The organism is Streptomyces sp. NBC_01216, from assembly GCF_035994945.1.
GTDB lineage: Bacteria > Actinomycetota > Actinomycetes > Streptomycetales > Streptomycetaceae > Streptomyces.
The window spans coordinates 1,147,780-1,204,922 of the sequence record NZ_CP108677.1; the positions used below are offsets into that span (position 1 = coordinate 1,147,780).

The 57,143-nt window shown below is 71.7% G+C and carries 48 protein-coding genes and 3 pseudogenes (2 of these 51 only partly in view); 18 read left to right on the plus strand and 33 right to left on the minus strand.

The window, feature by feature from the left end; all coding sequences use genetic code 11:
* Nucleotides 1-3,194: the 5' portion of a LamG-like jellyroll fold domain-containing protein gene (locus OG393_RS04905; RefSeq protein ID WP_327373344.1), read on the minus strand. It extends 1,003 nt beyond the left edge of the window; only the first 3,194 of its 4,197 coding nucleotides appear in the window; the start codon lies at nt 3,192-3,194; the stop codon falls past the left edge of the window.
* 362 nt (nt 3,195-3,556) lie between these two features.
* Here OG393_RS04905 and OG393_RS04910 point away from each other — a divergent pair, with 362 nt between their 5' ends.
* Nucleotides 3,557-3,760 carry a hypothetical protein gene (locus OG393_RS04910; protein WP_327378625.1) on the plus strand — a complete coding sequence of 68 codons (204 nt, stop codon included), beginning with the start codon at nt 3,557-3,559 and terminating at the stop codon, nt 3,758-3,760.
* Nucleotides 3,761-3,836: 76 nt separating this feature from the next.
* Here the strand turns inward: OG393_RS04910 and OG393_RS04915 are convergent, their stop codons facing one another.
* The gene (locus OG393_RS04915) at nt 3,837-4,073 is read right to left on the minus strand and encodes a hypothetical protein (RefSeq protein WP_327373345.1); all 237 of its coding nucleotides are present in this window, start codon (nt 4,071-4,073) and stop codon (nt 3,837-3,839) included.
* Nucleotides 4,073-4,642, minus strand: a pseudogene (locus OG393_RS04920) (IS701 family transposase); the annotation flags it as partial. The gene OG393_RS04915 and the pseudogene OG393_RS04920, both read right to left, overlap by 1 nt.
* Before the next feature lie 160 nt (nt 4,643-4,802).
* On the opposite strand from OG393_RS04920, the pseudogene OG393_RS04925 reads away from it, so the two are divergent.
* A pseudogene (locus OG393_RS04925) lies at nt 4,803-5,915 on the plus strand (IS1380 family transposase); the annotation flags it as partial.
* 154 nt (nt 5,916-6,069) lie between these two features.
* A complete protein-coding gene (locus tag OG393_RS04930; protein ID WP_327373346.1) occupies nt 6,070-6,786 on the plus strand; it encodes an SIR2 family NAD-dependent protein deacylase in 717 nt (238 codons plus the stop codon).
* 26 nt (nt 6,787-6,812) lie between these two features.
* Here OG393_RS04930 and OG393_RS04935 read toward each other — a convergent pair whose 3' ends face one another.
* A complete protein-coding gene (locus OG393_RS04935; RefSeq protein WP_327373347.1) occupies nt 6,813-7,313 on the minus strand; it encodes a methylated-DNA--[protein]-cysteine S-methyltransferase in 501 nt (166 codons plus the stop codon).
* Nucleotides 7,314-7,327: 14 nt separating this feature from the next.
* On the minus strand, nt 7,328-8,797 hold the full coding sequence (locus OG393_RS04940) for an AlkA N-terminal domain-containing protein (protein ID WP_327373349.1): 1,470 nt from the start codon (nt 8,795-8,797) through the stop codon (nt 7,328-7,330).
* Nucleotides 8,798-9,070: 273 nt separating this feature from the next.
* Here OG393_RS04940 and OG393_RS04945 point away from each other — a divergent pair, with 273 nt between their 5' ends.
* Nucleotides 9,071-11,824, plus strand: coding sequence for a SpoIIE family protein phosphatase (locus OG393_RS04945; RefSeq protein WP_327373350.1), 2,754 nt, complete (start codon nt 9,071-9,073; stop codon nt 11,822-11,824).
* A 69-nt stretch (nt 11,825-11,893) separates the two neighbouring features.
* Here the strand turns inward: OG393_RS04945 and OG393_RS04950 are convergent, their stop codons facing one another.
* From OG393_RS04950 to OG393_RS04975, 6 genes are all read right to left on the minus strand, one after another.
* Complete coding sequence (locus tag OG393_RS04950) at nt 11,894-13,954, minus strand: SpoIIE family protein phosphatase (protein WP_327373351.1); 2,061 nt, start codon at nt 13,952-13,954, stop codon at nt 11,894-11,896.
* A 218-nt stretch (nt 13,955-14,172) separates the two neighbouring features.
* Entirely contained in the window at nt 14,173-14,691 is a 519-nt protein-coding gene (locus OG393_RS04955; protein WP_327373352.1) for an O-acetyl-ADP-ribose deacetylase, read from the minus strand.
* 142 nt (nt 14,692-14,833) lie between these two features.
* Nucleotides 14,834-16,255 (minus strand): phytoene desaturase family protein, encoded by a 1,422-nt coding sequence (locus OG393_RS04960; protein WP_327373353.1) that lies wholly within the window; start codon nt 16,253-16,255, stop codon nt 14,834-14,836.
* A 63-nt stretch (nt 16,256-16,318) separates the two neighbouring features.
* On the minus strand, nt 16,319-17,155 hold the full coding sequence (locus OG393_RS04965) for an inositol monophosphatase family protein (protein ID WP_327373354.1): 837 nt from the start codon (nt 17,153-17,155) through the stop codon (nt 16,319-16,321).
* 62 nt (nt 17,156-17,217) lie between these two features.
* Nucleotides 17,218-18,621 (minus strand): amidase, encoded by a 1,404-nt coding sequence (locus tag OG393_RS04970; RefSeq protein WP_327373355.1) that lies wholly within the window; start codon nt 18,619-18,621, stop codon nt 17,218-17,220.
* A gap of 254 nt (nt 18,622-18,875) precedes the next feature.
* Nucleotides 18,876-19,508, minus strand: a complete 633-nt coding sequence (locus tag OG393_RS04975) for a class I SAM-dependent methyltransferase (protein ID WP_327373356.1) — start codon at nt 19,506-19,508, stop codon at nt 18,876-18,878.
* Nucleotides 19,509-20,094: 586 nt separating this feature from the next.
* Between OG393_RS04975 and ectA the strand changes: the two genes are divergently transcribed.
* The 8 genes from ectA (at nt 20,095) to ehuA (ending at nt 26,470) form a co-directional block, all read left to right on the plus strand.
* A complete protein-coding gene (ectA, locus tag OG393_RS04980; RefSeq protein ID WP_442817400.1) occupies nt 20,095-20,589 on the plus strand; it encodes a diaminobutyrate acetyltransferase in 495 nt (164 codons plus the stop codon).
* A 122-nt stretch (nt 20,590-20,711) separates the two neighbouring features.
* Nucleotides 20,712-21,980, plus strand: coding sequence for a diaminobutyrate--2-oxoglutarate transaminase (gene ectB, locus OG393_RS04985; RefSeq protein WP_327373359.1), 1,269 nt, complete (start codon nt 20,712-20,714; stop codon nt 21,978-21,980).
* A 31-nt stretch (nt 21,981-22,011) separates the two neighbouring features.
* Nucleotides 22,012-22,416: an ectoine synthase gene (locus OG393_RS04990; protein ID WP_327373360.1), complete on the plus strand. Its 405-nt coding sequence runs from the start codon at nt 22,012-22,014 to the stop codon at nt 22,414-22,416.
* Between the two features lie 74 nt (nt 22,417-22,490).
* Nucleotides 22,491-23,387, plus strand: coding sequence for an ectoine hydroxylase (thpD, locus tag OG393_RS04995; RefSeq protein WP_327373361.1), 897 nt, complete (start codon nt 22,491-22,493; stop codon nt 23,385-23,387).
* A 44-nt stretch (nt 23,388-23,431) separates the two neighbouring features.
* A complete protein-coding gene (gene ehuB, locus OG393_RS05000) occupies nt 23,432-24,349 on the plus strand; it encodes an ectoine/hydroxyectoine ABC transporter substrate-binding protein EhuB (protein WP_327373363.1) in 918 nt (305 codons plus the stop codon).
* A gap of 12 nt (nt 24,350-24,361) precedes the next feature.
* A complete protein-coding gene (gene ehuC / locus OG393_RS05005) occupies nt 24,362-25,036 on the plus strand; it encodes an ectoine/hydroxyectoine ABC transporter permease subunit EhuC (protein WP_327373364.1) in 675 nt (224 codons plus the stop codon).
* The gene (ehuD, locus tag OG393_RS05010; protein ID WP_327373366.1) at nt 25,036-25,671 is read left to right on the plus strand and encodes an ectoine/hydroxyectoine ABC transporter permease subunit EhuD; all 636 of its coding nucleotides are present in this window, start codon (nt 25,036-25,038) and stop codon (nt 25,669-25,671) included. Before ehuC ends, ehuD begins: the two co-directional genes overlap by 1 nt.
* 37 nt (nt 25,672-25,708) lie before the next feature.
* Nucleotides 25,709-26,470 carry an ectoine/hydroxyectoine ABC transporter ATP-binding protein EhuA gene (gene ehuA, locus OG393_RS05015; protein WP_327378313.1) on the plus strand — a complete coding sequence of 254 codons (762 nt, stop codon included), beginning with the start codon at nt 25,709-25,711 and terminating at the stop codon, nt 26,468-26,470.
* Between the two features lie 135 nt (nt 26,471-26,605).
* Here ehuA and OG393_RS05020 read toward each other — a convergent pair whose 3' ends face one another.
* From OG393_RS05020 to OG393_RS05055, 8 genes are all read right to left on the minus strand, one after another.
* Nucleotides 26,606-28,183, minus strand: a complete 1,578-nt coding sequence (locus OG393_RS05020; RefSeq protein WP_327373367.1) for a molybdopterin-dependent oxidoreductase — start codon at nt 28,181-28,183, stop codon at nt 26,606-26,608.
* 197 nt (nt 28,184-28,380) lie between these two features.
* Nucleotides 28,381-29,910, minus strand: coding sequence for an NCS1 family nucleobase:cation symporter-1 (locus tag OG393_RS05025; protein ID WP_327373368.1), 1,530 nt, complete (start codon nt 29,908-29,910; stop codon nt 28,381-28,383).
* A gap of 77 nt (nt 29,911-29,987) precedes the next feature.
* Nucleotides 29,988-31,004, minus strand: coding sequence for a TIGR03842 family LLM class F420-dependent oxidoreductase (locus OG393_RS05030; protein ID WP_327373369.1), 1,017 nt, complete (start codon nt 31,002-31,004; stop codon nt 29,988-29,990).
* A gap of 45 nt (nt 31,005-31,049) precedes the next feature.
* On the minus strand, nt 31,050-32,441 hold the full coding sequence (gene hydA / locus OG393_RS05035; RefSeq protein WP_327373370.1) for a dihydropyrimidinase: 1,392 nt from the start codon (nt 32,439-32,441) through the stop codon (nt 31,050-31,052).
* Between the two features lie 212 nt (nt 32,442-32,653).
* Entirely contained in the window at nt 32,654-33,934 is a 1,281-nt protein-coding gene (locus OG393_RS05040) for an aspartate aminotransferase family protein (protein WP_327373371.1), read from the minus strand.
* Nucleotides 33,931-34,773 carry a nitrilase-related carbon-nitrogen hydrolase gene (locus OG393_RS05045; protein ID WP_327373372.1) on the minus strand — a complete coding sequence of 281 codons (843 nt, stop codon included), beginning with the start codon at nt 34,771-34,773 and terminating at the stop codon, nt 33,931-33,933. Before OG393_RS05045 ends, OG393_RS05040 begins: the two co-directional genes overlap by 4 nt.
* Nucleotides 34,774-34,962: 189 nt before the next feature.
* Nucleotides 34,963-36,267 carry a UL36 very large tegument protein gene (locus OG393_RS05050; protein ID WP_442817262.1) on the minus strand — a complete coding sequence of 435 codons (1,305 nt, stop codon included), beginning with the start codon at nt 36,265-36,267 and terminating at the stop codon, nt 34,963-34,965.
* 160 nt (nt 36,268-36,427) lie between these two features.
* On the minus strand, nt 36,428-36,808 hold the full coding sequence (locus OG393_RS05055; protein ID WP_327373374.1) for a PPOX class F420-dependent oxidoreductase: 381 nt from the start codon (nt 36,806-36,808) through the stop codon (nt 36,428-36,430).
* Nucleotides 36,809-36,986: 178 nt separating this feature from the next.
* On the opposite strand from OG393_RS05055, the gene OG393_RS05060 reads away from it, so the two are divergent.
* Entirely contained in the window at nt 36,987-37,457 is a 471-nt protein-coding gene (locus OG393_RS05060; RefSeq protein ID WP_327373375.1) for a GNAT family N-acetyltransferase, read from the plus strand.
* 344 nt (nt 37,458-37,801) lie between these two features.
* Here the strand turns inward: OG393_RS05060 and ggt are convergent, their stop codons facing one another.
* On the minus strand, nt 37,802-39,598 hold the full coding sequence (gene ggt, locus OG393_RS05065) for a gamma-glutamyltransferase (RefSeq protein WP_327373377.1): 1,797 nt from the start codon (nt 39,596-39,598) through the stop codon (nt 37,802-37,804).
* A gap of 103 nt (nt 39,599-39,701) precedes the next feature.
* Between ggt and OG393_RS05070 the strand changes: the two genes are divergently transcribed.
* Nucleotides 39,702-40,448, plus strand: coding sequence for a hypothetical protein (locus OG393_RS05070; protein WP_327373378.1), 747 nt, complete (start codon nt 39,702-39,704; stop codon nt 40,446-40,448).
* A 56-nt stretch (nt 40,449-40,504) separates the two neighbouring features.
* Here OG393_RS05070 and OG393_RS05075 read toward each other — a convergent pair whose 3' ends face one another.
* Nucleotides 40,505-41,179: a formylglycine-generating enzyme family protein gene (locus OG393_RS05075; protein ID WP_327373379.1), complete on the minus strand. Its 675-nt coding sequence runs from the start codon at nt 41,177-41,179 to the stop codon at nt 40,505-40,507.
* Between the two features lie 375 nt (nt 41,180-41,554).
* Here OG393_RS05075 and OG393_RS05080 point away from each other — a divergent pair, with 375 nt between their 5' ends.
* The gene (locus OG393_RS05080; RefSeq protein ID WP_327373380.1) at nt 41,555-43,117 is read left to right on the plus strand and encodes an alpha/beta fold hydrolase; all 1,563 of its coding nucleotides are present in this window, start codon (nt 41,555-41,557) and stop codon (nt 43,115-43,117) included.
* 706 nt (nt 43,118-43,823) lie between these two features.
* Here OG393_RS05080 and OG393_RS05085 read toward each other — a convergent pair.
* The 11 genes from OG393_RS05085 to OG393_RS05135 form a co-directional block, all read right to left on the minus strand.
* Complete coding sequence (locus OG393_RS05085) at nt 43,824-44,267, minus strand: DUF6278 family protein (protein ID WP_327373381.1); 444 nt, start codon at nt 44,265-44,267, stop codon at nt 43,824-43,826.
* 161 nt (nt 44,268-44,428) lie between these two features.
* Entirely contained in the window at nt 44,429-45,208 is a 780-nt protein-coding gene (locus OG393_RS05090) for an exodeoxyribonuclease III (RefSeq protein WP_327373382.1), read from the minus strand.
* A gap of 44 nt (nt 45,209-45,252) precedes the next feature.
* Nucleotides 45,253-45,885: an MBL fold metallo-hydrolase gene (locus tag OG393_RS05095; protein ID WP_327373383.1), complete on the minus strand. Its 633-nt coding sequence runs from the start codon at nt 45,883-45,885 to the stop codon at nt 45,253-45,255.
* A gap of 60 nt (nt 45,886-45,945) precedes the next feature.
* Nucleotides 45,946-47,220 (minus strand): bifunctional 3-oxoadipate enol-lactonase/4-carboxymuconolactone decarboxylase PcaDC, encoded by a 1,275-nt coding sequence (pcaDC, locus tag OG393_RS05100; protein WP_327373384.1) that lies wholly within the window; start codon nt 47,218-47,220, stop codon nt 45,946-45,948.
* 207 nt (nt 47,221-47,427) lie between these two features.
* Nucleotides 47,428-47,880, minus strand: coding sequence for a cold-shock protein (locus OG393_RS05105; protein ID WP_327373385.1), 453 nt, complete (start codon nt 47,878-47,880; stop codon nt 47,428-47,430).
* 348 nt (nt 47,881-48,228) lie between these two features.
* Complete coding sequence (locus tag OG393_RS05110; protein WP_327373386.1) at nt 48,229-48,804, minus strand: hypothetical protein; 576 nt, start codon at nt 48,802-48,804, stop codon at nt 48,229-48,231.
* Nucleotides 48,801-50,003 carry an ROK family glucokinase gene (locus OG393_RS05115; protein WP_327373387.1) on the minus strand — a complete coding sequence of 401 codons (1,203 nt, stop codon included), beginning with the start codon at nt 50,001-50,003 and terminating at the stop codon, nt 48,801-48,803. The genes OG393_RS05110 and OG393_RS05115 overlap by 4 nt, the downstream gene beginning before the upstream one ends.
* A 77-nt stretch (nt 50,004-50,080) precedes the next feature.
* Nucleotides 50,081-50,890, minus strand: a complete 810-nt coding sequence (locus OG393_RS05120; RefSeq protein WP_327373389.1) for an ATP-binding cassette domain-containing protein — start codon at nt 50,888-50,890, stop codon at nt 50,081-50,083.
* On the minus strand, nt 50,887-51,936 hold the full coding sequence (locus OG393_RS05125; RefSeq protein WP_327373390.1) for an ABC transporter permease: 1,050 nt from the start codon (nt 51,934-51,936) through the stop codon (nt 50,887-50,889). Before OG393_RS05125 ends, OG393_RS05120 begins: the two co-directional genes overlap by 4 nt.
* Nucleotides 51,933-52,916 (minus strand): sugar ABC transporter substrate-binding protein, encoded by a 984-nt coding sequence (locus tag OG393_RS05130; protein ID WP_442817401.1) that lies wholly within the window; start codon nt 52,914-52,916, stop codon nt 51,933-51,935. Before OG393_RS05130 ends, OG393_RS05125 begins: the two co-directional genes overlap by 4 nt.
* 124 nt (nt 52,917-53,040) lie before the next feature.
* Entirely contained in the window at nt 53,041-53,760 is a 720-nt protein-coding gene (locus OG393_RS05135; protein WP_327378314.1) for a GntR family transcriptional regulator, read from the minus strand.
* A 138-nt stretch (nt 53,761-53,898) separates the two neighbouring features.
* On the opposite strand from OG393_RS05135, the gene OG393_RS05140 reads away from it, so the two are divergent.
* Together OG393_RS05140 and tnpA are read left to right on the plus strand one after the other, a co-directional pair.
* Complete coding sequence (locus OG393_RS05140) at nt 53,899-54,924, plus strand: Gfo/Idh/MocA family protein (RefSeq protein WP_327373392.1); 1,026 nt, start codon at nt 53,899-53,901, stop codon at nt 54,922-54,924.
* Between the two features lie 43 nt (nt 54,925-54,967).
* Nucleotides 54,968-55,355, plus strand: a pseudogene (gene tnpA / locus OG393_RS05145) (IS200/IS605 family transposase).
* Between the two features lie 107 nt (nt 55,356-55,462).
* On the opposite strand, the gene OG393_RS05150 reads toward tnpA, so the two are convergent.
* The gene (locus OG393_RS05150; RefSeq protein ID WP_327373393.1) at nt 55,463-56,641 is read right to left on the minus strand and encodes a cytochrome P450 family protein; all 1,179 of its coding nucleotides are present in this window, start codon (nt 56,639-56,641) and stop codon (nt 55,463-55,465) included.
* A gap of 327 nt (nt 56,642-56,968) precedes the next feature.
* Here OG393_RS05150 and OG393_RS05155 point away from each other — a divergent pair, with 327 nt between their 5' ends.
* Nucleotides 56,969-57,143: the 5' portion of a polysaccharide lyase 8 family protein gene (locus OG393_RS05155; protein WP_442817263.1), read on the plus strand. It continues 2,261 nt past the right edge of the window; only the first 175 of its 2,436 coding nucleotides appear in the window; the start codon lies at nt 56,969-56,971; its stop codon lies beyond the right edge, outside the window.

Sequence of the window (57,143 nt, forward strand, 5' to 3'; positions counted from 1 at the left end):
GTCGTCGCGCCGCCGGTGCCCGGAGCCTCGAAGACCCACTTGTTGTCGGAGGCGTCGTATCCGAGGACGAAGTTGGCGTTGTCCGGGCCATCCTGACTGATCACAGCACGGTCCCTGTCGAGTGCCTCAGGCTTGACCCAGGCGCTGACGGAGAAGCTCTGCGTGCTGTCGACGACCGCGGAGTTCTTAAGCGGGTCGTCCTCCCGCACGGTGAGGTAGGCATCGCTGGTGCCGTTCAGCTTCGCAGCGGAGTCAGGGCTTGTGACGCCCGGCTTGACACCTGGCCCTTCGGCACCGAAGAGCACTCCTGGGCCGACGGCGGCGGCATGCCGGCCCATCTCCTCGGCAGCCTTCTGGGAAGCGAGCGGATCTCCGAGGTTCCACTGGCCGACGGGACCGTCGTCGACGACCTTGAACTGATAGTTCGTCTCAGCACTAGTCCGGCTTGCGGCGTTGACACTGGTAACAGTCAGCGTGTGAAGCCCCCACGTCGGCGGAGTCCACGTAACGCTACGCGCTTGTCCATCCGACGTTGCTATCGACTTCTCTTGCTCGTCGTCAAACCGATACTTGTAGCCGACGACTTCCGTTTCGATGGTCTCGTCGATCGACTCGAACGTGAACGTTCCGGGCCTGCCCACACCACTGCGCCAGACCTCATCGTCCTTGTACGGCGCGCCCAGGACGTCAGGGGCTTGCGGGGTTCCCGTGTCGAGCTCGACGACGCAACGCCCAGCGTTGGCTGAGCTCCAAGGCCCCCATGCCTCGCCATCGAACGCACGGGCCTGCCAGGAGATCCTGGTCCGCGAGGGAATACCGGAGTTGTCAATCCAATTGCCACTCAAAGGCATCATGGAGTCGGCGCCGTACACAAACGAAAGGTCGGTGATATTGTCGGTGTTCTGATTGTTGAGATAGAAGTAGTGCGTACTGGGACGCCACACTCCTACCGTATCGACGTTGTCCTTGTTCCAGTCGCCAACTACAGGCTTGTCACCGGAGCTTCCGTACCGGATCTCATGATGGTTACCGCCGCCCGTATTGGAGTTGCGCAGGTAGATCATGATGTGTGCGGGGTCATGCATACCGATGGTGTCGATGCCGTCGCCGTTCCAGTCACCCGCGATGGGCGTCATTCCCGTGGCACCGTAGACGAAGGGCGGCACGTCGGCCGCTGAACTGCCCAAACGGTTGGCCAGGTAGAAAGAGTGGTTGCTCGGCCGCCACACGCCGACCGTGTCCTTGCCGTCCCCGTCCCAGTCTCCGACCACAGGGATGTCACCCACGTTGCCGTAGCGGAACGGGGGTAGGTCGGGGCCCGTGTTCTGATTGCGCAGACGGAACGTGCTGGTCGCCGGGTCGTACATACCGATGGTGTCGATACCACCGCCGTCCCAGTCTCCCGCGAGAGGTACGGTCCCGCCCGACGTGAACGTCGGCTTGGTGTCAGGGAAGCCTGCGGTCGCCGTGTTGCGGAGGTGGAAGGTCTTCGCTGCCGGCTCCCACATGCCCACACCGGAGCCCAGCGGCGGCTGGAGCACAGTGTGCGAGAACAGAGTGCCCGGGCTCGGAGCTTTGTAGACCGAGTCCGCGTAGTAGCTCTTCTCGACGCCGTCCTTGTCGTTGTAGAAGACCTGGAACTGCACCTTGACCTGGTCGGAGTACGAGGCGCTGTTGTCCGAATCCCTGGCCTCGGTCTTCAATTGCGGCAGCTCATCGACGTACGGGGCCTTCGCCGCGTCCACCACGCACTTGCCGCCAGGATTCGTCGACATCAGCGAGGTCGAGATCTGTGCGGGAGGCGTGTTGTAGTTAACCGACAGATAGCTATTGCCGCAGATGCGCTTCCACCCGTAGTACGTCGACTCGTCCTTGGCCTTCAACCCCAGCGAAAGGGTCGACAATCCGCCGTTGGCAGCGGCCTGCGTCTCTGTGAGAAGCGCACCGTTACTGAAGTGCAAGTTCGCCGCGCTACTGCAGGTCGTCGGTGAGATCTTCTGGTCCACCGTCATGAGCTTCTTGGACCACGACCCCGAGGTGTTCGACCAGTTACTCGAGGAACTGATGGCGTAGTTCCCGGAACCGATCCGGTAGAGGTCAACCGGCTCGGCCTTCGCCTCGGCCCAGTACACGGCGCCGACACGTGCTGAGAACGACGTACTGATGATCTGCTTGCCGTTGTAGAAGGACATCGGGAAGCTGAACAGCAGACGCCGCACGCCGATGCCCGAGCACTCAGGGGCGTTGTAGTTGGACGGACACTTGCCCATGCCCGCGTGCCCCGAGTACTTCCAGTCCTGCTCCGACGGCATCCCGGACATGACAGAAGTCCAGGCTGTCGTACCCGTGGTCCGTGGAACGGGGTCGATCACCACCGGGTAGCTGGTGTTCTCCCCTCGCAGGAGCTCAACATCCGGCGAGAGGCTGATCCTGCCCTTGGCCACTTCGATGCCGACGGAAGCCTTACGGCCTCCGTCGGCCGGGTCCAGAACCGGGTCCGCGCTCGCAGATTCATCCGCCGAACCCATGGCCCTCATCGCCGCAGCCGTCGCGGTGGAAGCAGGGTCGGCCGAGTCCCACATCACGGCCCTACCCGATTCGAAAACGCTGCCGCCCACCGCAGAGTCGACTGCCCTCAGTGCGCCGCTCGCCGTCTTCGTGACCGTCAGCCCCTTCGTGGAAAGCCCAAGTTCCAGCCTATCCAGCTCGGGATTGGCGGCCGCCTCGGCCGTCTTCACGACGAAGTAGTGCGAGAAGCCCTCTACGTCAGCGCGGACCACCAGGTCAACGCCGGGAAGAACTTCCGCATAGTTCGCCGTGCTCCCCTCGACCTTCGGCTTCGGGAGTATTCCTTCCGGCCAGGTCAGCGCGTACTCGCGACCGACCCGCCGCATGCGGACGAACGGCCCCAGACCACCGTCGGAAAACTGCAGATCGACCGTGGCTGCCTTCGGCGACCAACTGCCATCGCTCTTCTTGACGAGCGTGCCATCGACCGGTATCCAGGCACTGCCCCGCCTTGTCCGCACGGGCTGCGCATACTCGTGAGCCGTGAATGACCCGTCCGCGTTCGCGAACACCTCCCGGCGCTCACGCCGCAGGTTGGCGATCTCCACCGGGTGACCGCTCGCTTCGGCAGCAGCCCTGGCCAGTTCCTCGCTGAGCGCCTCACCCGATTCCGCGGCAGCGCTCACAGCGCTGCCAAGAGGTGCAGCACTCGAATCTTGGGCAGAGGCTGGCATCACTGCCGCACCGCCTGCTGTCAAGGACGCCGCTGTGACGACGACCCCATACGCCGCCCAACGGCGACGTCTTAACCACCCCATGGCCCCCACAGCCCCTTCATAGAGAACGCAAAGTCTGCACAATCAGCCGGGACGCTACCTAGGGAATGACCGTTGAACACTGCGAATTCAGTTGCCACTTACACCGGAACCGCCCTTCCGGGACATAATGACCACGTGATCAATCTCACGCCCTCAGCCCTCGGCGCTTCGGATGCCTGATCGCACGGCAATCTGACCGGTGGTGAGCGACAGAGGGCCCTGGGACCAAGTTGGTCGGTGACATCACCCACCTGCCCACCGCCGAGGGCTGGCTCTACCTCGCCTGCCAGCTGAACCTGGCCACCCGCGAGATCGTCGGCTATGCCTTGGCGATCAACAACCGGCCCCGCAAGGTCGGTTGGCGGAGGCCAGCCGAGGACTTCGAAGAGCAACTACGCGCGCTGCAACAGCCCGGTGTTGCAACGACTGGTTGAACTCGCCGAATGCACGTCGACCCGGTTTCGCCAATGAATAGGGAACGCGCTGCGGCAGAGCTGCGGACGCACTGGATCATGCTTCGACAACGCCGCCGCGGAGGGTTCCTGGACCCTGCTCAAAGAAGAGATCGGCACCCGCACCTGGCCCGACCGGGCCACCGCCCGCGCCGAGGTCTTCAACTTCATCGGGGCCTTCTACAACCGCCGCCGCCTGCGCAAGCAGAAGCTCTTCGGTTTCCTCACCCCGGCCAAGACCAGGCAGCGACATCAGCACGCCCTCGCGGCATAACGAACGAGTGTCCGAGATCACGGGAGACTTCGGTAGGCATCATCGCCCGCCACCCAGGATGCGGCAACGCCGGCGTCCAGGGCGCGGCCGATCATGCGGGTGGCGAGTGCGGGTTCGTGGCGAAGGCAACGCTGCCGGGTATGCCTGCGGCCCGGCAGCGGGCCGGGTCCTCGGCCCAGGAGCACGGAACCTACAGCTTCCGGTCGATGGCCGCGTGTCCGAGCGGATGGAGTAGGCGAGGTAGACGGCGACCTGGCTGTTCTCGATCCGTCCGGCGGTACCGGTGTACGGGCGCTGCACACCCGCTGTGTGCGTGCCCTTCTTCAGGTCGCCGGTCTCGCCCACGAGCAGGAACGCGTCCTCGTGACGCAGGTGCTCGGCAACGAAACCTCGGATGTCATCACGTACCGCGTCGGCGTCTCACATGGCCCTCGACAGCAGGTGCCGCAGACCATGGGGGCCGCGTCCCCGGCATGCTCGGCGAGCGTCCAGCAGTCCTTGCGCGGTAGACCCGACAGCAACCCGAGCACAAACGCCCGTGCCCGGCGGCGGGGTTCCACCCGGACAAACTGTCCCGCGATACGGCCCATCAGAGCCTCGTACGCTTCCTGCCACCAGGCAGGATCTACGCTGTGGCCCGCGGCCACCGTCTGACACTCTGTCTTCACACACCGATGATCACCGGAGGCCGCACCCGTTCCCGGGACCAGCCCCGACCAGCAAGATCGCAATCTACTGCTGACGGACCGGCGGCTGCTGGCCGCCATCGACGGACGGGTACTGGACCGGCTGCGATCACCTCGCGCCCAAGCGCGGGAGGTGGCCTGGCTGCAGGCCGCCGAGCGGGGCGAGGGCATTCCCGCGGCCCGGGCCGGGGGACGTGCACTGCCCGGTCTGGTCCTGGATCTCGACGCCACGCTGATCACCTGCCACTCGCAGAAAGATCAAGCTGCCCCGACCTACAAGGGTGGCTTCGGCTTCCACCCGCTGATGTGCTTCCTGGCCAATACCGGCGAGGGGTTGTCCGGGCGCCTGCGACCCGGCAACGCCGGAGCCAACACGACCGCCGATCACAACGCGGTGCTGGACGACGCTCTCGCACAGATCCCCGTCGCCCACCGGCACGGCACCGACATCCTCGTCCGCACCGACAGTGCGGGATCCGCGAAAGCCTTCCTCGCCTACGTCCGAGACGTGCGGAAACGAGGAATCCGTACCTTCTTCTCCGTCGGATACGCCATCACCGAGCCCCTCCGCCGCGCTGTCCGGGCCATGCCCGACCGCCTCTGGCATCCCGCCCTGGACCAGAACGGGACCCTGCGTGATGGCGCCGAGGTCGCCGAGCTGACCGACCTGGTCGACCTGACCGGCTACCCGGACGGCACCCGCGTCATCGTCCTCCGCGAGCGACCGCACCCCGGAGCACAGCTGTCCCTGTCCGACCAGGACGAGGGCTTGCGGCACCAGGTGTTCCTCACCGACACCCCGTACTCCGGAGGCGGTTCCGCCCAGTTCCTGGAGGTCCGTCACCGCGGACATGCCACCGTCGAGGACCACATCCGGTGCGGCAAGACCACCGGCTTCGGCCGCTTCCCCTCCCGCCACTTCGCCATCAACGCCGTCTGGCTCGAACTCAGCCTCACGGCGATCGACCTCCTCGCCTGGACCCGCGTCCTGCTGCTGGGCGGCGAACTGGCAACCGCCGAGCCGAAGAAGCTCCGCTACCGGCTCCTGCACCCCGCCGCCCACCTCACCCGTGGCGGCCGACGCCTCCACCTGCGGATCTCCGCCACCTGGCCATGGCGACACGAACTCGCCGCCGCCTTCCACCGACTCGCGGCCCTGCCCCGCCCAGCCGGCTGATCGGCATGCCCCCGACCGCCCACGACCCGAGGAACCCCGGAGAACCCGACCACCGCGCCGGGATCCCACCATGCCCACCGACCAGCACCGCACCCAACGACTCTGCCCGGCTACCCAGCAGCCGCAACTGAAACGGCGAGGCTAGGCTCGCGGTATGACCATGGTCGCGATTCTCAGCGGAGCGGGTATCTCCACGGACTCCGGCATCCCGGACTACCGTGGGCCCGACGGGGTGTGGACGCGGGATCCCGAGGCCGAGAAGCTCGCCACGTACGCGCACTACATGGCGGATCCGGAGATCCGGCGGCGCGCGTGGCGGGTCCGCCTCGACGGGCCGGTGCTGCGTGCCGAGCCGAACGCCGCGCACCGGGCGATCGCCTCCTTCGAGCGGAGCGGGAACCCGGTCCGTGTGATCACGCAGAACGTCGACGGGCTGCACCAGCTCGCCGGGGTGTCAGAGCGCAAGGTCCTGGAACTCCACGGCTCGGCCCGCTCGGTGGTGTGCACCGGCTGCCGGGTCCGCTCCTCGATGAGCGCGGCCCTGGACCGCGTGCGGGCCGGCGAGGACGATCCGAGGTGCCTGTCCTGCGGCGGCGTCCTCAAGTCGGCCACCGTGATGTTCGGCCAACGGCTCGACCCGGTGGTGCTGGGCCAGGCGCTGTCGATCGCCAAGTCCACCGAGGTCTTCCTCGCCGTCGGCACGAGCCTCCAGGTCCAGCCGGCGGCGTCGCTGGCGGGCGTCGCCGCCGAGCACGGGGCCCGGCTGATCATCATCAACGCCGAGCCGACCCCGTACGACGCGCTCGCCGAGGAGATCGTCCGTGAGCCTATCGGTACCTCGCTGCCGGAGGTCCTCGCCCGGTACGGCTGACACCGGCCGGGCGGGGCGCACCGCGCTCAGAACAGCGCGGCCGGGTCGTCGGCCCCCGCCTCGAAGGCGAGCAGGCGCCGTTTGCGGTCCAGTCCGCCGCCGTAGCCGGTGAGTCCGCCACCCGCGCCGACGACACGGTGACAGGGGACGATGATGCCGACCGGGTTCCGGCCGTTGGCCAGGCCGACCGCGCGTGCGGCGCCGGGGTTGCCGAGCTCCTCGGCCAGCTCTCCGTAGGTACGGGTCTCGCCGTACGGGATACACCGCAGCAGCTCCCACACGCGCAGCTGGAAGTCGGTGCCGACGAGACGCAGGGGGAGGTCGAACTCCTTCCGCTCTCCGGCGAAGTACCCGTCGAGCTGGCGGATCACCTCGTCGAACGGGCGGGAGTCGGGCACGCCGAAGGTGTCCTCGGGCGGGCGGTGACGCTGACCCGTCATGTGGACGCGGCTGAGGACGCCGTCGACGGCGACCAGGGTGAGCGGGTCGTAGGGGCTGTCCACGACGGTGTGCTGGACGACAGGCATGGCGGGGCGCTTCCTCAGTCGGGGAGGTGGTTGACCGGGTGGGGTTCGGTGGCCCAGAGGTACTGGACGGCGTAGGCGCGCCAGGGCCGCCAGAGTGCGGCGCGGGAGGTGAGGGCGGCCGGAGTGGACGGGAGGCCGAGACCCTGTGCGGCGCGGCGGATGCCGAGGTCGCCGGGGAGGAAGGCGTCCGGGTCGCCGAGCGCCCGCATCGCGATGACCTCGGTGGTCCAGGGACCGAATCCGGGCAGGGCGAGGAGCCGTGCGCGGGCTTCGTCCCGGTCGCTGTCGAAGCCGAGGCGCAGCGAACCGTCGGCGAGTGCCCCGAGCAGCGTGAGCAGGGTGGTCCGTCGGCTGCGGGGCAGGGCGAGCGACTCCGGGTCGAGTTCCGCGAGTGCCTCGGGAGCGGGGAAGAGGTGGGTGAGTCCTCCCTCGGGGTCCCTGACCGGGTCTCCGTGTGCGGTGACCAGCCGGGCCGCGTGGGTCCGGGCGGCGGCGGTGGAGACCTGCTGGCCGAGTACGGCGCGCACGGCGAATTCGGCGGCGTCGACGGTGCGCGGCACCCGGCGCCCGGGAGAGGCGTCGACCAGCGGGGCGAGCAGCGGGTCCGTACGCAGGTGGCCGTCGACGGCCACCGGGTCGGCGTCGAGGTCGAGCAGCCAGCGGCAGCGGCTGATGGCGATGGTCAGGTCGCGCGAGTCGGTGAGGAACAGTCGGCAGGCGATGTGGTCGGGGCGCGGGCTGAGGGCCACGATGCCGTGGCCGTGCGGGAGGCGGAGCGTCCTGCGGTAGGCGCCGTCCCGCCACTCCTCCACACCGGGTACGGCGGTCGCGGCGAGGTGGCCGAAGAGGTTGGACGGGGCGAGGGGCGCCCGGAACGGCAGCCCCAGCACGATCACGCCTGGCGGGTTCGGGTCCCGGGACGGGGTGGCGCGGGCGCGCAGTTCGCCGGGGGGCAGGGCGAAGACCTGGCGGACGGTGTCGTTGAAGCTGCGGATCGAGGAGAAGCCGGCGGCGAAGGCGATCTCGGCCATGGGCAGCGGGGTGGTCTCGATGAGCACCCGTGCGGCCTGGGCGCGCTGGGCACGGGCCAGGGCGAGCGGACCGGCGCCGAGCTCGGCCAGGAGCTGGCGCTCGATCTGGCGGGTGGAGTAGCCGAGCCGGGTCGCGAGCCCGGGGATGCCCTCGCGGTCGACGACGCCGTCCCGGATGAGACGCATGGCGCGGGCCACGAGGTCGGCGCGGACATTCCATGCGGGCGAGCCGGGGCTGGTGTCGGGACGGCACCGTTTGCAGGCCCGGAATCCCGCCCGCTGACAGGACGCGGCACTGGGGTGGAACACCATGTTCTCGGTCTTGGGCGGAACCACGGGGCAGCTGGGCCGGCAGTAGATCCGGGTGGTCCGGACGGCCGTGAAGAAGACGCCGTCGAAGCGGGCGTCCCTCGACTTCACGGCCCGGACGCATGCCTCGGTGTCGGTGTGCATGGGTACCAGCATCGGGGACGCGGCGGCCGTCGGGCTGGCGAGAAAACGACATCGACGTCGATCGGGCCGGGGGACCCGGGCCGCCCGTGCTCCTTCTCCTCGCCGGACCGGTGCCCGCCCCACGTCGCCGGGCCCCGTGCACTCCCGTCTCGATTTCCTGCCCTGGCAGGCGCAGCATGGAAGGACGGGTTCCGAGACGCATACGGAATTCCGGGGAAGGGGACGGGTGAGAGCAGCGTCCGTGATCACTGCCCCAGCGACGAGAAGAGCCCCATGACCGGAAGGCTTGGCCGCACCAGGGGGATGGGGTTGCGCAGTGTCGCCGGTCAGGTGTTCGCCCTCCAGGCGGTCATCGTGTGCCTGCTCGTCGCCGTGGGGACGATCGCGCTGATCCTGCAGGCCCGGTCCGACACCGAGGTGGACGCGCGGAACCGGTCCCTCGCGGCGGCCGAGGCGTTCGCGCACGCCCCGGGGCTGCTGGACGCCCTGCGGGCGCCCGACCCCTCCGCCCTGCTCCAGCCGCGCACCGAGGCGGCTCGCAAGGCGGCCGGCCTCGACTTCATCGCGGTGATGACCCCCGACGGCATCCGCTACACCGACTCCCGGCCGGATCTCATCGGGCAGCGCGCCACCGGTGACATCGCCCGCGCGCGGGGCGGCGAGTCCTTCACCGAGGTCTTCACCGGCGAGCCGACCAGCGCGGTCCGGGCCATCGTCCCCATCCGGACCGACGACGGCGACATCGTCGGGCTGGTCGGCACCGGGATCGAGGTGGCGAACGTCTCCAACGCCGTCGAGGGACAGTTGCCGCTGCTCATCGGTACCGCGGCGGGCGCCCTGGTCCTGGCCATGGGCGGCGCCGCGCTGGTGACCCGGCGGCTGCGCCGCCAGACCAACGGACTGGGACCGCTGGAGATGACCCGGATCAACGAGCACCACGAGGCGGTCCTGCACGCCGTCCGCGAGGGCGTGCTGATCATCGACGCCGACCGCAGACTGCTGCTCGCCAACGACGAGGCCCGGCGGCTGCTCGACCTGGCACCCGAAGCGGAGCAGCGGCACGTCACCGAGCTGGGCCTGGACCCCCGCACCGCCTCGCTCCTCGCCTCGGGCCGCAGCGTGACGGACGAGGTGCACCTCGCGGGCGAGCGCCTCCTCGCCGTCAACGTACGCCCCACCGCCCCCTACAAGGGGCGGCCGACCGGGACCGTGATGACGCTGCGGGACTCCACCGAGCTCGCCTCGCTCTCCGGCCGGGCCGAGGTGGCGCGGGGCAGGCTCCAGCTCCTCTACGACGCGAGCGGGCGGATCGGCACCACGCTGGACGTGGCACGCACCGCCGAGGAGCTGTCGGAGGTCGCGGTGCCGCGGTTCGCCGACTACGTCACCGTGGAACTCCTGGAACCGGTCCTTCGGGGTGAGGAGCCGACGGGCGCCTCCACCGAGATGCGGCGCGCGGCGCTGTACGGCATCGGTGAGCGGCCGCCGCTCCAGCCGGTGGGTGACCTGATCCGGTGTGTCGTGCCGACCACGCCGATGGCCGTGGCGCTGGACTCCGCGCACGCGGTGCTGGTGGAGGATCTCCAGTCCGCGGAGGGCTGGCGGGCCCAGGACCCGGAGGGCGCCGCGGTGGCCCTCGCCTACGGTCTGCACTCGCTCGTGGCGGCTCCCCTGATGGCCCGGGGTGTCGTGCTCGGGCTGGCCAACTTCTGGCGCGCGGAGACACCGGAGCCCTATGGCGAGGAGGACCTGTCCTTCGCGGAGGAACTGACCACGCGGGCGGCGGTCTCCATCGACAACGCCCGCCGGTTCACCCGCGAACACGCGATGGCGGTGACGCTCCAGCGCAGCCTGCTGCCCCGGGTGCTGCCCGAACTGTCCGCCGTCGAGACGGCCTACCGCTACCTCCCCGCCAAGGCCGGGGTAGGCGGGGACTGGTTCGACGTCATCCCGCTGCCGGGCGCGCGGGTGGCCCTGGTGGTGGGTGATGTCGTGGGGCACGGGCTGCACGCGGCGGCGACCATGGGCCGGCTGCGGACGGCGGTGCTCAACTTCTCCACGCTGGACCTGCCGCCTGACGAGCTCCTCGGGCATCTCGACGAGCTGATCGACCGGATCGACCGACCCGACACCGGCGACGGTGAGGGTGAGGAGGAGAGCGGGGACGTCGGCGAAGGGAACGACCGCCGTGAGCGGATCACCGGCGCCACCTGCCTGTACGTGGTGTACGACCCGGTGAGCGGGCACTGCACGATGGCGGGCGCGGGTCACCCGGGGCCTGCCCTGGTGCATCCGGACGGCCGGGTGGAGTTCCCCGAGCTGCCGGTGGGCCTGCCGCTGGGGGTGGGCGGAATGCCCTTCGAGTCCACCTCGCTGCGGCTGCCGGAGGGCAGCCGGCTGGTCCTGTTCACCGACGGGCTCCTGGAGGGGCGGGACCGGGACTTCGACACCGGGCTCGATCTGCTGCGCGCGGCGCTGGCCCGCAGCGGCCGGAGCGCCGACGACGCCTGCGCGGACATCCTGACCGCCCTGCTCGCCCCGGCACCGGACGACGACATCGCCCTGCTCGTGGCCGACACCCGCCGGCTGCCTCCCGAGCGGATCGCGGAGTGGGAGGTGCCCTCCGATCCGGCGGCCGTCTCCCGGGTGCGCAACGAGGGCGCCGCCCAGCTCGCCGCCTGGGGTCTGGGCGAGAGCGCGTTCACCGCCGAGCTCATCCTCAGCGAGCTGATCACCAACGCCATCCGGTACGGAGCCGAGCCGATCAAGGTCCGGCTGCTCCGCGACCGGAGCCTCATCTGCGAGATCTCCGACGGCAGCAGCACCTCGCCGCACCTTCGCTACGCCGCCACCACCGACGAGGGCGGACGCGGTCTCTTCCTGGTCGCCCAGTTCGCCAAGCGCTGGGGCACCCGGTACACCGACCGGGGCAAGGTCATCTGGGCCGAGCTTCCGCTGGTCGGCGGAGGCGCGCCGGCGGTCGCACCGGTGCCCGACCTGGACGCGCTGGAGGACCTGGCCTGGTGAGGGACGGCGGACCGGAAGCGGCGGTCGGGCAGGCGGAGCCGGCGGGACGTCGGTGCCGCCGCGCCGCCGTCAGCCGGGCGAGGTCCGGGCGAGCAGGACCGCCACGTCGTCCTGCGGCTCGCCGGGCAGCAGCGCGTCGAGGATGCCTTCGCAGAGCAGGGTGAGGGGCCGGTCGAGGTCGGACAACGCCCGGGCCAGCTGGTACATGCCCTGGTCGAGGTCCCGGTCCCGGGCCTCGATCAGGCCGTCGGTGTACAGCACCAGCAGTGAGCCGGGCGGCAGCAGGACCTCCTGCGTGCGGAACTCGCGGCCGCCGGTCCCGAGCGGCGTACCGAGCGAGCCCTCCAGGAAGCTGATCGCGCCGTCGGCCGTGGCGACAGCGGGCGGCGGGTGGCCGGCGCGGGCTATCACGACACCGCCTGAGTCCGGGTCGTGGACGGCGTACACGCAGGTCGCCATCTCGTCCTCGCCCAGCTCGCAGACGACGGCGTCCAGCGAGCGGAGGAGCTGGGCGGGTGGCACGCCCTCACGGGCGAGGGTGCGGACCGCGGTGCGGAGCTGGCCCATGACGGCCGCGGCGTGGATGCCGTGGCCCATGACGTCGCCGATGACGAGCCCTGTCCGGCCTTCGGGCAGGGCGATGACGTCGAACCAGTCGCCGCCGACGTCGTGATGGCTGGCGGGGAGGTAGCGGCCGGTGAGCTCCAGGCCCCCGACGCGGGGCAGGTCGCTGTTGGTCAGACTGCGCTGGAGGGTCAGGGCGGCTTCGCGCTGACCGGTGTACATCCGGGCGTTGTCCATGCTGAGCGCCGCGCGGGCCACGAGGTCGTCGATGAGGACATGGTCCTGCTCGTCGAAGGGCTCACGCTCCTTGACGCGGGTCACCGTGACGGTGCCGAGCACCTTGCCGCGCGCGACCATCGGGACCAGACGGGTCGAGCCGATGCGCTCGGCCAGGTAGTCCCGCAGGTCCGCGGTGCGCGGGTCGGGAAACAGCGTGTCCAGGTCGGAATGGTAGAGGTTCATGGGCCGGCCGTCGGCGACGACGCGTTCGTACACGGTCCCGAGCGGGATCTGGAACGTCTGCCCGGCCACGAGGTGCGCCGTGGGGGCCGTCGGGTCGGGGAACGCGGCGGCGAGCCGACGCAGTACGCCGCGGGTGGAGGCGGCGGCCTCGTCGGGCTCCAGGACCGCTTCCAGCATCTGCACGTCCGCGGAGTCGGCGAGCCGGGGCACCAGCACCTGGACCACCTCCTCGGCGGTCTGCCGGAGGTCCAGGGTGGTTCCGATGCGGGTGCCGGCCTCTGCGAGCAGGGCGAAGCGGTGGCGGGCGCGTTCGACCTCGGTCTGTGCCCGCTGCCCCTCGGTGATGTCGATGAGGGAGGCGATCAGGCCCAGCCGACGGCCGGAACCGTCGAGCAGCGGGGCGTACGAACAGGACCAGGTCCGGTCGTGTGCGGGATCGGCCGGGGTCCGGCCGGTGCGGCGTACGTCGACGACGGCCTCGCCGCGGACCAGGACCTGCCGCATCGTGGCCTCCAGGGCGGCGGCGTTGACACCGGGCACGACCTCGGTGAGTCGCTTGCCCAGGTGCTCGACGGCGGAGACGCCGTTCATCCGGGCGAGGGCGTCGTTGACCCGCAGGAAGCGGAGGTCGGGGCCGAGGGTGGCCAGACCTATCGGGGACTGGGTGAACAGGCTCTGGAGTGCCGCGAGCGAGTCGCGCATGCGCAGGACCGCGGAGGTCTCCACGGCGATGAGCATGGCGCCCGGCCGCCCCTGCGGGTCGGTCTCGGGGACGATCCACATCTCCATCGTCACCTGGTGGCCGTCCCGGTGCCGCACGGGCAGGGTGCCGACGACCGATTCACCGGAGTGCACACGGCGGGTCAGCTGATCGGCGAGCCCCTGGTTGGCGTCGGGGACGAGGGCGGGTGCGGCGGGGCGGCCGATGAGGTCCTCGGGCCGGTGGCCGAGGAGGTCCTGCGCGGCGAGCGACCATTCGACGACGCGACCGTCGGCGTCCTCCCGCCACAGGGCGATCGGCAGCAGTTCGCGCAGCACACCCGCGTACCCGACGGCGGTCTCCCGACGCGCCGGCGTCTCGCTCGTCGACTGATCACTGTCCACGCATCGACCTAACCCCGGGGGGTGCCTTTCCTACGCAATCACCCTATCCGAGGCATTTCGACGGGGCGCTGTGTGCGGGGCCGTTCGGCTGGCCGGACGGGCTCCGCCGCGGGGCCCGCCGCCGGGCCGTCCTCTCCCGCCCTGTCATGTTCTTCGCGGTCCTGTGAGAGGGCCGCCGGCCTGCGCGCGACGGGGGCGGTCCGGCCCGCGCTTCCAGGTCAGTCCAGCCGCCTGGCGAACGCCGTGTAGGCGCTCTCGTCGAAGAGCACGAAGCGGATCTCCTCGACCGCGGTCTCCGTCGCCCGCGCGGTCTCCACGGCGATCCGGGCGCCGTCGTCCATCGGCCAGCCGTAGACACCGGTCGAGATCGCCGGGAACGCCACCGTCCGTGCCCCGAGCCCGTCGGCGACACCCAGCGACTCGCGGTAGCAGGAGGCGAGCAGGGCGGAGCGGTCCTCGTCGCGGGACCAGACCGGACCGACGGTGTGGATGACCCAGCGGGCGTCCAGCCGCCCCGCCGTGGTGGCGACCGCCCGGCCGGCCGGCAGACCGCCTCCGTAGTGTCCGGCGCGCAGGCGGCGGCAGTCCTCGAGCACGGCGGGGCCGCCCTTGCGGTGGATGGCTCCGTCGACCCCGCCGCCGCCGAGCAGCGAGGAGTTCGCCGCGTTGACGAGCGCGTCGACCCGCTGGTCGGTGATGTCCCCCTGGACGAGCGTGATGCTCACCGCGTGCTTCATGGGCCCATCATCGCGCACCCGGCCCGCGGCCCGCGTCCGGGTTTCGGCGCGCCTCCGCGACCGGTCCCCGCGCCGGGGGTGCGGGCCACCGGATCGCGGCGACGGCGCAGCGCCTGTCGGGTGGCCTTCGACCGACAGTCGCTCAGGGACGGCTCGCGCGCAGTCGGCGCCAGACCTCCTTGGCCGCGTTGTGGCCGCACATGCCGTGCACACCGGGTCCAGGCGGGGTCGCCGAGGAGCAGAGGAAGACCGCGGGGTGCGGCGTGCGGTACGGGGAGAGGGACAGCCTGGGCCGCAGCAGCAACTGGAGTCCGCCGGCCGCGCCGCAGGCGATGTCGCCACCCACGTAGTTGGCGTTGCGGGCGGCGAGCTGCGGCGGTCCGGCGGTGGCGCGGGCGAGGACCCGGTCACGGAAGCCGGGGGCGAAGCGTTCGAGCTGGCGCTCCACCGCGTCGGTGAGATCGCCCTCCCAGCCGTGGGGGACGTGGCCGTACGCCCAGAAGACGTGCTTGCCCTCGGGCGCACGGGAGTCGTCGACGAGACTGGGCTGGGCGGTGATGAGGAAGGGGGTGTCCGGTGCGGTGCCGGAGGACGCCTGGCGCAGCGCGGTGGCGATCTCACCGGCGGAGGGGCCGATCTGGACGGTACCCGCCCGGCGCGGCTCCTCCGCCGTCCACGGGACCGGGCCGTCGAGGGCGTAGTCGATCTTGAAGACGCTCGCTCCGTAGCGGTAGGCGTCGTAGTGGCCGCCGAAGCCGGCGATCCGGGCGAGGGCGGTGGGCGAGGTGTCGAACACGTAGGCGCGCGCGGGCGGCAGGTCGTCGAGCCGCTTGACCTCGTAGTCGGTGTGCACCGCGCCGCCCAGGTCCCGCAGGTACGCGGTCAGGGCGTCCGCGATGGACTGGGAGCCCCCGCGCGGCAGCGGCCAGCCGCCCCCGTGCGCGGCGAGCGCGAACACCAGGCCGACCGCGGAGGTGGCGAGGCTGCCGAGCGGGGCGATGACATGACCGACCAGACCGGCGAACAGGGCGCGCGCCCGGTCGTCCTCGAACCGCCGCAGCAGCCAGGTCGAGGGCGGCAGGCCGACCGCGCCGAATCGGGCGAGCGTGACGGGGTCACGGGGCAGCGCGGTGCGCGGCAGCGACATGAAATCCCGGACGAGGGTGTCCCACTTGCCGAGGTACGGGGCGACCAGCCGGCGGTACGTGCCGGCGTCGCGCGGTCCGAGGGAGGCGGCGGTCTCGGCGACGGAGCGGGCGAGCACGGCGGCCGTTCCGTCGTCCCGGGGGTGGGCCATGGGCAGATCGGGGTGCAGCCACTCGAGTCCGTAGCGTGCCAGTGGCATGGTCCTGAAGACCGGTGATCCGACGCCCAGAGGGTGCACGGCGGAACAGGGGTCGTGCCGGAAACCGGGGAGGGTCAGCTCCTCGGTCCTGGCACCGCCGCCGACCGTGCCCTTCGCCTCGAACACGGCTACGGAGAAGCCTCGGCGGGCCAACTCCACGGCGGCGGTGAGCCCGTTGGGTCCCGCCCCCACGACGACGGCATCGAGCATCGACGTCACCTCAGGACTCCTTCGTCTGCCGGTGGCCAGGGCTCCCAGGATATTCCCGCCGCCCGCGGGCCCTCACCGGCCCCGCAGGAGTGTCCGGATCCGGGTGGCGGTGGCCGTGTCCCGGGCGGCGGTGAACGGTAGCGCGTTGCCGCCGGTGACGCGGAACGGTTCGCCCGCGACCGTGCTGTGCGCCCCGCCGGCCTCCGTCACCAGGAGCAGCCCGGCCGCGTGGTCCCAGGCGTACTCCCAGCTGAACGCGGTGGCGTCGAGTGCCCCGCGCGCCACGTCGAGGTACTCGAGGCCGGCCGAGCCGCAGGGCCGCGGGCGGACGCCCGGCACGCGCAGCCCGAGCAGCGCCGCCTTCTGGTCGGCATCGGTGTAGTCGGGGTGCGAGGTGGCGACCCGCAAGGCCGCGCCGGGCTCCGGCGATCCCGCCCGTATGGGGCGGCCGTCGAGCGTGGCGCCACGTCCGCGGACGGCGACCGCCATCTCGCCCCTGACGGGTGCGAACGTCCAGGAGGCGAGGACCTCGCCGCGGAGCGCGAGGGCGACCAGGGTGCAGAATCCGTCCTCGCCGCGCACGAACTGCCGCGTGCCGTCCACCGGATCGACGATCCAGACCGGGGCCTCGCCCTTGAGTGCGGCGTACACGCCGGCGTCGGCGTGCACGGCTTCCTCGCCGACCACCACGGAGCCCGGGAGCAGCGCGGTGAGGGACGCGGTCAGGTGCGCCTCGGCGGCCCGGTCGGCGACCGTCACCAGGTCGTGCGGCCCGTTCTTCTCGACGATCTCGTGCGCGGCGAGCTGCCGGAAGCGCGGCGTGATCTCGGCGGCGGCGGCCTCGCGGACCGCTCCCTCCACCTCGGTGGTGCCGCCGGCCAGAACGTGGTCAAGGAAGTCTTCGATCATGTGTCCAGCTAAGCACGCCCGACTGACGTTCCGGTGGTGCGTCCGTGACGGACGGGGAAGCATCAGGCGGGTCGCGGGGGACGGTGCTCGAACCAGCGGCGGTCGTCCTCCAGTTGGGCCGCCAGCGAGATCAGCAGGGGCTCGCTGCCCGCGGGCCCGAGCAGTTGGGCTCCGGCCGGGAGCCCGTCGGGCAGGAATCCGGCGGGCACGTTCACCCCGGGCCAGCCGAGCACGTTCCACGGCCAGGCGTAGGGGCAGGCCGCCGCCATCGTCAGGTCGGTGCGCCAGGCGGGCATCCCGTCGAAGGTGCCGATCCGGGGCGGTGGCGTGGCCGTCGTCGGTGCCAGCAGGACGTCGTACGTGTCGAAGAACGCGCCGATCCTGCGGTGCTGGCGGGCTTCCCGGGCCCGGGCCGCGCGCAGGATCCGGCCGCCGAGCCGGTGCCCCGTGCGGGTGGCGCCGCGGGTGCGGGGATCGAGCAGGGCGGGTTCGGGGTGGCGGTCGGCGTACTCGGCGATCCCGGCGGTGGCGCGCGGCAGGAAACTGAGCCCGATGAGTCCGTAGCGGGGCCGCGCTTCCTCCACCGTGTGGCCGAGCCGTGCCAGGGCCTCGGCCAGCTCGGTGACGGCCCGTCTGACCCCCGGGTCGAGCGGGTTGTACGTGGCGGTGAAGGGGGAACGCCAGGCGAGCGCGATCCGCAGCCGTCCGGGGTCCCGGCGGGCGGCGGCCGAGGCGTCGACGGCGGAGGGCTGGAAGCGGTCGCCGGGGTGGGGCCCGGCGACGGCGTCGAGGAGCAGCGCCGCGTCTTCGACCGTGCGGGCGAGGGGCCCGTTGACGGTCAGGCCCTGGAAGCAGTCGTCGTAGGGGTGGACGGAGACCCGGCCGCGCTGTGGCTTGATGCCGACGAGGTGGGTCCAGGCGGCCGGGATGCGGATGGACCCGGCGCCGTCGGAGCCGAGGGCGGCGGGCACGAGTCCGGCGGCGACGGCCGCGGCGGAGCCACCGGAGGAGCCGCCGGGGGTGTGCCCGGTGTTCCACGGGTTGCGGGTGGCTCCGAAGGCGGGGCCCTCGGTGAAGGGCCACTGACCCAGTTCACAGGAGTTCGTCTTGCCGACGATCACGGCACCGGCGGCCCGCAGTCTGCGCACCGCCTCACCGTCCCGCTCGGCGTCGGGGTGGTCCCCGGCGCAGCCGAAGCGGGTCGGCAGGCCGGCGACGTCGGTGTCGTCCTTGACGGCGAGCGGCACCCCGAGCAGGGGCAGCCGTTCTCCCGCCGCGAGCCGTCGGTCCGCATCGGCGGCCTCGGCCAGCGCCGCCTCGGGGCGGGTGCAGCGAAAGGCGTTGAGGGTGGTCCCGGTGGCCTCGATCCGGTCGAGTGCGGCCCGGACGAGCGTGACGGAGTCGGCGCTCCCCTCGGCCAGATGCCGTACGTGTCCGGCCAGTCCGGTGTCCGCGACTGCGGTCACGGCAGCCCCCTCCCCTGAGTGTGCCGCGAACCCTACTGGAGCGTAACCTCGCTGTCAGCGCGAGCGGGGAAGGGTGTGCGGGCGTGGGAGGGGCGGCGTCTTCCGGCGGGGCGCGGCGGCATGGCGCGCGGAAGACCGAAGCGTCGGCGGGCGGGCGGCGCCCCGCACCGGGGAACGGCGCGGGCGCCCGGCCCCGGCGCTCACCCCGGCCGCGCGGGGGTGGCGTCCGGCGCGGGCGCCCGGTGCGGGAGGCTTCAGCGCCGGGCGGCCGGTACCTTGCCGACGAGGATGAACTCGTTGTAGGGGAAGACCTTGCCGACGTTGCGCGGGAAGGGGAAGGAGTAGGTGCGGTCGACGGCCAGTCCGGCCTTCTCCGCGTGGACGCGCAGCCCGTCGAAGTCGACGAAGCGGACGTGTGTGGCGTCGGTCTTGTAGCCGGCCTCCTGCGGGCAGATCAGGACCACGGAGCCGCCCGGCTTCACCAGCGGAAGGTACTGTTCCAGGACCGAATCGCCGAGCTCCTCGTCCATGTGCTCCAGGACGTGCGCGCACAGCAGGCTGTCGAAGGAGCCGGGGCCGCAGTCCGGCGCCTCGAAGAGCTCCTCGGAGGTGTAGGCGGTCAGACCACGCTCCCGGCAGGTCCGCACGGAGGTCGCGTTGTGGTCGACCCCCACACTGTCGGGGCCGCAGTTCAGCAGGTTGCGGCCGATGCCGCAGCCCACGTCCAGCACTCGGCCGAGTCCCAGTCGCTTGAGGTTCCACCGGTACGGCGCCTGGGTCGGCAGCAGTCGCTTGATGCCGGAGCTCTCCAGGCGGGCGAGGCGCTTGGTGTAGTCGGAGGACTCGGTCCCCCGCGGGGTGAGAGCCTCGTCCTGGGTGCCGGACATCGACGACCGCCTTCTTCATACGGTGAGCTAACGGATAGCGACCGCTCGGAAGCGGAGGGGTACGGAAGCACACGCGTCGCCACCCGGGCGATGGTCCCCTTCACCGCGATGATCGGTCACGCGAGGCTATGCCATCGAGAAGGGAAGAGGCAAAGGCGGGCACGGGGCGGTGACAGCCGACGGGGCCCGGCGGGCACCCTCCTCGGGTGGGACCCGCGCGGCGACCGCGCGCCTCCCCCGAGTCGAGGCTCCCCCTATATTTCCGCACAGCCTCTCCTCAAACCTGACAAGGGTCGACAATGCAATAACATTCACGTGTCAAATATGACTCACTGCAAAGGCGTTACAGCGTCGTTACAAGCAGAGGTTTTGTCCGGTTATAGGCGCCTTCGCCGCCCGGACCGGAGTCCACTTGCGCTCCACCGTCGCCGCGGAGCGCGATCTGCACCTATCACATGGACCCCCCTCTCGTCACCCCTCGGCGCAAGGTAGTTCTTCGCATCGGTGGGTAGCTTCGGCGCCCATGAGCACTGTTCACGCGGAACGGGAAAACCTTCGGGGGCACGCCCCCCGCCTGCCGAGAGGAATGAGCGTCGACCGGCCCACGGTGGAGGACGGCAGCGAGCTGTGGAGACTCGCGCGGGACTCCGAGGTCCTGGACGTCAACTCGCCCTACAGCTATCTGCTGTGGTGCCGCGACTTCAACGACACCTCCGTCGTCGCCAGGGACGATTCCGGGCGGCCGGTGGGCTTCGTGACCGGATACCTGCGTCCCGAGGAGCCCGGCACGCTGTTCGTCTGGCAGGTCGCCGTCGACGGATCGCTGCGGGGGCAGGGCATCGCCGGGGAGCTCCTCGACGCCCTTTCGGCCCAGGTCGCGAACACGTACGGGCTGAGCCGGATCGAGACCACCGTGACCCCGGACAACGTGCCCTCGGAACGCCTCTTCCGCTCCTACGCGGCCCGGCACGGCGCCGAGCTCACCCGAAAGGTCCTCTTCCCGGCCGCGGCCTTCCCCGACGTGCCCGGCGACGGACACGAGCCCGAGGTGCTCTACCGCATCGGCCCTCTGTCGATCTGACCGTGCGCCCAACGAAGCGCCCCCGGCTCCCCCGGACGGGCCCTCGACACCCGCACGCCCGCACCCGCACCCGCACCCGCACCCGCACCCGCACCAGCGAAAACCCCCAGGAGAAGAACACCGTGACCCTCACCGAGACTGTCCCGACCGTCTTCGAGACCGTCGAATCGGAGGTCCGCAGCTACTGCCGTGCCTGGCCCGTCGTGTTCGAGCGCGCCAGCGGCAGCCGGCTGTACGACGAGCACGGGCGGCCCTTCCTCGACTTCTTCGCCGGAGCGGGCTCCCTGAACTACGGACACAACAACCCGGTCCTCAAGCGGGCACTCCTCGACTACCTGGCCAACGACGGCATCACCCACGGCCTCGACATGTCGACGGCCGCCAAGCGCGACTTCCTCGAGACGTTCCGCTCGACGATCCTCGAGCCCCGCGCCCTGCCCTACAAGGTGATGTTCCCGGGCCCGACGGGCACCAACGCGGTCGAGGCGGCCCTGAAACTCGCCCGCAAGGTCACCGGGCGCCAGCAGATCGTCTCCTTCACCAACGCCTTCCACGGCATGTCGCTCGGCTCACTCGCCGTGACCGGCAACGCCGCCAAGCGCGGTGGTGCGGGCGTGCCGCTGTCCCACGCCACCCAGATGCCCTTCGACCAGTACCTCGGCGGCCAGACCCCTGACTTCCTCTGGTTCGAGCGGCTTCTGGAGGACCCCAGCTCCGGTCTCGACCACCCGGCGGCCGTGATCGTCGAGACGGTCCAGGGCGAAGGCGGCATCAACGTCGCGCGCGCCGAGTGGCTGCGCAAGCTCGCGGACCTCTGCCGCCGTCACGACATGCTCCTGATCGTGGACGACGTCCAGATGGGCTGCGGACGCACCGGCGACTTCTTCTCCTTCGAGGAAGCGGGCATCACGCCCGACATCGTCACCCTGTCGAAGTCCATCAGCGGCTACGGCCTGCCGATGGCCCTCTGCCTGTTCCGCGCCGAGCTGGACCAGTGGCAGCCCGGCGAGCACAACGGGACCTTCCGCGGCAACAACCCCGCCTTCGTCACCGCCACCGCCGCCCTCGACGCCTACTGGCGCGACGGCGCCCTGCGCGACCGCACCCTCGCCCGGGCCGACCGCCTGGAGCACGCCCTGCTCGACCTGTGCACCGGGGACGGCTCGACCGGTCTGGCCGTCCGCGGACGCGGCCTCGTGTGGGGTCTGGAGTTCGCCGACGGCGACCGCGCCGACGCCGTGTGCCGTCGCGCGTTCGAACTCGGCCTGCTGCTGGAGACGTCGGGCGCGCACGGCGAGGTCGTCAAGCTCCTCCCGCCGCTCACCGCGACGGACGACGAGCTCGACGAGGGCCTCGGCATCCTGGCCCGTTCCGTCCGCCACACCGCCTGACCACCGTCGACGTACCCGAAAGGCACCACCCATGATCGTCCGTTCCTTCGACGAGCTGGAGAACACCGAGCGGCATGTGAAGGCCGGCTCGGGCACCTGGGAGAGCAAGCGCATCATCCTGGCCCGCGAGCGGGTCGGGTTCTCCCTCCACGAGACGGTGCTCTACGCGGGCACCGAGACCTCCATGTGGTACGCGAACCACGTCGAGGCCGTCGTCTGCACCGCCGGTGAGGCCGAGCTCACCGACCACGAGACCGGCAGCACCTACACGATCACGCCGGGAACGATGTACCTGCTCGACGGGCACGAGCGCCACACCCTCAGGGTCAAGCAGGACTTCCGCTGTCTGTGCGTCTTCAACCCACCCGTCACGGGCCGCGAGGACCACGACGAGAACGGCGTCTACCCGCTCCTCACCGAGCCCGGCGACGCCTGACACGAGGGCCCCGGCCCACGGCACGCCGCCACCGAGCACGACGCAAGCACGCAACACGAGAGGCAGACACCACCATGACCGCCCCTACCCGCCCCGTCGACCTGTACCCCACGCGCGGCCCCGAGGAGGTGCTGGTCGGCCGCAAGGACCCCGTGGTGTGGTCGGAGCCCGGCACTCCCGGCCCGTTCTGGGCCCGTGAGCTCGAGGAGTACGAGCGCGACGGCTTCGTGACCGTCGACGAACTCGTCACCGCGGACGAGGTCGTGGAGCTGCGGACGGAGCTGGACCGGCTCGTCACCGACCCGGCCATGCGCGAGGACGAACGGTCCATCGTCGAGCCGCGTTCCCAGGAGATCCGTTCGGTCTTCGAGATCCACCGCATCAGCGAGGTCTTCGCCCGGCTCGCGGCCGACCCCCGCGTCGTCGGCCGCGCCCGCCAGATCCTCGGTTCCGACGTGTACATCCACCAGTCGCGGATCAACGTGAAGCCCGGCTTCGGCGCCAGCGGCTTCTACTGGCACTCCGACTTCGAGACCTGGCACGCCGAGGACGGCCTGCCGCAGATGCGCACGGTCTCGGTGTCGATCGCGCTCACGCCGAACTACACCACCAACGGCAGCCTCATGATCATGCCGGGTTCGCACCGGACGTTCCTGGGCTGCGCCGGCGCCACTCCGGAGGACAACTACAAGAAGTCCCTGCAGATGCAGGACGCCGGGACGCCCTCGAAGGAGGCCCTGACGACCTTCGCCGACGCCTGCGGAATCCGGCACTTCACCGGCGCGGCCGGCTCGGCGACCTGGTTCGACTGCAACGCGCTGCACGGCTCGGGCGACAACATCACCCCGTATCCCCGCAGCAACGTCTTCCTCGTCTTCAACAGCGTGGAGAACGAGCCCGAACTCCCCTTCGCGGCCCCCGTCCGGCGTCCTCCCTTCATCGCCTCGCGGGACTTCACGCCCCTCGGATGAGCTCTCGCCCCGCGCAGCCCGCAGCACCAGCAGAAAGGCAGGACATGACTCCGCCCGAGCACTTCTCCCGCCGGGGATTCCTCACCGGTACGGCGGCCCTCGGCACACTGGCGCTCGCCACTCCCCTGCTCGCCGCCTGTTCCCGGACCGACGTGGGTTCCGGGGCGTCGGCCGACGGCGACACCCTGGAGAAGCTCCGTGAACAGGGCTTCGTCCGGGTCGGGTTCGCCGGCGAGGCTCCGTACGGCTTCCGGGACGGCGACGCGCTCGCCGGCGAGGCCCCGACGCTCCACCGCGAGATCTTCAAGGCGCTCGGGGTCCCCGAACTCCGGCCGACCCTCACCGAGTTCGGCGCCCTGATCCCTGGTCTCCTGGCCGGGCGCTTCGACGTCGTGAGCGCGGGCATGGCGATCACCCCCGAGCGCTGCGCGAAGGTGATCTTCTCCGAGCCCGAGTTCGTCTCCCCGACTGCGCTGATGGTCCGCCAGGGAAACCCCAAGGGCCTCAGCGACCTGAAGTCCGTCGCGTCCGCGGGAGCCTCCGTCGGGGTGCTGACCGCCGCGGTCGAGACCTCGTACGCGAAGGCGGCCGGCGTCCCCGAAGGGGCCGTGAAGACCCTGGCCAAGCAGCAGGACGGGCTCGACGCCCTGCTGGCCGGCCGGATCGACTGCTTCGCGCTGACCGGCATCTCCCTGAGGTGGCTCGCCCGGACCAACAAGGGCGCCGCGGTCGAGGTCCTCGACCCCTTCGTCCCGGAGATCGACGGCGTGCAGCAGTTCAGCCCCGGTGGAGCCGTGTTCAGACCCGGGGCGACGGCCCTGCGCGACGCCTTCAACGGCGAACTCGCGAAGATCACCGGCAAGCCCGAGCACTACGTCGAGCTGATCGGACGCTACGGCTTCACCGAACGCGAGGTCCCGCCGAAGACCCTGCGGACGGCGGATCTGTGCGGCACGGCGTGAGGGACGTCCGTCATGGCTGACTTCCTCCCCGAACTCGTGGGAGCCACGCCACGCCTGGGCGAGGGCCTGCTGGTGACCCTTGAGGCCACCGTGCTGGGAGCCGCCCTGGCACTGGCCCTCGCCTATGCGCTCGGCCTGGCGTCTCGGTCCTCGCGGTGGGCCGTTCGGGGCGGGGTTCGCGTCGTCGTGGAGTTCTTCCGCGGAACGTCGTTGTACGTGCAGTTGTTCTGGCTGTTCTTCGCGCTGCCGATGCTCGGATTCCGGCTGGAGCCGCTGGCCTGCGCCGTACTCGCGCTCGGGCTCAACTACGGCGCCTACGGTGCCGAGGTGGTCCGCGGCGCGGTCAACGCGGTGCCCCGTGCCCAGAGCGAGGCGGCGGTCGCTCTGGGCATGAGCCCGGGTCTGCGCCTGCGGCGGATCATCCTGCCTCAGGCGAACGTCCTGATGATCCCCCCGTTCAAGAACCTGCTCATCCAGCTCCTCAAGGCGACACCACTGCTGTCACTGATCACCGTCGCCGACCTCACCTTCGAGATCGACCAGCTGCGGTCGGCGACCGGCAACACGGCCGCCGCCTATCTGCTGCTCCTGCTGCTCTACTTCGGGCTGGCCGCCGCCCTGAGCGCCGTGATGAACAGCGCTGAGAGGGCGGCCAAGAAGCGACTCGGACAGGCAGGTGACGCGTGATGTGGGACAGCGAAGCGGCTTGGGCCGCGCTGCCCGTCGTACTCGACGGCTTCCGGATCACCCTGCTCGCCACCGTCCTCGGCTTCGTCGTCGCCGCCGTCCTGGGGCTGGTGATCGCGCTGGTGCTGCGCGCGGACACCCGCTGGTTGACCCTGCCGGTCCGGGCGGCGGCCGGATTCATCCGCTCGACCCCGCTCCTGGTGCAGCTGTTCGCGGCGTGGGTGCTCCTCCCCGGCCTGAACGCGTTGACGCTCGGTGTCCTGGTGCTGGGCGTCCACTACGCCACCTACCTCTGCGAGGTGTACCGGGCGGGCATCGACGCCGTGCCGAAGGGGCAGTGGGAGGCGTGCACGGCACTCTCCCTGCCGCGTCGGCGGGTGTGGCGCGCGGTCGTCCTGCCGCAGGCGGTGCGCAACGTCCTCCCGCCGCTCGGCAACTACGCCGTCTCCATGTTCAAGGAGACCCCCCTGCTCTCGGTGATCACGGTGCACGAGATGGTCCACGAGGCGAACACCTACGGCAGCACCCACTTCGCCTACCTGGAGAGCTTCACCCTGGCCGCCGCCGTCTTCCTGCTCGCGAGCTGGCCGACATCCCTGCTCGTACGACGCCTGGAGGCACGCCTTGCCCACTGACGCCCCGCTCGACAGCGAGCCGCCCACGGCACCCGGCATGATCCATTTCGACAGGGTCACCAAGCGCTTCGGCGACACGACGGTGCTCGACGGCCTCGACCTGACGGTCGAGCGGGGCGAGCACGTGACGCTGATCGGCCCGAGCGGCTCGGGAAAGACCACCATCCTGCGGCTCCTGATGACGCTGGAGAAGGTCACCGACGGCGTGATCCACGTGGACGGCCGGCCCTTCTCGCACATGCCGACCGGACCGAAGGGGGCGCTCGCCCCCGCGAACGAACGCCACCTCGCTCCGCGGCGGCGCCGGATCGGCATGGTCTTCCAGCAGTTCAACCTGTTCCCGCACATGAGCGTCCTGGAGAACATCGTCGAGGCGCCCGTGCACGTCCTCGGGCTGTCCCGGGACGAGGCGGCGGAGCGGGGGCGGGAACTGCTGGGCATGGTCGGCCTCGGCGACAAGCACGACGCCCACCCGACCCGCCTCTCCGGCGGACAGCAGCAGCGGGTGGCGATCGCCCGCGCGCTCGCCATGCGGCCCGAGATCCTCCTCCTCGACGAGGTCACCTCCGCACTCGACCCCGAGCTGGTCGCGGAGGTGCTCGACGTCCTCAGGGACGTGGCCCGGAGCACCGACATCACCATGCTCTGCGTGACGCACGAGATGGGCTTCGCCCGGGACGTCTCGGACCGGATCCTGATGTTCGACCAGGGCCGGATCCTGGAATCGGCTCCGCCGGACCAGCTGTTGGACAACCCGGGTCACGAGCGGACCCGCGGCTTCCTCCGCTCGGTCCGCTGACGGCGCGCGGGCGAACGGCCGGGCCGTCCTCCTCGGGGGGGCCCGGCCTGTTTCGCCCGGACCGGCAACGCCGGCAGCGCGCGTGCCAGGGCGTGACCGCCCCGCCGGAGGCCACCCGACAGGCTCTGAGAGCCTCTAGGTGACGGTGACGAACACGCTGTGCCACCCGTCGGCCCCGTCGGGGATGGTGCGGGCGCGCTGCTCGGTCTGGACCGCGCCGCTGCCGTCGGTGGCACGGACGGTGAGGGTGTGCCCGCCGGGGGTCGCCTGCCACCGGTAGGACCACTGTCGCCAGGTGTCGACACCGTCCTGGGCCGCGAGGTCGGCGTCCTGCCAGGGACCGTCGTCGACACGGACCTGCACGCGGGTGATGCCCCGGCGCTGAGCCCAGGCGACTCCGGCCACGGTGACCGGGCCGGCCGCGGGGCGGGCGAAGGGTTTCGGCGTGTCGACGCGGGACTGGGTCTTGATCGGGGCCCGGCGTGCCCACCCCCGCTTGACCCAGTAGGGGTCGTAGGCGTCGAACGTGGTGAGTTCGATGTCCTCGATCCACTTGCACGCCGACACGTAGCCGAAGAGACCGGGGACGAGCATGCGGACCGGGAAGCCGTGGTCGAAGGGCAGGGGTTCGCCGTTCATGCCGACGGCGAGCATCGCGTCCCGACCGTCCATGACGTCGGCGACCGGGGAACCGAGCGTCATGCCGTCGACGGAGCGTGCCACCAGCTGGTCGGCCTTGCCGCCCTCGGCCGGGGGTCTCACACCGCACTCGGCGAGCAGTCCGGCCAGGGACACGCCGAGCCATCGCGCGTTGCCGACGTACGGCCCGCCCACCTCGTTCGACACGCACGTCAGTGTGATGTCGCGCTCGATGAGCGGTCGGGCCAGCAACTCGTCCAGGGTGAAGGTACGGGCGCGGGTCACGCCCTTTCCGTGGATGCGCAGCCGCCAGGTCCCGGCGTCGACCTTGGGCACGACCAGTGCGGTGTCGACGCGGTAGAAGTCCCGGTTGGGCGTGGTGAACGCGCTGATCGCCGGGACCTTGAGCCGTGCTCCGGCGGGCACCGCGGGAGCGGGCGAGGCCGGAGCGGGGAGTACCAGATCGTCCCGGGAGGCGATCGCGCCCCGGCCCCGCCGCGCCGACAGCGTGCGGCCCAGTGCCCCGGCACCGGTGGCGGCCGCGGCGGTGACGGCTGCCGCGGCGAGGAAACCCCTTCGGCTCCAGGCGGAGCCCGTGCCCTCGGGACCGGCGGCCGTCCCGGCGGATGGCGCCCTGCCCGCCAGCACGTACAGCACCGCCGCGCCCGCCAACGCGCCCACGAGGGACGGCAGGACGTCTCCGACTCCCGCCGAGTCGGGCCTGCTCAGGGCGGCGGACGCACCGACGGCCCCGAAGAGCAGGACCCCCGCCGCGCCCAGCCGCCGGTGACGGAGCGCCAGGACACCCAGGCCGATCGCGAACAGCGCGAGGAGGGCGATGATGCCGAGGCGCAGGACGGTCTTGTCGTCCTCGCCGAAGGTACGGATCGCGAAGTCCTTCACGGCCGCCGGGGTGCGGTCGATGACGGCACCGCCGACCACGGTGACCGGACCGGTCGCGGGCCGTACCAGGGCGGCGGCCAGCTCGGCCACCGCCAGCGCGGTGAGGCCGGCCGGCAGGCCGGCCGACGCGCCGAGGGACGCTCGGCGGAGGGTGGTGCGGAAGCTGGTCACATGGCGTCATTCGGTGGCACCCGCACGGCGGATTGGTCCGTCATCCGCACGAGTCGGATCGGCGTGTTTCCCGGCGTCCCGGGGCCGGCCGCCGGGCGGCCGGTGCGGCGAGCTCCTCGGGAACGCCGTTGCCGGGCTCGCGAGGACGGGCGGGGCTCCTCCCCCGCCGGGAGCGGTCCGGCCACCGGACGCGCTCCTCAGCGCGGCGGGGCGGTGGACGGGAAAGCCCGCCGTCCCTTCATGAGCGCGGTGTACAGCAGCAGGGAGGCGGCGAGTCCGACGGCCCAGCCGTAGTCGGCCAGGGGCTCGAGGAAGGGGATCAGGCCGTGCTCGGGGAACGGGCCCGTGCCGGGGGCCGAGTGCGAGCCGCCGACGGCGAGGACACCGCCGACCACGAAGGCGAGGACGGCCGCCGGGTTCCAGCCGCCCCGGTACCAGTAGGGGCCGTCCACCCGGTAGAGCGCGCCGAGGTCGAGGACGGTGCGCCGCACCAGCCAGTAGTCCGCGATCAGGATGCCCGCCACGGTGCCGAGCAGTCCGCCGACGAGGCCGAGCCAGGTGAAGATGTACAGCTCGGGGGTGGCGGTGAGCTTCCACGGCATGACGAGTACGCCGACGACGCCGGTGATCAGCGCGCCCGTGCGGAAGTTCACCAGCCGTGGGGCGAGGTGGGCGAGGTCGTACGCCGGGGAGACGACGTTCGCGGCGATGTTCACGGACACGGTCGCGATCAGGACGGTCACCAGGGCGAAGAGCAGCCCGAAGACGTTGTCGGTCTTGGCCGCGAGCGCCACCGGGTCCCAGACGGGTGCGCCGTACACGGCCTGCGAGCCCGAGGTGACGAGTACCGAGAGGAGCGCGAACAGGGTCATGGTCGTGGGCAGGCCGAGGGTCTGCCCCCACACCTGGGCGCGCTGGCCGGCGCCGAAGCGGGTGAAGTCGGGGATGTTGAGGCTGAGGGTGGCCCAGAAGGCGATCATGCCCATGAGGGCGGGGAAGAACACGGGCCAGAAGTCGGCGCCCCAGCCCAGTTCGGAAGGCTGGTCGAGGAGCGGTCCGAGGCCGCCCGCCTTGAAGGTGATCCAGCCGAGGAGGACGAGCGCTCCGACGATGACGAAGGGAGCCGCCCAGTTCTCGAAGCGGCGCAGCGCCTCCATCCCCCGGTAGATGATGGCGAGTTCGAGCGCCCAGAAGAGCCCGAAGCAGAGCCAGAGAGTCCACGGCTGTCCGGCGATCCTGCTCGCCTCGGCCCACCCGCCGAAGATCTTGCCGAGCAGCACGAAGATCCCCTGGCCGCCGATCCAGGTCTGGATGCCGAACCAGGCACAGGCGACCCCGGCGCGGACCATCGCGGGCAGGTTGGCGCCGCGCAGGCCGAAGGAGGCGCGGGCGAGGACCGGGAACGGGATGCCGTACTTCGGCCCGGCGTGGCCGGTGAGCAGCATCGGGAGCAGCACGATGACGTTGGCGAGGGCGATGGTGAGGACGGCCTGTTTCCAGTCCATGCCGAGGGCGACGAGACCGGAGGCGAGCAGCCAGGAGGGGATGTTGTGGGCCATGCCGACCCAGAGGGCGGCGAAGTTGTAGGTGGTCCAGCGGCGCTCGGCGAGGGGGACGGGGAGCAGGTCGTCGTTGACGAAGCGGGGGTCGGCGGGGGCCGTGCCGGGCGCGAGCTCGGCACGGCCGTCGGATATGCCCGGGCTTCCGGTGGGGACGGTGGCGGTCATGGCGGCGGAACCCTTCGTTCGTTCGGCTGGGGACGGAACGAGGCCGTGCGGGGCGAGCGGGGTTCGGCGGCCCGGTCTCAGGAACCGACGGCGGGGATGATGTCGGTGCCGTAGGCGTCGATCGTGCCCTCGCGGTCGTCGTGCATGTCGTAGACGGCGAACTGGTCGACGCCCAGGTCCTCGAGGTGGCGCAGCTTGTCGATGTGGGCCTGGGCGGGTCCGAGGAGGCAGAAGCGGTCGACGATCTCGTCGGGGACGAACGCGGTGTCGGGGTTTCCGGCGCGGCCGTGGTGGCTGTAGTCGTAGCCGTGCCGGTCCTTGATGTACGCGGTCAGGGCGTCGGGCACCATGCCGGAGTGCTCGCCGTAGCGGGCGACCAGGTCGGCGACGTGGTTGCCGACCATGCCGCCGAACCACCGGCACTGGTCGCGGGCGTGGGCGAGGGCCTCCGGCGAGTCGTCGACGGTGACATAGGCGGGGGCGGCGACGCAGATGGTGAGCGCGTCGGGGTCGCGGCCGGCGTCGGTGGCGGCCTGGCGGACGGCCTTGACCATCCATTCGGTGAGGAAGGGGTCGGCGAGCTGGAGGATGAAGCCGTCGGCCTTCTGTCCGGCGAGGGCGAGGGCCTTCGGCCCGTAGGCGGCCATCCAGACGGGGAGTCTCCCGTCGCGGACCCATGGCAGACGGATCGGGTTGCCGTCCACGACGGCTTCCCGTCCTTCCGCGAGGTCGCGGATGACCTCGATGGCCTCCCCCAGCCGGGCCAGGGTGTTCGGTTTGCGGCCGGCGACCCGCATGGCGGAGTCGCCGCGGCCGATGCCGCACACGGTCCGGTTGCCGTACATCTCGTTGAGGGTGGCGAAGGTGGAGGCCGTCACCTCCCAGGTGCGGGTTCCCGGGTTGGTGACCATCGGGCCCACGTGCAGCCTGGTGGTGTGTTCCAGGATCCTGCTGTAGATGACGAAGGGCTCCTGCCACAGCACGGCGGAGTCGAAGGTCCAGCCGTAGCGGAAGCCGTTGCGCTCCGCCCGGCGCATCAGGCCGACGACCTGCGAGGCGGGCGGGTCGGTCTGCAGGACGAGTCCGAAGTCCACGCGGGACCTCCAAGTTCGAGTCGGTGCGATGAGGCCCTGGGTGCTTCAGCCCAGGTACTGGCAGGTGGAACGCGGTACGAACGTGCCGTGGCCGGCGTGGCCGGCGTACGTGCGCCGGTCGATGACGACCTCGCCGCGGGAGAGGACGGTCTCGACCTGCCCGGTGACCGTCTTTCCCTCGTACGCCGAGTAGTCGACGTTCATGTGGTGGGTGGTGGCCGAGAGGGTCTGGGTGGCGTGCGGGTCGTAGATCACGACGTCGGCGTCGGCACCGGGGACGATGGTGCCCTTCTGCGGATACAGGCCGAACATCCGTGCCGGGGAGGCGCAGGCGATCTCGATCCAGCGGCGCCGGGAGATGTGACCGTCCACGACCGCCTGGTGGAGCAGGTCCATGCGGTTCTCGACGCCGGGCAGCCCGTTCGGGATCTTGGAGAAGTCGCCGCGGCCCAGTTCCTTCTGCCCCTTGAAGCAGAAGGGGCAGTGGTCGGTGGAGACGACCTGGAGGTCGTTCGTGCGCAGCCCGCGCCAGAGGGCGGCCTGGTGCTCCTCGGGGCGCAGTGGTGTGGAGCAGACGTACTTGGCGCCCTCGAAGTCCGGCTCGGCCAGGTTGTCGGTGGAGAGGAAGAGGTACTGGGGGCAGGTCTCCCCGAACACGGGAAGCCCCTTGTCCCGGGCCGCCGCCAGCTCCGCGACGGCCTCCTCGGCCGACACGTGGACGACGTAGAGCGGCGCTCCGGCTACCCGTGAGAGCTGGATCGCGCGGTGGGTGGCCTCGGCTTCCAGGACGGCCTTGCGGACCTCCCCGTGGTAGCGGGGGTCGGTCTCTCCCCGGGCCAGAGCCTGCTCCACCAGGACGTCGATCGCGATGCCGTTCTCCGCGTGCATCATGATCAGACCGCCGGTGTCGCCGGCCTTCTGCATCGCCCGCAGGATCTGGCCGTCGTCCGAGTAGAAGACCCCCGGATACGCCATGAACAGTTTGAAGGAGGTCACGCCGTGCTCGATGAGCTTCGGCATCTCCTTGAGCGTCGACTCGTTCACGTCCGACATGATCATGTGGAACGCGTAGTCGATCGCGCATTTCCCGTCGGCCTTCTGGTGCCAGGCGTCAAGGCCGGCCTGGAGCGCCTGGCCTTTCGACTGCACCGCGAAGTCGACGATCGTGGTCGTCCCGCCCCATGCCGCCGCCCGTGTGCCCGTCTCGAAGGTGTCCGAGGCGAACGTGCCGCCGAACGGCAGTTCCATATGGGTGTGCGCGTCGACCCCGCCCGGGATCACGTACTTCCGCGACGCGTCGATCACCCGATCGGCCGTCCACGGCTGGGTACCCGGCGCGGCCAGGGCGACCACCCGGCCGTGCTCGATCAGCACGTCCGCGTGCACCTCGTCCGCGGCCGTGATCACGAGCCCGCCGGTAATCAGAGTCCGAGTCATGTGCCAGAAATCCCTTCACACCGCTTCCAGTGAATGGCGGGGCCGACGGCCCGCCGCACTCCCGCCCCCACACCGTCGACCGCCGTGCGCCCGGTGCGGAGGGCGGCTTCTCGCCGTGCGGGGCGCCGGGTCCGGGGCGCCGGGTGCCGGTCCGCCCCGGACGGCGGGGCCTCCGCTCAGAGCCTGTCGGGTGGCCTTCGATCGACAGGCTCTCAGAGGGCGCGGAGGGCCGCTTCGAGGATCGAGGCGCCCTCCTCGGCCTCGGCGACGGTGAGCGAGAGCGGTGGGGCCACACGCAGACAGCTGGTGTTGTGTCCGCCGCCCTTGCCGATCAGCAGTCCGGCTCCCCGGGCGGCCTCCAGGACGGCCCCGGCCGCCGCCGGGTCGGCCTCGTCGGTGCCGGGCCGGGTGAGTTCGATCCCGATCATCAGGCCGCGTCCGCGGACCTCGCGTACGGCGTCGACTCCGGCCGCGGCGCCCCGGAGGCGTTCGAGGAGCAGCCCTCCGACGCGGCGGGCGTTGCCCTGGAGGTCGTGTTCGAGCAGATATCCGAGGTTGGCGAGGCCCGCCGCCATGGTGACGGGCGAACCACCGAACGTCGAGATGGAGTTGGCGTCCAGGCAGTTCATGACCTCGGCGCGGGCGACGACACCGCCGACGGACATGCCGTTGCCGATGCCCTTGGCGAAGGTGAGCATGTCCGGCGGGCCGGCCGCGCCGTGTGCCTGCCATCCCCAGAAGTGCTCGCCGGTGCGGCCCCAGCCGGTCTGCACCTCGTCGGAGATCCAGAGGATGCCGTGCCGGTCGAGGACCCGGCGGAAGGCCGCGTAGAGACCGTCGGGCGGGGAGGTGAAGCCTCCGACGCCCTGGATGGGTTCGGCGATCAGGGCGGCGACGTCGCGGGTGTGGCCGAGGAGGTCCTCCAAGTCGGCGACGCACGCGTCGATGAACTCCGCGTCGTCCAGGTGGGCGTAGGGGCCGCGGGTGCGGACGCCGCCGTGTACGTACAGGGTCTGGAGCGGCGAGAGGCTCGTGGGTGACCAGGCCCGGTTGCCGGTGACGGAGACCGTGGAGAAGGAGCGGCCGTGGTAGCTGTTGCGCATCGCCAGGATCTGCTGGGAGCGGCGATGGGCGGTGGCGAGGAGCAGGGCCGTGTCGTTGGCCTCGGTGCCGGAGGTGGTGAAGAAGACGCGGGCGTCGGGGATGCCGGAGAGCCTCGCGATCCGTTCGGCCAGCTCCACCATGGGGCGGTTGAGGTAGAGGGTGGAGGAGTGGACGATGCGCCCGGCCTGCTCGCTGATCGCCTTGGTGACCTCGGGCAGGGCGTGCGCGGTCATGGTGGTGAGGATGCCACCGAAGAAGTCGAGGTACCGGCGCCCCTCGGCGTCCCAGACGTACCGTCCCTCGCCGTGGGTGATCTCCAGGGGGTCCTGGTAGTAGAGGGCGACCCAGTCGGGGATGACGGCGCGGTGCCGGTCATGGAGGCCGCTCACGGGCGCACCAGCCCGTCGTACGCGTCGGGCCGGCGGTCCCGGTAGAACGCCCACTGCTGCCGGACCTCCTCGATGAGGCCGAAGTCGAGGTCACGGACGACCAGTTCCTCAGCCTTGTCGGAGGCGACCTCGCCGACGAACCGGCCGCGCGGGTCGACGAAGTAGCTGGTGCCGTAGAAGTCGTTGTCCCCGTACTCCTCCTGGCCCACGCGGTTGATGGCGGCGACGAAGTATTCGTTGGCGACGGCCGCGGCGGGCTGTTCCAGTTGCCAGAGATAGCTGGACAGGCCGCGTGAGGTGGCGGACGGGTTGTAGACCAACTGGGCTCCGTTGAGTCCGAGTTGGCGCCACCCTTCGGGGAAGTGCCGGTCGTAGCAGATGTAGACGCCGATCTTGCCGACGGCGGTGTCGAAGACCGGCCAGCCGGCGTTGCCGGGCCGGAAGTAGTACTTCTCCCAGAACCCCCTGACCTGCGGGATGTGGTGCTTGCGGTACTTGCCGAGGTAGCTGCCGTCGGCGTCGATGACGGCGGCGGTGTTGTAGTAGAAGCCGGAGTCCTCGATCTCGAAGACGGGGACGACGACGACCATGCCGGTCTCGCGGGCGAGTTCGCTCATCCGGCGGACGGTCGGCCCGTCCGGGACGGGCTCGGCCCAGCGGTAGTGTTCCGGTTCCTGCACCTGGCAGAAGTAGGGGGCGTTGAAGACCTCCTGGAATCCGATGACCTTGGCACCCTGCCGGGCCGCCTCGCGGGCGTGCTCCTCATGCTTGGCGATCATGGATTCGGTGTCGCCGGTCCAGGTCGCCTGGACGAGTGCGGCGCGTACGACGTCGGTCATGAGCTGCTCCTTCGGCGCGGCGTCAGAGAGCCTCTACGCCCGTAGACACGGTGCGTAGGAGGTAGAACGTAAGCCCCGTCACATCGCGGAGCAAGACCGCCGCCGTGAACCGCCGGAGTCGATCATGTTTCATACCCGAGTGGTCCACGTCGGACACACACCGACACGTCCGGATCCCTTCCGGTTGCGTCAGGACGCGACGAGCCCGGCGACTCTCAACGCGTGCGCCAGGTCCCGCTCACGGGCCACGGAGACGGCGCGGGCGGCGGCGAGGAGCCGCGGGACGATCCCCTGTGGATCGGCGGCGGCCAGCGTGGCGCCCTCCTCGGCGGAACGCGCCCGGACGAACGCGACGAGAAGGGCGTGCGCCTCCCGGTCGTGGCCGTCGGCGCGCAGGGCCGCGCAGGCCCCGGCCAGCTCCTCGACCGGGCGGGCCACACCCTGGCGCAGCAGCTGCTCGCAGTCCCGCTCGCGGCCCGCGTCGGCGAGCGCCCCGGCGACGGAGGCGAGACGCTCCGGCGGCAGGGAGGCGGCCTCCCACAGCAGGGTGGCCCAGTCGGGTCCGAGGCCGGCGCGGTGCAGCTCGGCCGCGAGGGCGGGGAGCCGGCTCGGCGGCCCGGCGAGCGCCTCGCAGAGCAGTGCGTGCGCCTCGCCGCTACGCCCCTGGGCGCGCAGGCGCCGCAGCGCGTAGACAGCGTTCACGGCGGCCCGCGCGGCCTCGGCGGGACCCTCGTCCGGCGTGGCCGGCCGGGGCGCGGCCGCGGGCTCCGCGGCGCCCCCGAACCGTGCGCCGCGGGGTGCCACCCCGGCCTGGGGCAGTGTGGGCACGGCGACGACCTCCTGCGCGCCCTCCGCCTCGTCGAGCCAGGCGTACCGGGCCCCGCGGGGCCGCCGCCGGGGAGCCTCCCACCGCGCGTCCTCCGGCCGTTCCGCGGGGTGCCGTTCGGTCGGCTGCCGCGTCGCCTCCCGGCGCTCCGGGCCCCCTCGGGTCGTCTCCGCGCCGGCGGCGGGCGAGGCTCCGCCGTCAGCCGCCGCCGGGGTCAGGGCGGCCAGCCGGCCCGCCAGTTCCGCGACGCGCGCGGTCGCGCGGGCGTGGTCGTCGCGGCACCAGGCCAGTTCGTTGTCGAGCCTGGCCGCGTCCGGGGCGGCGGGCGTCTCGCGCAACCGTCCGGCGAGCTCGTGGCCCCGGCGCTGCGCGTCCCACCGCTCCCGCTCCATCGCGGCCAGCCGCCTGCGCAGTTCCTCCGCGCCGCCCGGCCGCCGATCGTGGGCGGCCGCGGCCGCGTCGTACAGGACCCTGGCGCGCAGCGCCCCCGGTCCCGCCTCGCCGAGATCCCGGAGCAGGGATTCGACGACGTCCCAGGGCAGTATCTCGGTACCCTCCAGGCAGGCCCGCAGCCCGTCCGGGTCACGCTGCAGGAAGACCCCGTACCAGCCTTCACCCGGCTCCATACGAGCCGTCAGATCCCGCAGGAAGCGCGCGAAAGCGCCCACCGCCGCAGGGAGTTGATACACCGCCATACCGTCCGCACCGCCCGTGCACTCGACTGGGCCCTTCCGGTCCGCGGATATTGGACCCCAGTCGTGTTACGGCGCGACTACGGACTGTTTTCAAGCGGAGCCCGTCTCGCGGTGAACGGAGGAGAACACCGGTTCACACGGTGATCTCGATACCGGTGTGGGGGCGCTTGCCGCGCCGGACGACCATCGCCGGCCAGTCCACGAGCCAGAACTGCCAGGTGTACTTACGCGCGAGAAGCCTGCGCACCCGGCCCAGCTCGTCCCCCTCCAGCAGACGCGCCGTGCCCTCGGCGCGCAGCGCGCCCTCGGCGACGTTGCCGCGCACGTCGCAGACGGCCACGACGGCCCGTGGATCGTTGCGCAGCCGCTTGACCTTCCACGAGTCGGTGCGCGTCCAGGCGTACAGCACCTCGCCCTCCACCGCGTACCAGACGGGCGTCGCCACCCCGGTGCCGTTCTTGCGGAAGGTGGTCAGACTGACGTAGCGGCCTCGCCGCAGTTCCTCGGGCATCATGCGGCGAGACTACGACGACCGGACGCCCCGACGCCCGCACGGCCCGGCCGGCGGAGGCGACGGCCGCTACGCGGCGGACGGCCTGTGCCGGATCAGGGGCGACGCTCTCCCTGGTGGCGGTCGCGACCGCGGTGCGAGGGCGATGCCGCCCGAAGCCGGCGCGTGGGAAGCTGTTCCCATGCCTGTAACCCTCCGCCGCATGGACGCCCTGCGTTTTCCTGCCTGGCTTGAGCGCAGTCGAGCCGAGTACGCCCGTGATCTCGTCTCCGCGGGGCAGGCACCCGAGGCCGCCCACCGACACGCGGACGAGAGCATGGCCCTCTCCTTTCCCTCCGGCGCGCCGACCCCGGGACACGTGGTCTTCGACGTGGTCGACGACACCGGGGCGGCCGTCGGCTACCTCTGGATCGGACCGGACACGAGCGACGACGCCGGCGCCTGGTGGATCTGGGACATCCTGATCGACACCGACAAGCGGGGCCGGGGCTTCGGACGAAGGACCATGGCCCTCGGTGAGGAATACGCCCGGACGCAGGGCGCGCACACCCTTGGCCTCAGTGTCTTCGGGTTCAACACGGGTGCGCGCGGGCTGTACGAGTCGCTCGGCTACGAGACGACCTCGGTCAAGATGCTCAAGACACTCGACTGAGCGCCTGTCGGGTGGTCTTCGGCCGACAGGCGGAGGCGGTCTGGTGCGTGCGATTCCAAGACGCCGGGATGCCGCTCTGACGGAGCCACCGGGGCATGTCGGCTGTATTGCCCTGCCGACGACAGCGCGTAGGCGCCGGTCGCAGGTGCTTCATCAGACGCGACTCCAGACCGGCGGGACCCCCGTGCCGGTATCGCCGCAGCACCCTGCGCCCATCCAGGGCATACACATCGGCGTCCCGACCCCGCGCGATCAACTCCATGCGATACAGCCTGTCTTGACAGTCAAGCCCGCGCCAACAGAGCGGGCGTTGCCTGACGCCGCGCCGGCCGCCGCGGCGCCGGCTAGCGCGCGGGCCGCACCACCATCGCGGAGCCGCCACCCCGGCGGACGGGCTCCGCGGCGGCCAGCCACCGTCCGTCCGGCAGCCGTTGCACGCCCGTCGCCGCGCCGATCTCGGGGCTCTGCCGGAATCCGTGCCCGAGGGCTTCGAGTTCCCCACGCAGCGGACTGTTCCACAGCGCTGGTTCGAGCTCCGTCGTGGTCTGGTTCCGCTGACTGGCGCGGGGGGCCGCGATCGCCTCGCCGAGCGGCAGACCGCGGTCGACGACGCCGGTCAGGGTCTGGAGCACGGTGGTGATGATCGTCGCTCCGCCCGGGGAGCCCAGCGCCAGGACCGGGCGGTCGTGCCGGTCGAGGACGATCGTCGGGGAGATCGAGGACCGCGGGCGCTTCCCGGGCCCCGGCAGGTTGGGATCGTGGACGGACGGGTCGGCCGGCGTGAAGGAGAAGTCGGTGAGTTCGTTGTTGAGCAGGAAGCCCCGCCCCGGAACGGTGATCCCGCTGCCGCCGGTGGACTCGATCGTCAGCGTGTAGGCGACGACGTTGCCCCACCTGTCGGCCACGGTGAGGTGCGTCGTGTTCTCGCCCTCGTAGGTGGTCGGCGCCGCCCGGCCGGCGACCGCGCACGGGGCGGGGCGGCGCGGGTCACCCGGCGCGAGCGGGCTGCTCAGGACCGCGTCGTCGCGGATCAGGCAGGCGCGGGAGTCGGCGTAGCGCTGTGAGAGCAGCGCCCTGACGGGAACGTCCTCGAAGGCGGGGTCGCCGACCCAGCGGCCCCGGTCGGCGAAGGCGATGCGGCTGGCCTCGACGTACCGGTGGAGGTAGCCGGCGGGCGACGCGGCGGACAGGTCCGTGCCCTCCAGGATGTTGAGCGCCTCGCCGACGCTGGTGCCGCCCGAGGAGGAGGAGGGGGCGATGCCGTACACGTCGAGGCCCCGGTAGGAGACCTTGGTGGGCCGACGCCGCTCCGTCCGGTAGGCCGCGAGGTCGCGGGCGGTCAGGTCGCCGGAGCGGACGATCCGGGTCGCGCCGTCCCGGACCGGGGGCGTGCGGACGGTGTTGACGACGTCCCTGGCCAGCGGCCCGCGGTAGAGCGCCCCGATGCCCTTCCGGCCGAGTTCATCGTAGGTACGGGCCAGGTCGGGGTTGGTGAACACCGATCCCACGGCGGGCAGTCGCCCGCCCGGTAGGAAGAGGTCCGCGGAGGCCGGGAAGTCCCGGAAGCGGGCCTCGTTCGACGCCGTCTGGGCGCGGAAGGTGGCGTCGACCCTGAAGCCCTCGCGGGCCAGGCGGCTCGCGGGTTCGAGGAGCCGGGGCAGCGGCTTGCTGCCCCAGGCGTCCAGGGCGGTCTCCCAGGTGGCGGGGGTACCCGGCACGCCGACGCCCCGGCCGCTGGTCATGCCTTCCGCGAAGGGGATCGGACGTCCGTCCTCGACGAAGAGGTGCTCGTCCGCCGAGAGCGGGGCGGTCTCGCGGCCGTCGATCGTGTGGACGGTGCGGCTCCGGGCGTCGTAGTAGACGAAGTAACCGCCTCCGCCGATGCCCGCGGAGTAGGGCTCCGTGACACCGAGGGCGGCGGCCGTCGCGACGGCCGCGTCCACGGCGTTGCCTCCCTTGCGGAGCACCTCGATGCCGGCCGCCGAGGCGTCGGCGTCGACGCTGGCGACGGCTCCGCCGTACCCGGCGGCGACGGGCTGCTTGACGGGCGGCCGGGTCACCGTCGGCGGCGCGGCGGCCCCCACCGAGAGCACGGCGGCGACGGCCAGAATCGGCACGGTCCGTGTGGCGGATCGACTCATCCCTACCTCCAGTCAACAGCCGTCCGCGCAGAGTAACTTCCCACCGTCCCCGCCGTCAGGACCGCCTCGAACATCCGGCCGTACCCCGCTACCATGCCGGGCCATGAGCGAAGACCTGCGGAATCTGGTGCTGGGCGTCGTGGCCGCGGGGGTCGGCGCCACCCTGGGCTGGCTCACCCGCGCCTACCTCTGGCGCCGCCGGCTCCGCCGCAAGCAGTCCTTCTTCGGTCTGCCGGGAGGTACGGCCTGCCTGCTCGTGGTGCACCAGGGAGCGGGCGACGACGGGGCCGTGCACCGCTTCGACGTGTCCGCGCTGCTCGAACTCGCCGCTCTCGTCAAGGACTGCGGGGCGCAGGCCGAGGTCGTCCGGCACGATCTCGCGCGACAGGGCTTCGGCGACCGGACGGAGTTCTGCCTCGGCGGGCCCTCCTCGAACCAGCGGATGGCGGCGCATCTGCGCTCGCTGCTGCCCGGAGTGGCCATGGACGCGGGGACCGACCCGAAGCGTCGCGACCGCGGGTCCCTCGTGATCGGCTCGGAGTCCTACCCGCCGGAGAAGGGCATGACGGAGTACGTCGTCCTCGCCCGGCTGCCGGGCGGCGAGGGCGGGCGGCCGGTGTTCCTGTTCTGCGGACAGCACCCGATCACCCATCAGGCCGCCACCCGCTATCTGTCCCGGCATTACGAGAAGCTGGCGCGCAAGTACGGCGGGGGGCCCTTCGTCCTGCTCCTGAAGGTGGTCAACTCCGAGGCGTACGGGCCCGATGTGGTGGAGCTGGTCGCCGATGTCACGCGCGCCGCGCGCACCGCACCCGCACCCGCGCCCGAACCAGAGCCGGCGGCGAGCTGACGCCACCGCGCTGGCGGCGGCCGTGCCGTGGGGGACGGCGCGGCGGTCCCGGCGCGTCAGGCGGCCGGTGACCGCGCGAGGCGGAAGCCGACGTCGTCGACCCGGTAGCTCGGATGGCTGCGGCGGCGTGCGGAGGCGCGGCAGCTCCAGTGCTCGTCGAACCAGCCGCCCCCGCGCAGCACCCGGTAGTCGCCGTAGACCTCGGCGTCGTAGACGTCCCAGCACCAGTTCCAGACGTTGCCGAGCATGTCGTACAGCCCCCAGGCGTTGGGCAGCTTGCCGCCGACGTCATGGAGGCGCTCGCCGGAGTTGTCGCGGTACCAGGCGATGTCGTCGAGCGGACCGTAGTGCGGACCGTCGGTGCCGGCCCGGCAGGCGTACTCCCATTCGGCTTCGGTGGGCAGGCGGTAGCCGTCGGCGGATGCCTCCCACAGGAGGGACTCGCCGTCACCGTGGACGCGGTAGGCGGGTGTGAGGCCGTCCCGCGCGGACAGAGCGTTGCAGAACCGGACGGCGTCCCACCAGGAGACGCTCTCCACGGGCCGGCGGTCTCCGGCGCCCTCCCCCGGCCGGAGGCCCGTGACCTCGGCGTACGACCGCCGGGTGACCGGGACCTCCGCGATCTCGTACGCGGCGACCTCGACCGGCCAGCTCCGCCGCGTCCGCCGGTCCGTCAGCGTCACGCGACCCGGCGGGACTGCGATCATCCTGTGCTGCGCGCGCGCCTCCATGATCACGTGAGCCTACAGGCCGTTCATCCTGCCCGGCAGGCCGGCGGGCGGCGTCGGACGCGGCGCGTCACCTCGCGGGCGCGGGTGCCGGCGGCCGGACCGTATACGGCGGGCTCTGGTCACCGGGCGGCCCCGGGCACCGCGCGGACGGGCGCGAGGCGCCGTGAGGCCGCGACAGGCAGCCCGGTCCGGGGGCGGAGGCGGCGCCGAGAGGGGAGAGCGGCCCGGGGCGGGCACGGGGCAGGCGCGTCCATGGGTGCACCCAATCGTTACCCGCACGTAACTTACCGACCAGTTACCGAAGGTAAGGCGACGAGGTTACCGTCGGGTCACTTTCACTGCCCCCCATCAGTGACCCCCCAGTGAGGAGTGCCCGTGCGCACAGCTCCGGTCTTCGCCGTCTCGGCCGCCCTCGTGGCCGGAACGACCCTCGGACTCGCCCCCGTCGCCCACGCGTCCGGTTCGGCCGCCACCGGCACGACCATCCGCTTCGTCGACATCGCGGGCGACGGCGGTACCGTCCTCAAGGCCAACGTCGTCACCCCCGCCGGCTCCGGCGGGTCGGCCCGCCATCCCGTGATCGTGCTTCCCACCAGCTGGGCCCTGCCCCAGGTCGAGTACCTCGCCCAGGCCCGGAAACTCGCCGACTCCGGTTATGTCGTGGTGAGTTACAACTCGCGCGGCTTCTGGCAGTCCGGCGGCGTGATCGAGACGGCCGGCCCCAAGGACATCGCCGACGCCTCCCTCGTCATCGACTGGGCACTCGCACACACTCCCGCCGACCCCGACAAGGTCGGCATGGCGGGTGTCTCCTACGGCGCGGGCATCAGCCTGCTCGCCGCCGCTCACGACAGCCGGATCAAGGCCGTCGCGGCACTGAGCGGCTGGGCCGACCTCATCGAGTCCATCTACAGCGGACGCACCCAGCACCTCCAGGCCGCCGCGGTACTCGGCGGCGCCGGCTACCTCACCGGGCGCCCCGGCCCCGAACTCCGCGAGATCCTGGGCGACTTCCTCTCCTCCGACCTGAGCAAGGAGGACGAGATGATCGCCTGGGGCCGCGCGCGGTCGGCCGGCGAACAGGTGGACAGGATCAACGCCAACGGCACCGCGGTCATGCTGGGCAACGCCTGGGGCGACACCATCTTCCCGCCCAACCAGTACGCGTCCTTCTACGAGAAACTGCGGGGCCCCAAGCGCCTGGAGTTCCGCCCGGGCGACCACGCCACCGCCGAGGCAACCGGTCTGCTCGGCCTGCCGAACGACACCTGGACCAGCGCCCACCGCTGGTTCGACCACTACCTCAAGGGCGCCGACAACGGCGTCGACCGCGAGCAGCCCGTCCAGCTGAAGCCCCGCTCCGACGGTGGGTACGAGGGCTACCCCGACTGGAAGTCCGTGCACGCCGACGAGCGGAAGATCGCCCTCGGAGGCACCAAGCGGATCTGGACCGGAATCGACTCGGGCGCCAACGGCGGCGTCGTCTTCCTCTCCAACGTCCTGGACCAGTTCGCCCAGGCCCCGCCGACCGCCGCCATCCCCCTGCTCCCGCGCGCCTTCGCCGGAGTCTGGCAGTCGGAGCGCTCCGCCAAGCCCCGGAAGGTGCGCGGCACGGCGAAGCTCCACACCACGGTCACCCCCACCAAGGAGAGCGGCACCCTCGTCGCCTACCTCTACGACGTGGGCCCGCTCGGCCTCGGCAAGTTGGTCAGCAATGCCCCGTACACCTTCCACGGGAAGACGCCCAGGAAGCCGTTCACGGTCGACCTGGAGCTGTTCTCCACGGCCTACGACGTTCCGGCCGGCCACCGTCTCGCCGTGGTCGTCGACACCGTCGACCCTCTCTACATCGAGCACAACCCGACCGGCGCACAGCTGACCTTCTCCTCCCCCGCGGGCGACCCGTCGTACCTGTCGGTCCCGCTGCGAGTGGAGTGATCACCGGCTGCCGCCGGACGGGTATGGCTCCTTGCGGGCTGCTCCGCGTCGGCCGGCCGCCGAGCGGGGGGGAGCAGCGTCTGGTGCGGCCGGAGCGACATCGCCGGCCCGTGCCCTGGTACTGCGCCACTCCCTCCTGGCCACCCGGGGGCGAACCGGGAGAGCCGCACGCGCATCCCGGCACGCTCCGGCGAGAGCTCGCCGACGCGACGGGGATGAAGGGCAGATCGTAGTCGAGAGGCGACCCGATCGGTGGGGCCCGCTCTCCGGAAATCGGCCCCGGAGGCGAGGAATCCGGGCGCGGCGACCGCTCAGCGCGACGGGCTGACGGCCGGTCGCGGGTGAGTGCCGCGGAGTGCCCGGTGCCGGGGGCCGGGCGGCGCCGGGCGGCCCGCGCCGGGGCGGCGACGGCAGGCCGGACACCGTCGGGAGACGGGCACCCGGGGGCCTGAGAGCCCCGCCGCCCCGCCGCGGCCGGCGAGGTGATCGGAGCCCTGCGGAACGCGCCGGGCGCCGAAGCGCCCGCCGACGTCACGCGGTTCGGTCAACGGAACGGCGACGGCCATGCGCTGCCCTGCCCCCTTCTCGGCGATGTCGCGGTCAGCGCAAACTATTCACCACGGGAAGGGACTTCGCGACTGACACGCATAAAAAGGGCATAAGCCGTATTTACTGCAAGGGGGTGGCCGGGCGTACGGCCGGGCGTTCAGAACTCGGCGGCCTCGGCGTAGACCTGCGAGAGCTCAGGCGAGCCACTCACGGCCCAGTCGAGCCCGGCCTCGACCACGTTGATCTCGCGACCCGACGCCAGCCGGACCACCGGCTGGCCCCCCGGCCAGACCTGCCAGGTCGCTCCGGGAACCGTCCGAACGATGACCGTGCCCAGATAGAGACCCGCGTCGTTACCCAGCCAGGGAAGCTCCTCGGGCGCGTCCCGCCACCGGGGCGGCAGTTGGTCGATCCGCTCCAGGGAACGCGGGGTGTCGTCGAGCTCGACCCCGGAGTCCTGGACGACGGCACGCAGCAGCTCGCACTCGGCGAGCAGATCCGCCACCCCCTCGGGGTCCCGGTCGAAGGCCGAGGCCAGCGGAGCCGCGGACGGTTCGACCTCGCGCCTCTTGCGCCAGTTGTCCAGGAATGGGATGTTCATCGGACCAGCGTCGCACCTCCCCCGGTCACCGCACCACCAGGCGCGCGGAGATCACCCGGGGCGCGCGCTGCCGCCCGGGAACCCCTCGCCGACCCGCCTCGCCCTCGCCGGTGCGGCTGAGAGCCTGTCGGCCGAAGGCCACCCGACAGGCTCTGAGAGCCTCAGACCTCCAGGTCGACGACGACCGGAGCGTGGTCGGACGCGCCCTTGCCCTTGCGCTCCTCGCGGTCGACGTAGCTGTCACGGACCGCGTCGGCGAACGGCTTGTTGCCGTACACGAGGTCGATGCGCATGCCCCGGTTCTTCGGGAAGCAGAGCTGGCGGTAGTCCCAGTAGGTGAAGGGGTGGTCGTACTTGAGGGGGCGCGGGACCACGTCCGCGAGTCCGGCCTCGCGCAGCCCGGCGAGCGCGGCCCGCTCGGGCTCGGTGACGTGGGTGGAGCCCTCGAAGACGCCGATGTCCCACACGTCCTCGTCGGCCGGGGCGATGTTGTAGTCCCCGAGGACCGCGAAGGGCCGCTCCCCCGCCGCGTCCTCGGCGACGGCCGACGTGAGCGCCTCCAGCCACCGCAGCTTGTACGCGTAGTGCTCGTGGGCGACCTCGCGTCCGTTGGGCACGTACACCGACCAGACCCGGACCGGGCCGCAGGTCGCGGAGATCGCCCGGGGCTCCCGCACGTCCTCGTACGCCGGGCCGCCCGGCAGACCGGTGACGACGTCGCTCAGACCGACCTTGGAGAGCAGGGCGACGCCGTTCCACCGTCCGGTGGCGTTGACCGCCGACTCGTACCCCAGCTCGCGCAGTTCGTCGGTGGGGAACTGCTCGGCGGTGCACTTGGTCTCCTGGATGCACAGCACGTCGGTGCCGCTGCCTTCCAGCCAGGCCAGGAGGCGGGGCAGCCGGGCGGTGATGGAGTTGACGTTCCAGGTGGCGATACGCATGGGGAGAGCCTATCGGCGGGGTACGACAGTCGCCGGTACGCCCGTCACAGGTCGGTGGAGGCGCCGGGGGCCAGTCGGCTGTGGTCCGTGCCGCCGAGATCTCCGATCTGCCGGTCGTAGATCGGCCGGGCGAGGTCGGTGAGCAGGGCGTCGTGCACATCGATGGCCCGGCGCGGTCCGAGCTCGCGGACGTAGTCGATGACCTCGGAGATCTTGCTCCAGGGTGCCATCACCGGGAGCAGCAGCGTGTCCACCGGCTCCCCGGGGACGGTCAGGGCGTCCCCGGGGTGGAAGACGGAACCGTCGACCAGGTAGCCGACGTTCGTGATCCGGGGGATGTCCGGGTGGATGACCGCGTGCAGTTCGCCGTACACCTGGACGTCGAAGCCGGCCGCGCTGAAGGTGTCGCCGTGCCCCACCGTGTGGACCCGGCCGGGGTAGGCGGCCGCGAGCCGTCCGGCGACGCTCCGGAGCGTCCAGAGCTCCGCCGCCGGGTCGGCGTCCAGGCAGGCCCTGAGCCTGGCCTCGTCGTAGTGGTCCGGGTGCTCGTGGGTCACGAGCAGGACGTCGGCACCGAGGGCGGCGTCCTCCTCGCTGAAGCCGCCCGGGTCGATGACGAGCGTGCGCCCGTCCTTCTCCAGACGGACGCAGGCGTGCGACTTCTTCGTCAGCTTCACGGCACTCGACCTCACGACGGCGCGGACGGACCCCGGGGCCGTGCCCGGCCCCCGGCCAGCCTACGCCTGGGGCGTGGTGTCCTCCCGGATCACCCGGCGCACGACGCTCAGCGCGCTGTCGGCGGCGGGCAGCCCGCAGTAGACGGCGGTCTGGAGGACGATCTCCCCGAGTTCGTCCGGGGTGAGTCCGCTACGCAGGGCGGCCCGGGTGTGCTCGGCCAGCGCGTCGTGGTGTCCGCCCGCGATCAGGACGCCGAGCGTGACGGCGCTGCGGGTGCGGCGGTCCAGCGTCTCCCTGCTCCACACCTCGCCGAAGGCGTAGCGGGTGACCAGCGACTGGAAGTCCCGGTCGAGACCGTCGGCCGGCGCCCGGTCCGCATGGGCGTCGCCCAGGATCTCGCGGCGCAGGGCCAGGCCCCGCTCGTACGCGTCGGGGCGCTCCCCACCGCCCTCCGTACCGGGCGTGGTCGGGTCCGGGGCGCCCGCCGGCGGCGCGGAGACGACCGGCGCGGAGACGGGCGGCATCGCCGGCGCCTGCGGGACGCTCTGGGGGTCGTGCGCGGCTCCCGCGAAGTGGCCGACGAGCAGCTCCGTGACGGCGGCGGGCTGTTCCACCGGCGTGAGGTGCGAGGCGCCGGGGACGACGGCGAGCCGGGCGTCGGGTATCCCCGCGACCAGGGTGCGCGCCTCTGCGGGGCCCGTTACCTGGTCCTCCTCACCGACGACCACGAGCGCGGGGACGCCGACGCGGCCGAGCGCCTCACGGACGTCGAAGACGGCGAGCGCCTCGCAGGCGGCGACGTAGCAGCCGGGGTCGGTCGTTCGGACCATCTGCACGGCCCATTCGACGATCGCGGGTTGGGCGGCGGCGAAGCCCGGAGTGAACCACCACTCGGGGGCGCTGCGGGCCATCGGCTCCAACCCGTTGGCCCGGACGATCACCCCGCGCCGGTGGTACTCGTCGGGGGTGCCGAAACGAGGCGAGGTGGCGACCAGCGCCAGCGAGGCGAGCCGGTGCGGTGCCCGCAGCGCGAGGTCGAGGCCGACCGCGCCGCCGATCGAGGAGCCGGCGTAGCCGAAACGCCCCACACCGAGCTCGTCGAGGGTAGCGAGCACCCGGTCACCGAGTTCGGCGACGGAACCGAAGGGGTGGGCGGGCGCGCCTCCGTGCCCCGGCAGGTCGAAGCGGACGACCCGCCACTGGCGGGCCAGTTCGGGAACCTGCCGGTCCCACATGTGCCAGGTGGTGCCCAGCGAGGGACCCAGGACGAGCACGGGGGCGTCGTCCTGACCTTCGACACGGCATTGCAGGGTGTTCGGTGGTGTCTCGCTCATCCTTCCGACCCTCTCATCCCCCACGAGATTCCACATCGGCGGGTCGGGCGTGCGTTCCGGAACGCGGCCCCGCCTCGGCCCGCCACGCCGACGCCGAACCGTGGCGGTCCCGCACCTCCGCCCTGGGGCCCGTGCGCCGGCCCCTCGTCCCGGGCCGGGTGTTCCTCCGGCTCAGAGCCTGTCGGCCGAAGGCCACCCGACAGGCTCTCAGCCCTCGACCCATCCGTGGTTCTTGGCGAACCGCAGCATCCCCAGGCGCACCTGGAGGATGTGCTCGGCGGTCAGCGAAGGCGCGGATTCCAGCAGGACCTCGGTGACGTCCCGCAGGTACTCCGCGGAGTCGAGCACGTCGCACAACACGTCCTCGCCGTCGCCGTCCACGGCCTGCCCGCTCGGGGACTCGGAGCGCCCGGGGAAGCCGGTCGCCGCACCTCCCGTCGGCCTGCCGCCGGGGATGCCGCCGGCGAGACGGACCGATGACGCCTTCAGGCCCCGGTCTCCCTGCTCGATCTCGAACTCGACCCTCAGGCCCTGCCTGATGGAGCTCTCGGGGACACGGAGGTCGTTCACATGCAGGAAGACGTCCTCGCCGCCGTGCTCGGGAGCGATGAACCCATAGCCCTTGACACTGTCGAACCGCACCACACGCCCGATGACCATCACAGCAAACCTCCCGACGAACCCCCGGACCCCTGCCCGGGATACCCCTGCCGGAGGGCGGCCCGGACCTCGGGACCGCTCCGGACACACCTCACGGCACGACCGCCCGGCCCTCGACGTCCCGTTGTCGGTGCCTCGCGGGTCACACCTGGGCCCATGGGTACTCGCGGGACAGCATAAGCGTCCCGCGGGTCCGGTGACCCGGTCACCGGGGAATCGCGGGACTCTCCCGCGCCGGGAGCCGGGAGCACGGGCGGCCGCGGCGGGAAGGCGGCGGTGGCCGACGGCTCCGCGCGCGTCGGTGTACGTGTCCGGGGCCGCGAGTCCGCCGTGCGGTCCGGAGCCCCGTCAGGGGGTCGTGGTGGAGACGACGTACACCCGGGGTGCGGCCGGGTCGGTGAGGTCGACGGTGATGTCGTGGCCAGGGCGGGGCTTGTCCCGGCCGAGGGAGAGAGCCGACCAGTCCCGGTCCGACGGGAAGCGCCAGCCGACGATGCCCGCGTCCCGGTCGCTGACGGTGACGCTGCCCGGTTCCAGCCGGGAGCGGCTGGTGCCCACGTCCTCCAGGAAGGCGTCGAGCCGGTCGGCGCTGGTGGTGAACTGGACGTAGAGCCGGCTCGTCTTCCAGTTGCTGGTCTCGTAGTAGGCGACGTCCGTGGCGCGGCCGGGAATCGGCACCTCGAAGATGCGGCGCTTCATCTGGGAAGGCCAGTTGTCCTGGAGCCCGCCCGCCGAGGACTCGCGTTCCTTGTCCCGGCCGCTGTCGCGGCTCTGGCCGGCGGAGATCACCAGATAGCCGGCCGGGATGCCGACGAGCAGCACGATGGTGAGCGCCGTCAGGAACCGGCGGCGGATCATGTGGGGCCGGTTCTCGGGGAGCTTGCCGCACGGGTCGAGGGTGGCGGTCTCTGAGGGCACGGTCATGAGTTCGGGTCCTGGGGGGTGCGGGGGGTGCGGCCCTCGGCGCCGCCGCGCAGGGCCTGGGCGTACCGTTCGTACCGTTCGTAGCGCTCGAGGCGGCGCCGGTTGGCGCGGCGGAAGCGGCGGGCGACGAGCCGGGCCAGGTCGGCGGCGCCGACCATGCCGGCCTCGGGGCCCAGCTGGGCCTTGGCGATCCGGGCCTCCGGACGGTAGCCGCGACCGGTGAGGTGACGGCGGAAGGAATCCCGTGCCGGGCCGATCAGCAGGTCGTCGGCGGCGCTGACACCCCCGCCGATGACGAAGCAGGAGGGATCGAGGGCGGCGGCGAGATTGGCGATGCCGACGCCGAGCCACTGGCCGATGTCCTGGAGCAGTTCGACACACATGGCGTCGCCCTCGCGGGCCAGCTCGGTGATGAGTGGGCCGGTGATCTCGGGAACATGGCCTTTGACCCGCTCGATGATGCCGTAGGCGACCGGGGAGTCGGCCGCGGCCAGTTCACGGGCCTCGCGGACCAGGGCGTTGCCGGAGCTGTACTGCTCCCAGCAGCCGCGGTTGCCGCAGGGACAGCGGTGCCCGCCGGGGACGACCTGCATGTGGCCGAACTCGCCGGCCACGCCGTACTTGCCGCGCTTGACCTGGCCGTCCTCGAGGATCGCGCCGCCGATGCCGGTGCCGAGCGTGATCATGACGAGGTGCTCCTCACCGCGGCCCGCGCCGAAGCGCCACTCGGCCCAGGCCGCGGTGTTGGCGTCGTTGTCGACCATGACGGGGACGGCGAGGCGTGCCTGGAGGGAGTCGCGGAGCGGCTCGTTGCGCCAGGCGAGGTGCGGGGCGAAGAGCACGGTGGCCCGCTCGGCGTCGACCCAGCCGGCCGCGCCGATGCCGACGGCGTGGACGTCGTGCCGGTCGGAGAGGTCCAGGACCAGTTCGACGATGGTGTCCTCGACCACCTGGGGGCTCTTGGACTTGTCGGGCGTCTCGGCGCGGACCTTCTCCAGGATGGTGCCGTCGGCGTCGACCACCCCGGCCATGACCTTCGTACCGCCGATGTCGATGCCCACGGTGGGCACCCGGGGGGCCGTGAGGTGGGAGCGGCGCTCGCGCGTGCCGACGGTCCGCAGCACGGTGGCGCGGGCGGCGCCGGGGGCGCCACCGGCTCGCAGCGCGCGCGGGAGGGTGCGGTCGCGGTAGGTACTCATCGGCTCGATTCTGCCAGGTGCGGTGCCGGGGAGCCGGTCACGACGGCGACCGCGTCGTGACCGGTGACGCGCCGCTGCTACGGGGGCGTGGGGCGCTCCAGCTCGTGCCGGAGATCGTCCAGTTCGCTGCCGCCCGCCATCTGCCGGGTCAACTCGTCGAGAGTGACCGAGTCCTTGGTGTGGCCGGCGGCCATCACACCGCGTTTGAGCAGCACGAACCGGTCGCCGACCAGGAAGGCGTGGTGCGGGTTGTGGGTGATGAGTACCACTCCGAGGCCCTGGTCACGTGCGGCAGCCACATACTTCAGCACCACGCCGGACTGCTTCACGCCGAGGGCGGCGGTCGGCTCGTCGAGGACGAGGACCCTGGCTCCGAAGTGGACGGCGCGGGCGATGGCGACGCACTGCCGTTCGCCGCCCGAGAGGGTGCCGATCGGCTGGTCGACGTCGCGCAGGTCGATGCCCATGCGCAAGAGCTCGGTCCGGGTGGTCTCCCGCATCAGGCCGACATCGAGGCGCCTGAAGGGGCCGGTGCCCCTGGTCGGCTCGGAGCCGAGGAAGAAGTTCCGCCAGACCGGCATGAGGGGGACGACTGCCAGGTCCTGGTAGACGGTGGCGATCCCGCGGTCGAGGGCTTCGCGGGGGCTGGCCAGGGCGACCTCCTTCCCTTCGATCCGGAAGGTGCCGGCGTCGTGCCGGTGCAGCCCAGCGATGATCTTGATGAGGGTGGACTTGCCGGCGCCGTTGTCCCCGAGGACGCAGGTGATCTCGCCGGCCCGGACCTCCAGGGAGACCCCTTCGAGGGCCCGGATGTTGCCGTAGTGCTTGCTGACGCCGTCCAGTTCCACCAGCGGGGTGGGAGGGGCGGTCTGCGGCTCGGTGCTCATTTCACGGCCTCCACACGCCGGCGGATCCAGGCGTTCAGCAGCGTCGCCAGGAGGAGCATCGCCCCCAGGAAGAACTTGAACCAGTCCGGATTCCACTCCGCGTACACGATGCCCTTGCTGGTCATGCCGAAGATGAGCGCGCCGACCGCGGAGCCGATGGCCGAGCCGTAGCCGCCGGTGATCAGGCAGCCGCCGATGACGGCCGCGATGATGTAGATCAGTTCGTTGCCGACACCCTCGCCTGACTGGACGACCTCGAAGGAGAAGAGCAGGTGCTGGCCGGAGATCCAGGCGCAGAAGGCCACGCCCATGTAGAGCCCGGTCTTCGTCCGGAAGACCGGCACCCCGACCGCCCGGGCCGCGTCGGCGCCCCCGCCGACGGCGAAGATCCAGTTGCCGGCGCGGGTACGCAGCAGGACCCAGGTGGCCACGGCCACCAGGGCGATCCACCACAGGATGGTGACCTTCAGCTCGACGCCGCCGACGGTCCACTGGGAGGCGAAGAGCTTCCGGGCGGACGGGAAGCCCTCCATGTCGGCGATCGACTTGGTGGAGACCGTTCCGCTGATCAGCTTGGTGAAACCGAGGTTGAGACCGGTCAGCATCAGGAAGGTGCCCAGGGTGATGATGAAGCTGGGCAGTCCGGTGCGGGACAGCAGGAACCCGTTGAAGACCCCGACGGCGAGGGTGACGAGCAGCGAGACTCCGACACCGACCCAGACGTTGGCGGTCATCTGGTAGCTGAACATCGCCGAGACCAGTGCCGAGGTCGTGACCAGGACGCCGGCCGACAGGTCGAACTCGCCGCCGATCATCAGGAGGGCGACGGGCACGGCCATGATGCCGATGGTGGAGGCCGCGTAGAGGACCGTACCGAGGCTGGAACCGCGCAGGAAGCCGTCCGCGACGACCGAGAAGAACAGGAAGACTGCGATCGCGCCCACCACCGAGCCCAGCTCGGGGCGGGCCAGCAGCTTCTTCAGCCGCGAGGTGCGCAGCAGCCGCTCGTCGACGTGGTCGGTCGCCGGTGGGGCGGCGGCGCTCATCGGGTGCCCCGCTCGGTGTACTCCCGGAGCGCGGCGGCGTCGTCCTTGGTGATGATCTGTGGCCCGGTGAGCACGGGCAGGCCCCCGCCGAGGACGTCGGCGTTGTACCTGTACAGCCAGAGCAGGTCCACCGCCTCGTAGCCCTGCAGGTAGGGCTGCTGGTCGACGGCGAACCCGAGGGTCCCGGCGGCGAGCGCGCCGGCGACCTTGGCGTTGAGGTCGAAGGTGTCGACCTCGGCCGTGCTCCCTGCGGACTTCCTGGCCTGGACGGCGGCGTCCGCGAAGGGAGCTCCGAGGGTGACGACCGCGTCGACGGACGGGTCGGCCTGCAGTTTGGCGAGGATGGACGCCTGGACGTCGGGCATGTTGGTGCCGTCGACGTAGAGGTTCACCAGTTCGCCGCCGAAGGTCTTCTTCGCACCGGCGCACCGCTGCTCGTGGCCGATGTTGCCCTGCTCGTGCAGGACGCAGAGGGCCTTCTTGCGGCCCCGCTTGTCGAGTTCCTCGCCTACGGCCTCGCCCGCAACGGTCTCGTCCTGGCCGATGTGGGTGAGCGCGCCGTACGCCTTCGAGCGGTCGGCCCCGGAGTTGACGGTGATCACCGGGATGCCGGCCTTCACGGCCTTCTCGACGGCGGCCCTCATCGCGTCGGGCTTGGCGAGGGTGACGATCAGCCCGTCGACCCCCTTCGCGACGTACGAGTCGACGAGCTGCGCCTGCTGCTGGGCCTCGTCGCTGTGTGCGTAGAGGAAGTTGACGTTGTCCTTGACGGCCGCCTGCTCGGCGCCGTTCTGGACGATGTCCCAGAAGGTGTCGCCATCGCCGGAGTGGGTCACCATGGCGAAGGTCCACCTGGGGGTGTTCACGGCCGCCCGGCCCTGAGCGGCTGCCGCCTTGCGGGCGTCCTCGGCACGTTTGCCTCCGGTGCTGCTGCACCCCGCGAGCGTGGCGCCGAGCACCACCGCGAGCACGGCGCCGATCGCCGCGCGTACCCCTCCTGTCCGAACCCTGGTCACGAGGCCGTGCCCTCCTTTGTGTCCTTCTGCGTGCATTGCAGTATCGGTCATGGGGGTAGCACGGATCGTCAGCGGGTCGGGGGACAGCTCAGGGGCGGGCGAGCAGCTGGAATTCGAAGGAGTAGCGGGACGCGCGGTACAGGTGCGAGGCGAACTCGACGGCGCGGCCGGTGTCGTCGAACGTGGTGCGTTCCATCGTCAGCAAGGGGGCGTGCCGTTGCTCGGCCAGCGGTTCCGCCTCCGCCGGGGTCGCCGCTCGGGCGCCGATCGTCTGCCGGGCGCTGTGGAGGGTGACACCGGCGCCGCGCAGGAGCCGGTAGAGGCCGGTGACCTCCAGGCTCCCGCCGTCCGGGTCGAGGAGCCCGGCCGGCAGGTGGTTGCGCAGCAGGGCCATCGGCGCGCCGTGCGCCGTGCGCAGCCGTTCCAGTCGGTGGACATCGCTGCCCTCCGGTATGCCGAGGGCGGCGGCGACCCGGGCGTCAGCCGGTTCGGTGTGGCTGGCGAGGACGACGGTGGCGGGGCACTGTCCGGCCGCCTCCAGGTCGTCGTAGAGGCTGCTCGGCTCCAGGGGGCGCCGGACCCTGCTGTGCAGGACCTGGGTGCCGACTCCCCGGCGGCGTACGAGCAGGCCCTTGTCGACGAGCGACTGGATGGCCTGGCGGACCGTGGGCCGGGACAGTCCGAGGCGGGCGGCGAGGTCGATCTCGTTCCCGAGCAGGCTGCCGGGCGTCAGCACCCCGTCCTCGATCGCCGCCTCCAGCTGCCGGGCGAGCTGGTGGTAGAGCGGGACCGGGCTGGAGCGGTCCACGGAGAACGGCGGGAGAACGGCGGACGACGGCTTGGACACGCAGGGGAGCGTAGCCGCAGGGGCGGACGGCAGGAAGGGGTACGTCCGGTTGTCCTGACAATCCTTGACAGGGCGCCGTCCCGGCACCACCTTGGGGCCATGCGCATCGGACTGATCGGAACGGGCCGTATCGGGGCCTTCCACGCGGGTGCACTCGCCCGCCATCCCGCGGTCGGGTCGCTGGTCCTGGCGGACGCCGACACGCCGCGGGCCGCCCGGGTCGCGGGGGCGCTGGGCGCTCAGGCCGTCCCGACCGTCGACGCCCTGCTCGGTGACGCCCTCGACGCCGTCGTGATCACCTCCGCCACCGCCACCCACGCCGGACTCATCGCCCTTGCCGCCCGCGCCGGGCTCCCCGCCTTCTGCGAGAAGCCGATCGCCCTGGACGTGCCCGGCACGCTGGGCGCGCTCCGGGCCGTGGAGAGCGCGGGCACCGAACTCCAACTGGGATTCATGCGCCGCTTCGACGCCGGCTACCGGGCGGCCCGTGAGTCGGTGCGCACGGGGCGGCTCGGACGGCTGCACACGGTCCGCACCGTGTCCTCCGACCCGGCCCCGCCGCCCGCCGGGTATCTCCCGCTCTCCGGTGGCCTCTACCGGGACTGTCTGGTGCACGACTTCGACATCCTGCGCTGGGTGACCGGCCGCGAGGTCGTCGAGGTGTACGCGAGTGGCTCGGACGCCGGGCCCCCGGTGTTCCGCGAAGCCGGTGACGTCGGGACGGCCGCGGCCCTGCTCACCCTCGACGACGGGACGCTCGCCACCGCCACGGCGACCCGTTGCAACGGCGCCGGGTACGACGTGCGGATGGAGCTGGCCGGGGAGCGGGACCAGATCGCCGTGGGCCTGGACGACCGCACTCCGCTGACTTCGGTGGAACCGCAGGGCCCGCCGGCCGCCGTCAAGCCGTGGCCCGGATTCCTGGAGCGGTTCGCCCCGGCGTACGAAGCCGAACTCGACGCGTTCGTCCGCCTGGTGCGCGGTGAGCGGGCCAACCCGTGCGACGGCCGTGAGGCGCTGGAGGCACTGCGGGTCGCCGAGGCGTGCGAGCTCTCCCGCCGTGAGCGGCGCCCGGTCGCCCTGGCCGAGATCCCTCCGGGCGGGGGCCCGGAGCCTGTCGGGTGACCCACGAGGTCGTACGCACGGATCATCCGGCCCACCCCCTTTCCTGGTCGTCGTATACGACCTTCATGCTCACTTGGTTTTCGGCACGAGGTACCGGCGGGAAGTCTTCGACGACGACATGCTGACGCGCTGCGAAGCGATGATGCGGGAGGTCTGCGCCGACTTCGTAGGCCGAGCTGGTCGAGTTCGACGGTGAGGAGGACCACGTGCACCTCCTTGTCCACTACCCGCCGAAGGTCGCCCTGTCGAAGCTGGTCAACAGCCTCAAGGGCGTCAGCTCCCGGTACCTGCGAGCCGAGTACACCGGGCGGATCAACCCGATCGGCATGGGGTCGGTGTTCTGGTCCGGCTCCTACTTCGCCGGGTCCTGCGGTGGCGCACCGCCGGCCGTCGTCACGGAGTACATCGAGAGCCACAAGCGCCCAGACTGACCGTCACCCCGGAGCCGAAGCGAACTCCGCCGCTTCGCGGCTCCGGGCCGAGGATCGCATTCCCGCCCGGCCTCAAGGCCGGGATTCCCTGCGAAGACAGGATGGCGTCACCATCGCACGGGCAGATGGCGCACGCCGTGCATGAGCCCACCGGGAAGCCACTCCAACGGGGCTCCTTCGGGGTCGAGTTCCAGCCGGGGCAGGCGTTCCAGGAGTGTCCGGATCGCGATTCCGGCCTCCAGGCGGGCCAGCGGGGCGCCCAGGCAGTAGTGGATGCCGTGGCCGAAGGCGAGATGGCCCCTCGGGTTCCGGCGCACGTCGAAGCGGTCCGGGTCGGGGAAGCGGTCCGGGTCGCGGTCGCCCGAGGCGAGGCAGACGAGGACCGTGCTGCGTGCCGGGACGACCTTGTCGCCAAAGGTGACCGGCTCCCGGGTGAAGCGCAGAGTGGCGTTCTCCACCGGCCCCTCGTAGCGCAGGGACTCCTCGATCGTGCCGTCGAGAAGCCCGAAGTCCGCTCGCAACAAGGCGAGTTGTTCGGGGTGAGCGAGCAGCGCCCGTACCGTGTTGGTGATCAGGTTGACCGTGGTCTCGTGGCCGGCGATCAGCAGCAGGTAGACGAAGGCGCGGAGTTCGGCGGCGGACAGGCGGTCGCCGTCCTCGGCACGGTGGGCGATCAGGGCGGAGATCAGGTCGTCGGTGGGCCGGGAGGTCCGCCTGTCCTCGACCAGTGCGTCGAGGTACCCGGCGAAGCCCTCGACGGCCTCTTGCTCCGACATCGTTCCCGTCGGCGTCACCAGCTCGTTCGACCAGCGGCGGAAGGTGTCGCGGTCCTCGGCGGGCACGCCGAGGAGTTCGCAGATGACGATGATGGGCAGGGGGAAGGCGAAGGAGTCGACCAGGTCCGCCCGGCCTGCCGGGACCATCGTGTCGACGAGTGCGTCGGCGAGTGACTGGACACGTGGCCGCAGACCCTCCACCCGACGGCCGGTGAACGCCCCGGCGGCCAGCTTGCGCAGGCGGGTGTGGTCGGGCGGGTCCACCGCGAGCAGGTGGAGGCCGACGATGTCCTGCTCGATCATCCTGATGTCCACGGTGGACGTCGACTTGGACAGTCGCGGATCGGTGAGCGCGGCGCGGGCCTCCTCGTGCCCGACGATCAGCCAGGCGTCCATCCCGTACGCGGTACGCACCGCGTGGACGGGTCCGGTCTCGCGGAGTTTGGCGTAGTAGGGGTAGGGGTTCGCGGTGAAGTCCGGTCCGAACTCGCCCAGATCGATGACGGCCATCGACCCACCGTATGCGGGGCGCCGCCCCTCCGGCACGCCCGTGCCGGAGGGGGTGAGTGATCCGGACACGGGCACCGGAGGCGCCCGCGGCCGGAATCCGTGGCGGAAGGCCCGCTTCGGGAACGGCGGGAACGGCGGGGGCGGTGGGGCGGCGAGGGCCGGGGAGTCCGCAGGGCGGCACCGTCACGCCGACACGGACGACCACGCCGGTGGCCGCGTTCCGCCCGCCGGACCCGTTCTCGGAGACCCTGGAGCGGTGTCCCTCCCCCATGTCCCGCACCGCGCCGCCCACGCCGCGCGGCCGACCCGTCCCGGAGGTCCCTCCCCGTGCACCCCCGCGTCCCCGTCTCCCCACTGTCACGGCGCGCCCTGCTGCGCGCGGCGCTGAGCGCCGCGGTGCTCGCTCCGGCGACGCTGCCGGGCGCCGTCCCGCCCGCGCACGCCGCCGACGCCTACGGCTCCCTGCGCCGCACCTGGCGCGAACTGATCCTCGGCACGGGCT

What these genes read in the sequence shown, in the direction of transcription:
- OG393_RS04930 (WP_327373346.1), top strand. Translation starts at nt 6,070, where the DNA reads ATGACCATGGTCGCGATTCTCAGCGGAGCGGGTATCTCCACGGACTCC.
- OG393_RS04935 (WP_327373347.1), bottom strand. Translation starts at nt 7,313, where the DNA reads ATGCCTGTCGTCCAGCACACCGTCGTGGACAGCCCCTACGACCCGCTC.
- OG393_RS04940 (WP_327373349.1), bottom strand. Translation starts at nt 8,797, where the DNA reads ATGCACACCGACACCGAGGCATGCGTCCGGGCCGTGAAGTCGAGGGAC.
- OG393_RS04945 (WP_327373350.1), top strand. Translation starts at nt 9,071, where the DNA reads ATGACCGGAAGGCTTGGCCGCACCAGGGGGATGGGGTTGCGCAGTGTC.
- OG393_RS04955 (WP_327373352.1), bottom strand. Translation starts at nt 14,691, where the DNA reads ATGAAGCACGCGGTGAGCATCACGCTCGTCCAGGGGGACATCACCGAC.
- OG393_RS04965 (WP_327373354.1), bottom strand. Translation starts at nt 17,155, where the DNA reads ATGATCGAAGACTTCCTTGACCACGTTCTGGCCGGCGGCACCACCGAG.
- OG393_RS04975 (WP_327373356.1), bottom strand. Translation starts at nt 19,508, where the DNA reads ATGTCCGGCACCCAGGACGAGGCTCTCACCCCGCGGGGGACCGAGTCC.
- ectA (WP_442817400.1), top strand. Translation starts at nt 20,095, where the DNA reads ATGAGCGTCGACCGGCCCACGGTGGAGGACGGCAGCGAGCTGTGGAGA.
- OG393_RS04990 (WP_327373360.1), top strand. Translation starts at nt 22,012, where the DNA reads ATGATCGTCCGTTCCTTCGACGAGCTGGAGAACACCGAGCGGCATGTG.
- thpD (WP_327373361.1), top strand. Translation starts at nt 22,491, where the DNA reads ATGACCGCCCCTACCCGCCCCGTCGACCTGTACCCCACGCGCGGCCCC.
- ehuB (WP_327373363.1), top strand. Translation starts at nt 23,432, where the DNA reads ATGACTCCGCCCGAGCACTTCTCCCGCCGGGGATTCCTCACCGGTACG.
- ehuC (WP_327373364.1), top strand. Translation starts at nt 24,362, where the DNA reads ATGGCTGACTTCCTCCCCGAACTCGTGGGAGCCACGCCACGCCTGGGC.
- ehuD (WP_327373366.1), top strand. Translation starts at nt 25,036, where the DNA reads ATGTGGGACAGCGAAGCGGCTTGGGCCGCGCTGCCCGTCGTACTCGAC.
- ehuA (WP_327378313.1), top strand. Translation starts at nt 25,709, where the DNA reads ATGATCCATTTCGACAGGGTCACCAAGCGCTTCGGCGACACGACGGTG.
- OG393_RS05025 (WP_327373368.1), bottom strand. Translation starts at nt 29,910, where the DNA reads ATGACCGCCACCGTCCCCACCGGAAGCCCGGGCATATCCGACGGCCGT.
- hydA (WP_327373370.1), bottom strand. Translation starts at nt 32,441, where the DNA reads ATGACTCGGACTCTGATTACCGGCGGGCTCGTGATCACGGCCGCGGAC.
- OG393_RS05045 (WP_327373372.1), bottom strand. Translation starts at nt 34,773, where the DNA reads ATGACCGACGTCGTACGCGCCGCACTCGTCCAGGCGACCTGGACCGGC.
- OG393_RS05055 (WP_327373374.1), bottom strand. Translation starts at nt 36,808, where the DNA reads ATGATGCCCGAGGAACTGCGGCGAGGCCGCTACGTCAGTCTGACCACC.
- OG393_RS05060 (WP_327373375.1), top strand. Translation starts at nt 36,987, where the DNA reads ATGCCTGTAACCCTCCGCCGCATGGACGCCCTGCGTTTTCCTGCCTGG.
- ggt (WP_327373377.1), bottom strand. Translation starts at nt 39,598, where the DNA reads ATGAGTCGATCCGCCACACGGACCGTGCCGATTCTGGCCGTCGCCGCC.
- OG393_RS05070 (WP_327373378.1), top strand. Translation starts at nt 39,702, where the DNA reads ATGAGCGAAGACCTGCGGAATCTGGTGCTGGGCGTCGTGGCCGCGGGG.
- OG393_RS05075 (WP_327373379.1), bottom strand. Translation starts at nt 41,179, where the DNA reads ATGGAGGCGCGCGCGCAGCACAGGATGATCGCAGTCCCGCCGGGTCGC.
- OG393_RS05085 (WP_327373381.1), bottom strand. Translation starts at nt 44,267, where the DNA reads ATGAACATCCCATTCCTGGACAACTGGCGCAAGAGGCGCGAGGTCGAA.
- OG393_RS05090 (WP_327373382.1), bottom strand. Translation starts at nt 45,208, where the DNA reads ATGCGTATCGCCACCTGGAACGTCAACTCCATCACCGCCCGGCTGCCC.
- pcaDC (WP_327373384.1), bottom strand. Translation starts at nt 47,220, where the DNA reads ATGAGCGAGACACCACCGAACACCCTGCAATGCCGTGTCGAAGGTCAG.
- OG393_RS05105 (WP_327373385.1), bottom strand. Translation starts at nt 47,880, where the DNA reads ATGGTCATCGGGCGTGTGGTGCGGTTCGACAGTGTCAAGGGCTATGGG.
- OG393_RS05110 (WP_327373386.1), bottom strand. Translation starts at nt 48,804, where the DNA reads ATGACCGTGCCCTCAGAGACCGCCACCCTCGACCCGTGCGGCAAGCTC.
- OG393_RS05115 (WP_327373387.1), bottom strand. Translation starts at nt 50,003, where the DNA reads ATGAGTACCTACCGCGACCGCACCCTCCCGCGCGCGCTGCGAGCCGGT.
- OG393_RS05120 (WP_327373389.1), bottom strand. Translation starts at nt 50,890, where the DNA reads ATGAGCACCGAGCCGCAGACCGCCCCTCCCACCCCGCTGGTGGAACTG.
- OG393_RS05125 (WP_327373390.1), bottom strand. Translation starts at nt 51,936, where the DNA reads ATGAGCGCCGCCGCCCCACCGGCGACCGACCACGTCGACGAGCGGCTG.
- OG393_RS05140 (WP_327373392.1), top strand. Translation starts at nt 53,899, where the DNA reads ATGCGCATCGGACTGATCGGAACGGGCCGTATCGGGGCCTTCCACGCG.
- OG393_RS05150 (WP_327373393.1), bottom strand. Translation starts at nt 56,641, where the DNA reads ATGGCCGTCATCGATCTGGGCGAGTTCGGACCGGACTTCACCGCGAAC.